The 55,773-nt window shown below is 62.7% G+C and carries 56 protein-coding genes (2 of these 56 only partly in view); 31 read left to right on the top strand and 25 right to left on the bottom strand.

Going from position 1 to position 55,773, the window contains the following annotated elements; genetic code table 11:
* On the bottom strand, positions 1–818 hold the 5' portion of the coding sequence (locus tag ACI3KW_RS08025; protein WP_404847638.1) for an NAD(P)/FAD-dependent oxidoreductase. 73 nt of this gene lie to the left of the window's left edge; only the first 818 of its 891 coding nucleotides appear in the window; the start codon lies at positions 816–818; its stop codon lies beyond the left edge, outside the window.
* Between the two features lie 149 nt (positions 819–967).
* On the opposite strand from ACI3KW_RS08025, the gene ACI3KW_RS08020 reads away from it, so the two are divergent.
* The 3 genes from ACI3KW_RS08020 to ACI3KW_RS08010 are packed head-to-tail and all read left to right on the top strand — an operon-like array spanning position 968 to position 3,715.
* Positions 968–1,564, top strand: a complete 597-nt coding sequence (locus ACI3KW_RS08020; RefSeq protein ID WP_404847637.1) for a hypothetical protein — start codon at positions 968–970, stop codon at positions 1,562–1,564.
* Positions 1,565–1,622: 58 nt separating this feature from the next.
* Entirely contained in the window at positions 1,623–2,837 is a 1,215-nt protein-coding gene (locus ACI3KW_RS08015; protein ID WP_404847636.1) for an O-antigen ligase family protein, read from the top strand.
* The gene (locus ACI3KW_RS08010; RefSeq protein ID WP_404847635.1) at positions 2,834–3,715 is read left to right on the top strand and encodes a glycosyltransferase family 8 protein; all 882 of its coding nucleotides are present in this window, start codon (positions 2,834–2,836) and stop codon (positions 3,713–3,715) included. Before ACI3KW_RS08015 ends, ACI3KW_RS08010 begins: the two co-directional genes overlap by 4 nt.
* 1 nt (position 3,716) lies before the next feature.
* On the opposite strand, the gene ACI3KW_RS08005 is transcribed toward ACI3KW_RS08010, so the two are convergent.
* The 3 genes from ACI3KW_RS08005 to ACI3KW_RS07995 are packed head-to-tail and all read right to left on the bottom strand — an operon-like array spanning position 3,717 to position 6,155.
* Complete coding sequence (locus ACI3KW_RS08005; protein WP_404847634.1) at positions 3,717–4,517, bottom strand: hypothetical protein; 801 nt, start codon at positions 4,515–4,517, stop codon at positions 3,717–3,719.
* Complete coding sequence (locus ACI3KW_RS08000) at positions 4,514–5,698, bottom strand: hypothetical protein (protein WP_404847633.1); 1,185 nt, start codon at positions 5,696–5,698, stop codon at positions 4,514–4,516. Before ACI3KW_RS08000 ends, ACI3KW_RS08005 begins: the two co-directional genes overlap by 4 nt.
* 46 nt (positions 5,699–5,744) lie before the next feature.
* Positions 5,745–6,155, bottom strand: coding sequence for a VOC family protein (locus tag ACI3KW_RS07995; RefSeq protein ID WP_404847632.1), 411 nt, complete (start codon positions 6,153–6,155; stop codon positions 5,745–5,747).
* A 74-nt stretch (positions 6,156–6,229) separates the two neighbouring features.
* Between ACI3KW_RS07995 and ACI3KW_RS07990 the strand changes: the two genes are divergently transcribed.
* Positions 6,230–6,811, top strand: a complete 582-nt coding sequence (locus tag ACI3KW_RS07990) for a TetR/AcrR family transcriptional regulator (RefSeq protein WP_404847631.1) — start codon at positions 6,230–6,232, stop codon at positions 6,809–6,811.
* Here ACI3KW_RS07990 and ACI3KW_RS07985 read toward each other — a convergent pair.
* The 7 genes from ACI3KW_RS07985 to ACI3KW_RS07955 all read right to left on the bottom strand — a co-directional run bounded on the left by ACI3KW_RS07985 (position 6,801) and on the right by ACI3KW_RS07955 (position 12,990).
* Complete coding sequence (locus ACI3KW_RS07985) at positions 6,801–7,865, bottom strand: DUF2793 domain-containing protein (protein ID WP_404847630.1); 1,065 nt, start codon at positions 7,863–7,865, stop codon at positions 6,801–6,803. The two genes, ACI3KW_RS07990 and ACI3KW_RS07985, sit on opposite strands and share 11 nt — an antisense overlap.
* Positions 7,866–7,938: 73 nt before the next feature.
* Positions 7,939–8,781, bottom strand: coding sequence for a metal ABC transporter permease (locus ACI3KW_RS07980; RefSeq protein ID WP_404847629.1), 843 nt, complete (start codon positions 8,779–8,781; stop codon positions 7,939–7,941).
* Positions 8,778–9,632, bottom strand: a complete 855-nt coding sequence (locus ACI3KW_RS07975) for a metal ABC transporter permease (protein WP_262170434.1) — start codon at positions 9,630–9,632, stop codon at positions 8,778–8,780. Before ACI3KW_RS07975 ends, ACI3KW_RS07980 begins: the two co-directional genes overlap by 4 nt.
* Complete coding sequence (locus ACI3KW_RS07970) at positions 9,629–10,507, bottom strand: manganese/iron ABC transporter ATP-binding protein (protein ID WP_404847628.1); 879 nt, start codon at positions 10,505–10,507, stop codon at positions 9,629–9,631. The genes ACI3KW_RS07975 and ACI3KW_RS07970 overlap by 4 nt, the downstream gene beginning before the upstream one ends.
* Positions 10,504–11,394, bottom strand: coding sequence for a metal ABC transporter substrate-binding protein (locus ACI3KW_RS07965; protein WP_404847627.1), 891 nt, complete (start codon positions 11,392–11,394; stop codon positions 10,504–10,506). Before ACI3KW_RS07965 ends, ACI3KW_RS07970 begins: the two co-directional genes overlap by 4 nt.
* Positions 11,395–11,513: 119 nt before the next feature.
* Positions 11,514–11,945: an ester cyclase gene (locus ACI3KW_RS07960; protein WP_404847626.1), complete on the bottom strand. Its 432-nt coding sequence runs from the start codon at positions 11,943–11,945 to the stop codon at positions 11,514–11,516.
* Positions 11,946–12,030: 85 nt separating this feature from the next.
* On the bottom strand, positions 12,031–12,990 hold the full coding sequence (locus tag ACI3KW_RS07955) for a zinc-binding alcohol dehydrogenase family protein (protein WP_404847625.1): 960 nt from the start codon (positions 12,988–12,990) through the stop codon (positions 12,031–12,033).
* Between the two features lie 241 nt (positions 12,991–13,231).
* On the opposite strand from ACI3KW_RS07955, the gene ACI3KW_RS07950 reads away from it, so the two are divergent.
* From ACI3KW_RS07950 to panC, 4 genes are all read left to right on the top strand, one after another.
* Positions 13,232–14,140, top strand: coding sequence for a LysR substrate-binding domain-containing protein (locus tag ACI3KW_RS07950; RefSeq protein ID WP_404847624.1), 909 nt, complete (start codon positions 13,232–13,234; stop codon positions 14,138–14,140).
* A gap of 197 nt (positions 14,141–14,337) precedes the next feature.
* The gene (gene panB, locus ACI3KW_RS07945) at positions 14,338–15,144 is read left to right on the top strand and encodes a 3-methyl-2-oxobutanoate hydroxymethyltransferase (protein WP_404847623.1); all 807 of its coding nucleotides are present in this window, start codon (positions 14,338–14,340) and stop codon (positions 15,142–15,144) included.
* Entirely contained in the window at positions 15,134–16,345 is a 1,212-nt protein-coding gene (gene coaBC, locus ACI3KW_RS07940) for a bifunctional phosphopantothenoylcysteine decarboxylase/phosphopantothenate--cysteine ligase CoaBC (RefSeq protein ID WP_404847622.1), read from the top strand. Before panB ends, coaBC begins: the two co-directional genes overlap by 11 nt.
* On the top strand, positions 16,342–17,187 hold the full coding sequence (gene panC, locus ACI3KW_RS07935; protein ID WP_404847621.1) for a pantoate--beta-alanine ligase: 846 nt from the start codon (positions 16,342–16,344) through the stop codon (positions 17,185–17,187). Before coaBC ends, panC begins: the two co-directional genes overlap by 4 nt.
* A gap of 13 nt (positions 17,188–17,200) precedes the next feature.
* Here panC and ACI3KW_RS07930 read toward each other — a convergent pair whose 3' ends face one another.
* The 3 genes from ACI3KW_RS07930 to ACI3KW_RS07920 all read right to left on the bottom strand — a co-directional run bounded on the left by ACI3KW_RS07930 (position 17,201) and on the right by ACI3KW_RS07920 (position 20,824).
* On the bottom strand, positions 17,201–18,121 hold the full coding sequence (locus ACI3KW_RS07930) for an ABC transporter substrate-binding protein (RefSeq protein ID WP_404847620.1): 921 nt from the start codon (positions 18,119–18,121) through the stop codon (positions 17,201–17,203).
* Positions 18,122–18,185: 64 nt separating this feature from the next.
* On the bottom strand, positions 18,186–19,400 hold the full coding sequence (locus ACI3KW_RS07925; protein ID WP_404847619.1) for an MFS transporter: 1,215 nt from the start codon (positions 19,398–19,400) through the stop codon (positions 18,186–18,188).
* 74 nt (positions 19,401–19,474) lie between these two features.
* Positions 19,475–20,824, bottom strand: coding sequence for an MFS transporter (locus ACI3KW_RS07920; RefSeq protein ID WP_404847618.1), 1,350 nt, complete (start codon positions 20,822–20,824; stop codon positions 19,475–19,477).
* A gap of 146 nt (positions 20,825–20,970) precedes the next feature.
* Between ACI3KW_RS07920 and ACI3KW_RS07915 the strand changes: the two genes are divergently transcribed.
* Positions 20,971–21,798, top strand: coding sequence for a MipA/OmpV family protein (locus ACI3KW_RS07915; protein ID WP_404847617.1), 828 nt, complete (start codon positions 20,971–20,973; stop codon positions 21,796–21,798).
* Here ACI3KW_RS07915 and ACI3KW_RS07910 read toward each other — a convergent pair.
* The gene (locus tag ACI3KW_RS07910; protein WP_404847616.1) at positions 21,795–22,697 is read right to left on the bottom strand and encodes an SMP-30/gluconolactonase/LRE family protein; all 903 of its coding nucleotides are present in this window, start codon (positions 22,695–22,697) and stop codon (positions 21,795–21,797) included. The genes ACI3KW_RS07915 and ACI3KW_RS07910 overlap by 4 nt on opposite strands.
* A gap of 140 nt (positions 22,698–22,837) precedes the next feature.
* Between ACI3KW_RS07910 and ACI3KW_RS07905 the strand changes: the two genes are divergently transcribed.
* Together ACI3KW_RS07905 and ACI3KW_RS07900 are read left to right on the top strand one after the other, a co-directional pair.
* Positions 22,838–23,614 carry an NAD-dependent epimerase/dehydratase family protein gene (locus tag ACI3KW_RS07905; RefSeq protein ID WP_404847615.1) on the top strand — a complete coding sequence of 259 codons (777 nt, stop codon included), beginning with the start codon at positions 22,838–22,840 and terminating at the stop codon, positions 23,612–23,614.
* On the top strand, positions 23,611–24,660 hold the full coding sequence (locus ACI3KW_RS07900; RefSeq protein WP_404847614.1) for a LacI family DNA-binding transcriptional regulator: 1,050 nt from the start codon (positions 23,611–23,613) through the stop codon (positions 24,658–24,660). The genes ACI3KW_RS07905 and ACI3KW_RS07900 overlap by 4 nt, the downstream gene beginning before the upstream one ends.
* Before the next feature lie 3 nt (positions 24,661–24,663).
* Here ACI3KW_RS07900 and ACI3KW_RS07895 read toward each other — a convergent pair whose 3' ends face one another.
* Positions 24,664–25,878, bottom strand: coding sequence for an ROK family protein (locus tag ACI3KW_RS07895; RefSeq protein WP_404847613.1), 1,215 nt, complete (start codon positions 25,876–25,878; stop codon positions 24,664–24,666).
* Between the two features lie 277 nt (positions 25,879–26,155).
* Here ACI3KW_RS07895 and ACI3KW_RS07890 point away from each other — a divergent pair, with 277 nt between their 5' ends.
* From ACI3KW_RS07890 to ACI3KW_RS07865, 6 genes are all read left to right on the top strand, one after another.
* Positions 26,156–28,063 (top strand): ABC transporter substrate-binding protein, encoded by a 1,908-nt coding sequence (locus tag ACI3KW_RS07890; protein ID WP_404847612.1) that lies wholly within the window; start codon positions 26,156–26,158, stop codon positions 28,061–28,063.
* Between the two features lie 106 nt (positions 28,064–28,169).
* The gene (locus ACI3KW_RS07885) at positions 28,170–29,156 is read left to right on the top strand and encodes an ABC transporter permease (RefSeq protein ID WP_113121050.1); all 987 of its coding nucleotides are present in this window, start codon (positions 28,170–28,172) and stop codon (positions 29,154–29,156) included.
* Positions 29,157–29,167: 11 nt separating this feature from the next.
* On the top strand, positions 29,168–30,295 hold the full coding sequence (locus tag ACI3KW_RS07880) for an ABC transporter permease (RefSeq protein WP_404847611.1): 1,128 nt from the start codon (positions 29,168–29,170) through the stop codon (positions 30,293–30,295).
* 4 nt (positions 30,296–30,299) lie between these two features.
* A complete protein-coding gene (locus tag ACI3KW_RS07875; protein ID WP_404847610.1) occupies positions 30,300–31,343 on the top strand; it encodes an ABC transporter ATP-binding protein in 1,044 nt (347 codons plus the stop codon).
* A complete protein-coding gene (locus ACI3KW_RS07870) occupies positions 31,336–32,388 on the top strand; it encodes an ABC transporter ATP-binding protein (protein ID WP_404847609.1) in 1,053 nt (350 codons plus the stop codon). The genes ACI3KW_RS07875 and ACI3KW_RS07870 overlap by 8 nt, the downstream gene beginning before the upstream one ends.
* Before the next feature lie 25 nt (positions 32,389–32,413).
* Positions 32,414–34,882, top strand: a complete 2,469-nt coding sequence (locus ACI3KW_RS07865; RefSeq protein WP_404847608.1) for a hypothetical protein — start codon at positions 32,414–32,416, stop codon at positions 34,880–34,882.
* 10 nt (positions 34,883–34,892) lie between these two features.
* On the opposite strand, the gene ACI3KW_RS07860 is transcribed toward ACI3KW_RS07865, so the two are convergent.
* The 4 genes from ACI3KW_RS07860 to ACI3KW_RS07845 all read right to left on the bottom strand — a co-directional run bounded on the left by ACI3KW_RS07860 (position 34,893) and on the right by ACI3KW_RS07845 (position 38,712).
* Positions 34,893–35,354 (bottom strand): MmcB family DNA repair protein, encoded by a 462-nt coding sequence (locus ACI3KW_RS07860; protein WP_404847607.1) that lies wholly within the window; start codon positions 35,352–35,354, stop codon positions 34,893–34,895.
* Positions 35,347–36,540, bottom strand: coding sequence for an MFS transporter (locus ACI3KW_RS07855; protein ID WP_113121045.1), 1,194 nt, complete (start codon positions 36,538–36,540; stop codon positions 35,347–35,349). Before ACI3KW_RS07855 ends, ACI3KW_RS07860 begins: the two co-directional genes overlap by 8 nt.
* Entirely contained in the window at positions 36,537–37,709 is a 1,173-nt protein-coding gene (locus ACI3KW_RS07850; RefSeq protein WP_262170483.1) for an MFS transporter, read from the bottom strand. The genes ACI3KW_RS07855 and ACI3KW_RS07850 overlap by 4 nt, the downstream gene beginning before the upstream one ends.
* 130 nt (positions 37,710–37,839) lie before the next feature.
* Entirely contained in the window at positions 37,840–38,712 is an 873-nt protein-coding gene (locus ACI3KW_RS07845; RefSeq protein ID WP_404847606.1) for a LysR family transcriptional regulator, read from the bottom strand.
* A 178-nt stretch (positions 38,713–38,890) separates the two neighbouring features.
* Between ACI3KW_RS07845 and ACI3KW_RS07840 the strand changes: the two genes are divergently transcribed.
* From ACI3KW_RS07840 to ACI3KW_RS07830, 3 genes are read left to right on the top strand one after another with little or no spacing between them, the layout of a single operon-like run.
* Positions 38,891–39,034, top strand: coding sequence for a DUF1127 domain-containing protein (locus ACI3KW_RS07840; RefSeq protein WP_404847605.1), 144 nt, complete (start codon positions 38,891–38,893; stop codon positions 39,032–39,034).
* Positions 39,035–39,044: 10 nt separating this feature from the next.
* Positions 39,045–40,052, top strand: coding sequence for an aldo/keto reductase (locus tag ACI3KW_RS07835; protein ID WP_404847604.1), 1,008 nt, complete (start codon positions 39,045–39,047; stop codon positions 40,050–40,052).
* A gap of 22 nt (positions 40,053–40,074) precedes the next feature.
* Positions 40,075–41,052 (top strand): aldo/keto reductase, encoded by a 978-nt coding sequence (locus tag ACI3KW_RS07830; RefSeq protein ID WP_404847603.1) that lies wholly within the window; start codon positions 40,075–40,077, stop codon positions 41,050–41,052.
* Positions 41,053–41,107: 55 nt separating this feature from the next.
* Here the strand turns inward: ACI3KW_RS07830 and ACI3KW_RS07825 are convergent, their stop codons facing one another.
* Entirely contained in the window at positions 41,108–41,461 is a 354-nt protein-coding gene (locus tag ACI3KW_RS07825) for a septal ring lytic transglycosylase RlpA family protein (protein ID WP_262170493.1), read from the bottom strand.
* 884 nt (positions 41,462–42,345) lie between these two features.
* Between ACI3KW_RS07825 and ACI3KW_RS07820 the strand changes: the two genes are divergently transcribed.
* A complete protein-coding gene (locus ACI3KW_RS07820; RefSeq protein WP_404847602.1) occupies positions 42,346–42,723 on the top strand; it encodes a DoxX family membrane protein in 378 nt (125 codons plus the stop codon).
* Between the two features lie 111 nt (positions 42,724–42,834).
* Complete coding sequence (locus ACI3KW_RS07815; protein WP_404847601.1) at positions 42,835–43,239, top strand: DUF4260 domain-containing protein; 405 nt, start codon at positions 42,835–42,837, stop codon at positions 43,237–43,239.
* A gap of 13 nt (positions 43,240–43,252) precedes the next feature.
* Here the strand turns inward: ACI3KW_RS07815 and ACI3KW_RS07810 are convergent, their stop codons facing one another.
* Both ACI3KW_RS07810 and ACI3KW_RS07805 read right to left on the bottom strand, forming a co-directional pair.
* Entirely contained in the window at positions 43,253–43,855 is a 603-nt protein-coding gene (locus ACI3KW_RS07810; protein WP_404847600.1) for a dihydrofolate reductase family protein, read from the bottom strand.
* A gap of 75 nt (positions 43,856–43,930) precedes the next feature.
* Entirely contained in the window at positions 43,931–44,650 is a 720-nt protein-coding gene (locus tag ACI3KW_RS07805; protein WP_262170500.1) for a TetR family transcriptional regulator C-terminal domain-containing protein, read from the bottom strand.
* 183 nt (positions 44,651–44,833) lie between these two features.
* On the opposite strand from ACI3KW_RS07805, the gene ACI3KW_RS07800 reads away from it, so the two are divergent.
* From ACI3KW_RS07800 to ACI3KW_RS07760, 9 genes are all read left to right on the top strand, one after another.
* Positions 44,834–46,114, top strand: a complete 1,281-nt coding sequence (locus tag ACI3KW_RS07800) for an aspartate aminotransferase family protein (RefSeq protein WP_404847777.1) — start codon at positions 44,834–44,836, stop codon at positions 46,112–46,114.
* On the top strand, positions 46,114–47,607 hold the full coding sequence (locus ACI3KW_RS07795; RefSeq protein WP_404847599.1) for a CoA-acylating methylmalonate-semialdehyde dehydrogenase: 1,494 nt from the start codon (positions 46,114–46,116) through the stop codon (positions 47,605–47,607). Before ACI3KW_RS07800 ends, ACI3KW_RS07795 begins: the two co-directional genes overlap by 1 nt.
* Positions 47,608–47,630: 23 nt before the next feature.
* Positions 47,631–48,881, top strand: a complete 1,251-nt coding sequence (locus ACI3KW_RS07790) for a Zn-dependent hydrolase (protein ID WP_404847598.1) — start codon at positions 47,631–47,633, stop codon at positions 48,879–48,881.
* Positions 48,882–48,963: 82 nt separating this feature from the next.
* Positions 48,964–50,415 carry a dihydropyrimidinase gene (hydA, locus tag ACI3KW_RS07785; protein WP_404847597.1) on the top strand — a complete coding sequence of 484 codons (1,452 nt, stop codon included), beginning with the start codon at positions 48,964–48,966 and terminating at the stop codon, positions 50,413–50,415.
* A 54-nt stretch (positions 50,416–50,469) separates the two neighbouring features.
* A complete protein-coding gene (locus ACI3KW_RS07780; RefSeq protein ID WP_404847596.1) occupies positions 50,470–51,294 on the top strand; it encodes an ABC transporter ATP-binding protein in 825 nt (274 codons plus the stop codon).
* Positions 51,281–51,805, top strand: coding sequence for a hypothetical protein (locus ACI3KW_RS07775; protein WP_404847595.1), 525 nt, complete (start codon positions 51,281–51,283; stop codon positions 51,803–51,805). The genes ACI3KW_RS07780 and ACI3KW_RS07775 overlap by 14 nt, the downstream gene beginning before the upstream one ends.
* Positions 51,802–52,698, top strand: coding sequence for an ABC transporter permease (locus ACI3KW_RS07770; RefSeq protein ID WP_404847594.1), 897 nt, complete (start codon positions 51,802–51,804; stop codon positions 52,696–52,698). Before ACI3KW_RS07775 ends, ACI3KW_RS07770 begins: the two co-directional genes overlap by 4 nt.
* 245 nt (positions 52,699–52,943) lie before the next feature.
* The gene (locus tag ACI3KW_RS07765) at positions 52,944–53,786 is read left to right on the top strand and encodes an ABC transporter permease (protein ID WP_404847776.1); all 843 of its coding nucleotides are present in this window, start codon (positions 52,944–52,946) and stop codon (positions 53,784–53,786) included.
* Between the two features lie 29 nt (positions 53,787–53,815).
* Positions 53,816–54,811, top strand: a complete 996-nt coding sequence (locus tag ACI3KW_RS07760; protein ID WP_404847593.1) for an ABC transporter substrate-binding protein — start codon at positions 53,816–53,818, stop codon at positions 54,809–54,811.
* Between the two features lie 45 nt (positions 54,812–54,856).
* Here the strand turns inward: ACI3KW_RS07760 and truB are convergent, their stop codons facing one another.
* Both truB and rbfA read right to left on the bottom strand, forming a co-directional pair.
* On the bottom strand, positions 54,857–55,759 hold the full coding sequence (gene truB, locus ACI3KW_RS07755) for a tRNA pseudouridine(55) synthase TruB (protein ID WP_404847592.1): 903 nt from the start codon (positions 55,757–55,759) through the stop codon (positions 54,857–54,859).
* Positions 55,756–55,773 carry the 3' end of a 30S ribosome-binding factor RbfA gene (gene rbfA, locus ACI3KW_RS07750; RefSeq protein ID WP_035103809.1) on the bottom strand. Its footprint extends 393 nt past the window's final position, so 18 of the gene's 411 nt are visible here — the last part of the coding sequence; its start codon lies off the right edge, out of view; its stop codon occupies positions 55,756–55,758. The genes truB and rbfA overlap by 4 nt, the downstream gene beginning before the upstream one ends.

Genomic DNA, 55,773 nt, shown 5'->3' with positions numbered 1-55,773 from the left:
ATAGGATTGGCGAGGTCGCCGGCAGCATAGATGCCTTCCATTGATGTCTGGCGCCGATCATCGACCTTGAGGAAGATCCCAAGCGGCGCATCGACCGTTTCCAGCCCCAGAGCAGCATGCAGACTGGCAGAGGGTTGATTGCGCGGATGCGCGAACAGCACATCGACCGATGCCGTGCGGCCGGTATCGAGATGGATCGCGCTCAAACGGCCATTGTCATGCGCGATGCTTGCCAGTCTGCCATCGATCACCGGCACATTGCGCCGCGCCAAACCCGCCCGCGCCTCGGCATCCAGTTCATGCCCATCGGCGAAGAGGGTCAACTTGTCGGTCCAGTCGCCAAACAGCGAGATGGCATGCAGGCTATGCGGCCCGGAATAGACCAGGCCCCAATGCTGGCCGGCCACTTCAAACCCATCACAATAGGGGCATGGCACGATCGACTTGCCCCAGCATTCGGCAAAACCGGGAATGGCCGGCATCTGGTCGGCCATTCCATAGGTCAGCAGCAGGCGCCTCGCCTTGAGCGTTTCGCCATCGTCGGTGCGGACGGCAAAATCATCCACCGCACCGCTGACACTATCAGCCCGGGCATTGACTAGCCGCACCGTTGGATAGCGCTCCAGCTGCTGGCGGGCGGCCGCCAGGATATCGGCGGGCGGTTTGTGGTCGTGGCCGAGCAGGCCGTGGGAATGGCTGGCAAAGCGATTGCGCGGCAGGCCAGTGTCAAGCACGGTGACCTTGCGCCGCGCCCGCCCGAGTTGGAGAGCCCCGGCCAGGCCGGCAAAGCTGCCGCCGATGATGATGACGTCATCCATGATGATCTCCACAAGATAGGCAGGGGTGCGACGTCGAACGCGCACGTTTCATGTAACTTTATTTGTTACATTAAGCCTGCGGAGTCAAGGTCGGTTCCGTCGCTGGCGATTTGCGGCTAGGATCGCGCCAGTTTCCGCTGGAGTAGTCCATGAAGATCCCACTCGCCGCATTGCTGCTGCTCGTCGCCACATCGGCAGCCTTCGGTTTCGACAGCAGGACGCAGGGGATCATCGACCAGTACAAGCCCGGCAAGCTGATCCGCCTTGCCGATGTGGCTCACCTGATGGCTGCCAGCGAGCGCTGGTGCTATCTCGATCAGGACGGCACCTGCTCATGGTCCGATATCTATCTCGATGTGGGCAAGAGCGGCGCCGAGTTCGAAATAGGCAACGCCTGGAACGAGGATGTCGACATCGCCTTCACCGATCGCGGTGAGTTTCGCGACGGCTATATCTGCGAAACCGGCACCGATTGGGTGCCCAATATGCGCGCCACCAGACGTTCGGACGGCAGCGTGATCGGCGGCCGCGACCTGGCAAAACTCAAGGCCGAAATAGCCGACCTGCGCTCAGAGGACAGCCAGGATTGCTTTGACTACGTCTACCTTTCCGCCGATGCAGAAAACCAGACGATCACGCTAACCCAGCGTCAATACATCAACGACGTACACGAAACCGGCAAGGACACCGAGGTGACGGTCCATTTCGACGCTGTTGCAGCGCAAGCACTGACCTATCGCTGGTAAGATCGAACGGTTAACTCTGCGCACCAAGAGCCGGACCGTTTCGTTGATCAAGCAGGACATGAATTTGCCAAGACTGACCGTCGCGTTTCTTGCCTGGGCCATGCTTCTGGCCGGCCTGACGCTGCCGACCTTCGCCCCTGAGATTTCCAACACCGCGATCCTGGTGCTGATGGGCCTTGCGCTGCTACATCTGATCTGGGTGCCCGAGCGCAGGCAATTGCTGCGTCAGCCGGCGGGCTGGATGCCGTTGCTGGCCGGCCTGCTCTTGTTCATTGCCTTCAGCCTGACGGCTAAGTCACCGCTGCACGTCGCCGCATTCCTGGCCCTGGTCCACCTTTACATGGTCGTACCAATGGCCGGCTTGCTGACCCGGCTGGGCGATGCATTGACTCTCGATCGCATCGGGTTATTTGCTCTTGCCGGGACGGCCGGCGGCGCTATCGCTGCGGCCATCGATATTTTCGTGCTCGGATCGGCGCGCGCTGGCCTGGTCAACAATCCCATCCATCTGGCAGCCTTGGGGCTGGCGCTTGGCTTTGTATCCTTGATCGGCATTTGGGGCACAGGCCGGCTGCGCGCCATATTCCTGCTTGGCCCTATACTCGGCATCGTGACGGTCTATCTGACAGGGTCACGTGGGCCCACCGTAGCCGCTGCGCAGATGTTGCTGGTGGCGGCGGCCGCCATCTGCTTTTCCTGGTTGCCGGTACGCACCGCCCGGCGGGCCGTCGGCTCCAGCATTGCAATCCTTGCATGCATTGTCATATTTTTCCTGGTCACCGGGGTGGCTGACGAGCTCACCCCAACCGGCAAGATTTTGTCCTTGCTGCGGACCGGGGTGACCAGTGACACCTCGACCGCCGAGCGGCTCGTAATGTACCAATCGGCCCTCAACGCTTTCCTTGCTTCCCCGCTCACGGGCTACGGCCTGCTCGACTATCCGGCAGCGGCCGCCGCACACGCCCCGCCAGGCGTAACCTTCCCGGTCTATGCCCATCTCCACAATGACATCGCCGATTTCGCTGTGGCCGGCGGATTGTTTGGCCTGCTGGCCTATGGGCTATTCCTGTTCGCGCCGCTCATGGGCGCCTTGCGCGCACGCGGCCCATTGCGCATCCCGCTGCTCTATCTCGGCGGCGTTACCACGATCGGCTATTTTTCCATGGGCATGACCAACGCGGTGATTGGCTTGCGCTGGCAAGATATCGTATTGGCGAGCGTGCTGGCGCTCATCGTGACGCTGTCCACCCGTTCGCAAGGACCTCAAGCATGAGCGCAAGCTCGATCCATATTGCCCTGACCTTCGATGACAATTTCTGGGCGCCAGCCTATGCCACGATGCGATCTGTCTGCCTGTTCACCACGCGTCGTAGCGACCTAGTGTTTCATCTTTGCCATCGCACGTTGACGCCCGCGCATGTCGCAGACCTCAAGACCATTGAAGGCGAGTTCGGCGTTACCCTGGTCTGGCATGATCTGGATGGGTCCGAGCTGTTTCGCGACGTGGCCGCCCGCATGCCGGTCAACAAGCGGCTGAGCAACATCGTCTATGCCCGGCTGATGATCGACAAATTGATCGGCCCCGATGTGGCGCGGGTGCTCTATCTCGATTGCGACATGCTGGTGCGAGACAATATCGAAAAGCTCTATGACGTGGACATGGAAGGCCGCCCCGTCGCGGCGGTCCGCGATTCCATCGGCGCCTTCATCACCGGCGGGCGGGACCTGCGCAACAATCGCGATATCTTTGATCCGGCTTATGCCTATTTCAATGCCGGCATGGTGTTGATCGATGTCGCCAAATGGCGCGAGGCCGATATTATCGGGCGGCTGGAACAGGCGCTCAAGGATGGGGTCATGGCCCGCATCTATTACGACCAGGATTTTCTCAATCTGGTGTTCCAGCGCAATTGGCTGCAATTGCCCTGGCGCTGGAACACGATCGATGCGCGCCACGCCCATGAGGGGCTCGACCCGGCCATCCTTCACTATACCGGCGAAGCCAAGCCGTGGGGCATTTTCTCGGGCATGCTGCAAAGCGTGGCCTTTGCCCGGCTCTATCGGCATGTGATGACCAATGAGCTGTTCTACCGCTTTGCCCGCCATCGCTGGAAGCGCTGGTGGAAGAAGCGACTGGGCCTGGGCAAATAGGCTAGCCGGGCACGATCCCCTCGCGGGCGCAGAGTTCGGCCAAGGCACTACCAGGCTCGGGCAGCGGCATGTCGGCCCGGCCACGGCGCGTCAACTGGCTGCGCCAGATATGGACCGCAAGCGTATCGGGCCCAGTGGCCGCGTCGATACTGGAACCAGGCTGCATCAGGGCCGGAATACCCTCATAGGGAATTGGATAAAGCACGCTACTGGGGCGCACCAGATGCTGCAGCCCGCGCTGGCGCACATAATGGGTCAGTGCGAAGGGCCCCGTCGCGCCATATTGCATGTCTTCGGGGGCGATCTTTTCGCCCAGCAGGCGCCGTGCCGCGACTTCCAGCCGCCGGAATGGGGGCAGATGTGGTTCCAGCAGCGGACGCTTGGTATCGGTAAAAATGGCGAGCAGATCGTCGAGCAGCGGCGCATCGGCCGGAATATGCAGCACCGCGCCATTGACCGAGCCGGGACGCTCATAGGCCATAAGATAATCAGGCGGCCCTTCAATGGGGCGCACGCAATAGACGTCGAGATCCGCATAGACCCCGCGCCCCTGCCGCAGCAGGCTCATGCGGAAATAATCCGAAAACACGCCAGGCGTGCCCTTGCCCTTGTAGAAAACCAGCTTATCGCGCGGCAGCACTTCGGCGGCGTCCATCGCCACCGCGCCCTCGGGCAGGCCGGGCACGGGGTCGAAGGAATAGACCTCGACGCGATGACCGTGGCGGCGGAACGAGGCGATGGACAGCGCTTCGAGCCAACTCATCGGGCCGTGCCAGAAGCTGACAATGGTGGGCAGGCTCATTGCTTGGGTTCCGGGCCGAACACATCGGCGAAGGTCTTGATCATCAATGGGTCCCGCACATGCAGCTTGGGGTCGAATACGATCTTTTCGGTGCGATCCCAATACCAGGAATGCGATATGCCGATGAAGTGGTAGCCGTAAAAGCGATCCGAGGAACCCGCTAGATTAAGCCAGCCCTTGACCTGGTGGGTCCAGGGCTGCGCGCGCCAGCTGGCAAAGAATGCCCTACCCGGCGCCAGCGCCCATTTCTTGCCGCGGTCGCGGGCGGCGATCCCCTTCTTGCGGATGACGAACTGGCGATGGCGCGGCGGCCCGCCCTCCTCGCGGGCATTGAGCACCCAGACCCGGTTGAAGCGCAGCAACCCGAACGGCGAGCGTTCGACCGCCTTGAACACCGACTTGCGGAACGGGGACATCACCAGCTCGTCCACATCGACATTGAGGATGGACCGTGCCTGCATGGCATATTTACGGAAGAACTGCGTGTATTTGGGTGGCTGGGCAAACATGCCCCAATGCCCACCGAATTTGTGTCCTTCAAACACGTCATGCATCGAGCCGAATGGATAGGGCCAGGGAATGACGAGGAATTTTTCCAGTCCCTTTACACCGGCCAAGGCCGCCCGCAATTGCTCTAGATTGTACTCGGTGGAGCCATTGTCATAGACCACCGCGGCGGTCGCACCATGCTCGCCGACATAGAACCGTGCCCAGTCCGCGATCCAGGCGAGCGCATTGTCCTTGTTGATGGTGAAGATTACCCGATCACCCTTCAGCGCGGCGCTGCGATTGGGCTGGATGGGTATTTCGAAGCGCTCATCGCCAAAGCTAAAGGCAAGATGAGTGTCGCCTGGCGGCAGGGTGACGCGCAGAATTTCGGCCTGCACACCGTGATGGATTTTTGGCTTGGCGGTGCGGCCGGAGGGGCGACCCTCGATGGTCATGGCATCGATCAACGGCTCCAGATTGAGCGCCATAGGCCCAATTAGGTAGACATGCCGCCCGGTGTGATCGCGAAATACATCGTAAAACACCGCGCGATCATCGAAGCGCTCATAAAAGCTTTGGGGCCGCTCCAGCTCGGGGCCCAGCGGCAGGCGCCGGAGCGATCCTGCTTCGGACAGCAGGACTGGGGAGGACGCGGCAATGGTCGCGTCGGATTGCGCAATGTCGATAGCCATGCCGTGCCATAACCCACCACAAGCGGCTAGGCTAGCGGGTACCCGTCTAGTGCTGCTGGCTGGCCAGCCAGTTGGCGTCGGGTTCGATGGGGGTGATGATGTCGAGCAACACCCCATTGGGGTCCGCAGCGATGAAATGGCGCTGGCCGAAAACTTCATCGCGCAGCGGTTGCGCGATGGCCACGCGGGCCGTAAGCAGGCGCTCATATTCTGCCCCCGCGTCTTCGACTTCAAAGCTCAGGATCAAGCCCGTTGTCGGCATGCGGCCGATTTCGGGGATGGTTTGGTGATCATAGGCGATGACGGCAAGCTCGATATGCTCCTTGGCAGTGGAGCGCATATGCACATACCAGTCGCTGTCGAAGACCGGGGCGAAGCCGAGATGGGTCCGGTAGAAAGCCGCAGTCGCCGCAACGTCTTCGACCTGGAGAAGCGGATAGGCATTGAGCATTTTCATGATGAACATCCTTGCATGGGACGAATTTTACGTGCAATCTGTCTGTAATATCACCTAACATACAGGCTGTACGTATGCAAGAGCGCCGAAGCCAGGCTGAGCGACGCAGCGGAACCCGTGCCGCCTTAGTCAGCGCGGCCCGCTCTCTCTTTGCCCAAAACGGCTATGCCGGGACGGGTACGCCCGAAATCGTGCAGGCGGCAGGGGTGACGCGCGGCGCGCTCTATCATCACTTTGCCGACAAGGCGGCTTTGTTTGCCACCGTGGTGGAGGAAGAGCACATGCTGCTGGCCATGGCGATTAATGCCGCCACCGAGGGCGAGGACGAACCGGGGCCAGTCAAGGCGCTGATCGCGGGCGGGGATGCGTTTCTCGATGCCATGCAGGACAAGGGAAGGCGGCGCATCCTGCTGGTGGATGCGCCGGCCGTGCTCGGCCGGGCTGCGGTGGACGAGATCGATGGCCGCCATGGCCTGCGTACCCTAGTCGAGGGCGTGACGGCGGCCATGGAGGCCAAGGCGATCCGCGAATTACCCGCCCTGCCGCTGGCGCATCTGCTCAACGCCCTGTTCGATCGGGCGGCGCTGGCTCCGCCCGAAGAGGTCAACGATTATCGCAAGGCCATCAAGGCCTTGATCCGCGGGCTCAAGATTTAGCGCGTTCCAGGCTCTCGACGCGGCCGGCCAATTGCTGCATTGCTGCGATCAGCGGCGCGATAAAAGCGTCATAGCGCAGGCCCTCCTCGCTTTCGGCATCGGCAGGGTCAGCCTTCACATGGCCGGCAAAATCCGCGCAGCCGGCAGCCTCGAGCGCCGATTTCACCTGCTGGGCCAACAGACCATAATGGGTGCGGCGGCCCGGTCGTGCGGCGCCGTCTTCCACGCCGCCGGCAATCCAGCGATATTTCACCGGCTGCAGCGACAGGATGAAATCGAGGCCCAGATCGCTGGGCGCAATATCGGTTTTCTGCCGCGCGTCCGACGTCTGGATGGCGCCCGTTGCCGACCAGACCGAGGCCCAGCGCGCGCCGCTGGCGCCCAGCGTCACCGCATTGTCGGCGGCAGGGCGCACGGACGCGGCAAAGCTGGCGGCGCCGCTGGCCGCATCAATGGTCAGCGCATTGATCCAGCTCGAGCCATCGGCGCTGACCTTGAGCCGCCATTGATCGTCCCCGGCCAGCCCCATTTCGGCGCGACCCGACCAATTGCTCTGGAACAGCAGGCTTGCCGTATCGCCAGCAGAAGCCTTGTTCAGCTTGAGCTGGTGGCCATTGCCGGCATGGTTGAGCAAGGTCGCTGGGCTGGAAACCGCCAGCCGGTTGGTCGCATCGGCTGAAGCGTTGATGCCCAATTGGGGCAGGCCCGAGCCAAGCGAGGCCAGCGGCACCCAGGCCCCAGCGTCAAACACCAGGATAGTGCGGTCCGCCCGGACATAGACCTGCCAGCCGGCCGCCGGATCGTAGAATATCCAGGCCCCGGACTGGAATGCGGCGATTTCATTGGCATGGCCGGCCCAGACCCCCGTCGCGGCGGCGGGCACGATATAAGCCTCCCCCGCCAGTGGGCTCGCGGGCGGGGTCGCCAATGTGCGGCTTTCGACAATGGGCTGCACCAGCGCATCGAGCGCCTGGATCGCCTCATTATGCGTCACGTGTTTCTGGGCCTGCTGCGGCATGATGAGCGGCAATGACAGGCGCGGGCTTTGATCCATGAGAAAACTCCTTTGCCGGCCAGTCTAGGCCGGCCAGCAAAGGCGGGGATAAGCCGCACAGATCGGCCGAGCGTTAGGCCGCAGCCAGCGGCGCCGGCCGTCGCATTGTGGTCACCACGAAGGTCACGATAAACGTCGCTGACATCAGCAGCACGATGGTCGGCGCCGGCGCCGAGTCGATGAAGAAGCTGGCATAGATGCCCACCAGCGACGACACCACCGACACCGTCACCGCAATCAGCATCATCGGCGCGAAGCGCTTACTGATGAGATAGGCGATGGCGCCGGGCGCCACCAGCAGTGCGATGACCAGCACGATGCCGACCGCCGTCAGCGCCGCCACGATGGTCAGGGACAGCAGCGCAAGCAGCCCATAATGCAGCACGCGGACAGGCAGGCCGATGGCGCCGGCCTGTTGCGGATCGAAGGTGAACAGCAGCAGGTCGCGCCATTTGGCCAGCACGATCGCCGTCACCACCAGCGCGATAAGACCGGTCTGGATCAGGTCGCCGGTGCTGACGCCGAGGATGTCGCCGAACAGGATATGGTCGAGATGCACATCGGTCTGGATCGAGGTGTAAAGCACGATGCCCAGGCCAAACAGGCCCGAAAACACCACGCCCATCACGGTGTCTTCCTTGATGCGGCTGTTTTCCTTGAGATACCCCACCGAGAGCGCGCAGCCCATGCCGGCGGCAAAGGCGCCGATGCCGAGCGGCAGGCCCACAATATAGGCCAGCACCACGCCGGGCAGCACGGCATGGGAGATGGCGTCGCCCATCAGCGACCAGCCCTTGAGCACCAAAAAGCAGGAGAGCAGAGCGGTGGGGATGGCGACCATGACGGCAATCGCCATGGCCGAGGTCATGAAGGGAAAGTGGAACGGCCAGAGCGCGTAGACGAGGAACTCGTTCATTTGGCGATTTCCTCGGCGGTACGGCGCTTGGCGGCCAGGAGCCCGTGCTTGGGCGCAAAGAAGAAGGCGAGGAGGAACACCCCGGTCTGCAGCACAACGATGACACCGCCCGTCGCCCCATCGAGGAAGAAGGAGATATAGGCGCCGAAGAGGCTCGACAAAGTCCCCACCGCCACCGCGATCAGGATCAGCCGCGGAAAGCGGTCGGTGAGCAGATAGGCCGTCGCGCCTGGCGTCACCACCATGGCGATGACGAGGAATGCCCCCACAGTCTGCATGGCCGCGACGGTACAGGCAGCCAGAAGGGTGAAAAAGATCACCCGCAGCACCGGCGGATTGAGCCCGATGGTGCGGGCATGGCTTTCATCGAAAAAGGTGACCATCAGGTCCTTCCAGATCACCAGCATGATGGCCAGCGTCACGACAGAAATGATCACCAGTTGCAGCGTATCCTCGGGCGTCACCGCCAGGATATTGCCCATGACGATGGTCTGGATATTGACCGCCGTGGGCGACAGCGAAATCATGAACAGGCCGAGGCCGAAAAACGCGGTGAAGATCAGCCCGATCACCGCATCTTCCTTGAGCTTGGTGCGCTGAGTGAGGAACAGCATGGCCCCGGCCGCCAGCCCGCCGGAAAAGAAGGCGCCCAGCGAAAAGGGCAGGCCCAGCATATAGGCGCCGGCCACGCCCGGAACGATGGAATGGCTCAGCGCATCGCCGATCAGCGACCAGCCCTTGAGCATGAGATAGGCCGAGAGGAAGGCGCAGACGCCGCCGACCAGGGCCGAAACCCAGATGGCGTTGATCATGTAGTGGTAGTTGAAGGGCAGCAGCAGGGTTTCGATCATTTTTCGACCGGGTCCGACTGCCGGGTTTTCATCTTGCCCTCTTCGCCATACATGACGAGCGGGCGTTCATCATCGGTCAGCACCGAGATATGGCGCGGATCGTCGTCATCATGCAGGTCCGAGCCGGCCAGCACGAAGTGGCGCAAAGCGCCGCCAAAGGTGATTTCGAGCCATTCGCGGGTAAACACTTCCGATGTCGGGCCGGAGGCCAGAACCGTGCCCTTGACCAGCACCGTGCGGTCACAGAATTCGGGGACCGAGCCCAGATTGTGGGTCGAGACCAGCATGACCTTGCCCTCGTCGCGCAGCGCGCGCAGCAGGGCGACGATGGCATCCTCGGTCTTGACGTCAACGCCGGTAAACGGCTCGTCGAGCAGGATGACCTCGCTTTGCTGGGCCAGGGCCCGGGCGAGGAAAACGCGCTTTTTCTGCCCGCCGGACAGTTCGCCAATCTGGCGGTGGCGGAATTCGAGCAGGTTCACCCGCTCCAAGGCCTCGGTCACCATCTGGTGGTCGATGGCGCGGGGGCGGCGCAGGACGTTCATGTGGCCATAGCGGCCCATCATCACCACGTCCTCGACCAGCACCGGGAAATTCCAGTCGACATCTTCGGATTGCGGCACATAGGCGACCAGATTGCGCTTGAGGGCCTGCCCGCCCGGCACGCCCAGAATTTCGACCGACCCGGCGGCCAGCGGCACAAAGCCCATAATGGCCTTGAACAGGGTGGATTTGCCCGAACCATTGACGCCCACCAGCGCGGTGATCGAGCCGCGCGGGATGGAGAAGCTGGCATGCTTTATCGCGGTCGTCCCGTTGCGGTAAGCGACGGTGATGTCGCTGACCGCTAGGCCCGGTTGCTGGGCGGCATTCATGGCTCGAGGCCCTTTACAATGGTGGAGGTGGTGACTTTAAGCAGGTCGATATAGGTCGGCACCGGGCCATCGGCTTCCGAGAGCGAATCCACATAGAGCACGCCGCCATATTTTATGCCGGTTTCACGCGCCACCTGTTCGGCAGGCTTGGACGAGATGGTGGATTCCGAAAAAATCGCCGGCACGTCGTTGGTGCGGACTTCATCGATTACATGGCGCACCTGCTGTGGCGTGCCCTGCTGGTCGGCATTGATCGGCCAGAGGTAGAGTTCCTTGAGCCCGAAATCGCGCGCCAGATAGCTGAAGGCGCCTTCCGATGTCGCCAGCCACCGCCGCTCCTCGGGGATGGCCGCGAGAGCCACGCGGATCGGCTCGACCGTCGCGGTGATCTCCGCCGAATAGGCGGCGGCATTGGCATTATAGGTCGTGGCATTGGCCGGGTCGGCCGCAACGAACGCCTGGCGGATGTTCTCGACATAGATCAGCCCATTGGTGGGCGACATCCAGGCATGGGGGTTTGGCTTGCCCGCATAGGGTCCCTCGCCGATGCCCATCGGATCGACGCCCTCGGTCACCACCACATTGGGCACATCGCCCAGATTGGCGAGGAATTGGGCGAACCATTGTTCCAGGTTCAGCCCGTTCCACAGGATCAGGTCGGCATCCTGGGCCGCAATCAGATCGCCGGGGGTCGGCTGGTAATTATGAATCTCGGCGCCGGGCTTGGTGATCGACACGACATCTGCCGCGTCACCGGCAACGTTGCGCGCCATATCGGCGATGATGGTGAACGTAGTGACGGCCTTGAGACGATCCTGAGCGGAAGCCGGCAGCGAGGCGAGGACAAAAGCGGACACAGCAAGCACACAAAACAAGCGACGACGCATCGGGCACTCCAGAACAGGACGTCCGATCAATAGTGCAATTGCAAATCATTCGCAACAAAGAAATGCGACCGACCCACGCCATTCGAAGGCGAACGGCTTAACCTGAGAACTGGCAGACACTACGATACCGGCGCCGCTCCGATCTGTTGCATAAGACCCAAGAGGTCCGGCTGCCCGCGCTCCTCGACGATCTTGCCATTGGTAACGCGGTAAAAATTTACCGCCTGGACGGCGATCGATCGCCCGGTGGCGGGGATTCCGAAAAAATCGCCCTGGTGCGTTCCCCGCATGGTGAAGCGCGCTGCGATCCGCATATCGCCGGCTCCCAGCTCTTCGGCAATTGTCTCTTCCAGCGCCCATTGGATGTCGGGGAAACCGCTGCGCATCATCCCGATGATGCCAAGATAGCCGCCAAGGCCCTGCATGGGCTCGCGCTGGTTCGGGACGTGGAAGATTGCCTCACTGGCGATCAGCGCATTGCCGAGCGTCTCGTCGGCCGTGTTGATGAACTCGACGAAGCGCCGCATGAATGCGTCGGCAATGGCAGACATGATATCTCCGTTAAAAATCGTTGGCGCGGTCGGCCGCCCGCACGCCAGGCGTTTCGTCCCAAGCTCGGGTCACCGCGAACGCGTGCTAAGTGGTCAGGACAACGATCTTTCCGGCCGCCTGGTTTTGCTCCATCCAGCGATGGGCCACGACGATCTCGCTGAGCCGAGCGCTGGGGCCAAGCGGCACTTTCAGCTTGCCGGCCGCAATGTCAGCCAGAATGCTGTCGAGCGGCATTTCCATGAACTCCGGCACGCCGCCCGAATAGGTGGTCAGGCGCACATAATTGGGAATGACATCCATGGGCGCAAAATTGTCGAAGGCCCAGCGGTCGCCGACCATGCCGGCCATGCAGACGACACCGCCCGGACGGGTGCAGAGGAGGGAATCAGCCAGGGTGCCTGTGCCCACCAATTCGAGGACCTTATCGACTTTTTCGATGCTGGCGCCCAGATGCCCATCATCCACGACAGCCTCGTTGGCGCCGTGCTCAAGCAGAAGAGCCGTACGCGTTGCCTGGCGCGTCGTGCTCAGCACACAGGCGCCGTGGTTGCGAGCAAGGCCCGCCGCGGCAAGTCCGACCGAAGTCGAGCCGCCTCGAATGAGCAAGCGTTCACCGGGCTGCAGGTCGAGTGCCTTGAACACCGAACCCCAGGCGGTCTGGAACATTTCGGGGACGGCTCCGATAATTTCCCAAGGCAGCTCGGATGAGAATTTTCGAATCTGGTTGGCCGGCACGCAGGTGAATTCGGCATAGCCGCCATCGAACTGCCGGCCCATGCCGCCCATCACGGTGGCAATCGTATCGCCGACCGCAAATTCGCCACCAGGGGCGTGCTCGACGACCCCCACGGCCTCGATGCCCAAAACACGTGGGAACTGAACGTCCGGGGAATGTCCCTGGCGAGTGAACAGCTCGGATCGGTTGAGCCCGAAGGCCTTTACCTTGATCAGAACCTGGCCGGGCTTGGGCACCGGAACCGGGATGGTCTCAATGTGGAGCACTTCTGGGCCGCCGGGGCCCCGCATCACGGCTGCTTGCATCATCGACATTGGGCTACCTGCCTGCGTTCAGGCACGTCAGGACCAGCGCGGGTGCCATTTGCGTTGAAAGAGCGCCGAGCAGCCCCCGCATGACAGCTTTGGAGTTCAGCGCAGCGAACACCGCAGCTGCGGGCATCAATCTCTTGTACATCATCGGCACCTCTTGCGAGGCCCAGACATAGCGCGCTGCCTTTTGGTTCGGTATTGGGCTATAAGTTGGTTCAATCGTGCATGGAAGTTTGGAATGCAGGAGCTGGCCGAACTGGAAACCTTTGTTGCGACGGCGCGGCTGGGCAGTTTCGCTGCGGCAGCACAGCAACTCGGCATCTCTGCCACTATGGTCGGCCGCCGTATCCAGAACCTTGAAGACCGCTACGGCGCTCGCTTGCTCGAGCGGACGACGCGGGTTCATAAGCTGACAATGTTCGGCACGCAGTTTCTGCAGCAATCGATCCGCATTCTCGATGAGCTTGCGGTCCTTGATGAATTGTCCAGTCCAGCTGCCGCGCTCAAGGGGAGCCTGCGCATCTCGGCCCCCACCACGCTGGGCGTTACGACACTGGGACCGGCGATATCAGAATTTGCCAAGGCCCATCCGGCACTGTCGGTGGAATTGTCGCTGTCGAACCGGCGGGTAGATCTTGTCGCCGAGGGCTATGATCTGGCGATCCGCGTCGGCGATCTTCCCTCGTCCACGCTGGTGAGCCGGCGCATCGGCACCTATCGCCTCATCTGCTGCGCCGCACCATCGTGGCTGGCCCTGCATGGGCGACCGGCTGCGCCCATGGATCTGGCCAAGGGCGGCTGCATCGTGAACAGCAATTTCAACCCGCCCGATGTCTGGCACTTCACCGGTGCCAAGGGCGAGGCGATTGCCGCCAGGATTTCGGGCGCCTTGCAGCTGGATAGCGACGAAGCACAGCGGATCATTGCACGGCAGGGCGGCGGCATCGCCTACCTGCCGGCAGATCTGGTGCGGCCGGACCTGCAGGATGGCAGCCTGGTCCAGTTGCTAGAGGATTTCGGCACGGATTCCATGCCCATCCATGCGATCTACCCGTCGCGCCGGCTGCTACCAAGGCGCGTTGGCGCAGCGATCGATGCAATCGCCACAGCGCTCAGCCGCAGCGATTTTGCGATCTCCCGGCGATGACTCACGAGCACGCCTCGGAGTCCGATTGGGGTCTGGTGTGAGGACTGAACCCACTTCAGGTACCTGCTGCCGAATTGGCCGCGCGGCTTGCCGGCATCGCCCCAGTGCCGCGGGAACACCGACATAGCCTTGAGCGCCCGAACGCATTAATGAAGGCGCGCGGGGGCACGCGGTCTTCGCCAAATGCAGGGAATGCCATGTCTGTCCAGAGCCAGGCCAAGCGCCTTACCACGCGCGATATACGGGCCAAGAAGCGCAGCGGCGAGAATCTCGCCATGCTCACCGCCTATGATTATGTGACCGCGGCCCTGCTCGACCAGGCGGGAATCGATATCCTGCTGGTCGGCGACAGCCTGGGTAATGTGGTGCTGGGACATGAAACCACCCTGCCCGTCACGCTGGACGACATGATCCGCCATGCGGCCGCCGTGCAGCGCGGCACCAATCACGCGCTGGTGGTGTGCGACCTGCCCTTCGGCACCGCCACCGATCCCGACACCGCCCTGCGCAATGCGGTCGCCCTGTTGCAGCAGACGGGGGTCCAGGCCGTCAAGATCGAGGGCGGGGCAGCAGCCGCACCGATCGTTTCCCGCCTGGTCGGACAAGGCATTGCCGTCATGGCCCATATCGGGCTGACGCCGCAATCGGTGCATCAATTGGGTGGCTATTACCGCCATGGCAAGCAGGAGGAAGAGGCGCGCGAGCTGATCGCATCGGCCAAGGCGCTGCAGGCGGCGGGGGCCTTTGCCATCGTGCTGGAATTCCTCGTGCCCGAACTGGCGGCCGAGATTACCCAGCTGCTGGACATTCCCACCATCGGCATCGGCTCGGGTGCCGATTGCGCCGGGCAGGTGCTGGTGATCAATGACCTGATCGGGCTGAGCGTCACCCCGCCGCCGGGCTTTGCCAAGCCAAAAGCCGATGTGGCCGCGATTGTCCGCGCCGCCGCCACTGCCTATATCGCAGAGGTCAAAACTCCAAAGGACCCCTCCCTTGGCCAGTAACATCCTCATTGCCGTCACCGGCAGCATTTCGGCCTATAAAATGGCCGATGTCGTCTCCGCCCTCACCAAGCAGGGCCATCAGGTGCAATGCATCCTGAGCGCCAGCGCGCAGCAGTTCATCACCCCGCTGGTGCTCGAAACGCTGAGCGGGCGGCCGGTCAAATCGGACCTGTTCGGCGCCGATATTTCGGGCACCGAGCATATCGACCTGGCGCGCTGGGCCGATGTTTTCATCGTGGCGCCCGCGACCGCCAATGTGCTGGCCAAGCTGGCGCTGGGCCTGGCCGATGACCTGCTGACCACGGTGGCTCTTGCCACCAAGGCACCCATGCTGATCGCCCCGGCCATGAACACGGTGATGTGGGAGCATCCCGCCACCCAGGCGCATCTGCAAACCTTGCAGCAGCGCGGCGTTGGGCTGGTCGATCCGGCTGCCGGAACGCTGGCTTGCGGCGAAGTGGGGATCGGCAAACTGGCGCCCATTCCCGCCATTGTCGCGGCTATCGAAGCGGCCCTGGTCCAGCCCGCCACCGATCTGGCCGGCACCACGGTGCTGATCACCGCCGGCCCCACCACCAGCCCGATCGACGCGGTGCGCTATATTACCAATCACTCCACCGGCCGCATGGGTGCGGCGATGGCCGAAGAAGCGCTGCGGCGCGGCGCTTCGGTGCGCTATGTGCTGGGTGTCGACAAGGGCGTGGTGCGCCCGGTTCCGCCCAAAGACAGCGCCGGCCGCCTCACTCTGGTCGAGGTACAGACCGCCGAGGAGATGGCGCAGGCCGCGCTGGGTTTCCTGCCCGAGGTCAACGGCGTGATCGCCACCGCCGCCGTGCTGGATTATCGCGTGGCCGCCCCCTCGGCCAATAAGCTCAAACGCGCCAGCGAAGCCGTGGCGCTTGATATGGTGCCGTCGGTGGACGTGCTGGGCGCCTTGAAGGACGCCGCTACCAGCCAGTGGTTTTTAGGCTTTGCCGCCGAAACCGATAATGTCGAAGCCAATGGCCGCAAGAAGCTCGACGGCAAGAAACTCGATTTCCTGTTTGCCAATCCCGTCGCCCGCAGCGGGGAAACCAGCGCCACCGGATTTTCCGTGCCCACTAATGGCGGCACCCTGTTCCGCGCCGGGGGCGAGGCGCTCACCCTGCCGGTGATGAACAAGACCGAGCTCGCCAAACGCCTTTGGGACCTGATTGCATGATCACTATATTGCGCACCATCGCCGAGGTCCGGGCCTGGCGCGACAGCCTGCCCGGCACGGAGAAACTGGGCTTCGTGCCTACTATGGGGGCGCTGCATGCCGGCCATATCAGCCTGATGGCGCTGGCACGCCGCCATGCCGACCGCACCATTGCCAGCATTTTCGTCAACCCGCTGCAATTCGGGCCCAATGAGGATCTGAGCAAATATCCCCGCCCCATCGAGCAGGATCTCGCTCTACTCGAGGCGGCGGGCGTCGACGCGGTGTTCCTGCCGCCGGTGCATGAGCTTTATCCGCCTGATGCTTCCACCTTCGTCACCGAGGACAGCGTGTCGAGCCATCTCTGCGGCGCGGTGCGGCCCGGCCATTTCCGGGGTGTCACCACGGTGGTGCTCAAGCTCTTCAATATCGTGGCGCCGGATCTGGCCGTGTTCGGCCAGAAGGACGCCCAGCAATGCGTCGTGATCGAGCGCATGGTGCGCGATCTCAACCTGCGCGTGCAGATCCTGCGCGGCCCCATTGTGCGCGAGGCCGATGGCCTGGCCCTGAGTTCGCGCAATATCTATCTCGAACCTGCCGACCGCCTGGCCGCCCCGGCGATTTTCAGGAGCCTTGAGGCAGCCCGCAAGGCCTTCGAAGGCGGCGAGCGCAACGCGGCCACGCTCGCCGCCATCGGCCGGGCAAGCCTTGCCACCGAGCCGCGCATCTCCCCGCAATATTGGGAAGTGCGGCACCCCCAGAGCCTTGAACCCATCACCACGATCGGCCCCGAAGGCGCCCTCCTTGCCGTCGCCGCGCATCTGGGCAATACGCGGCTCATCGACAATCTGTTGCTGGGCTAGCGGCGAGCCGCCATCAGCGCGTCGACGCGATCTCGTAGATGCGTTCGATATCGTCCAGCGCCAGATGGGCCGCCAGGATCCCGCCAGCGGTTGCCCAGACGGTGTCGGACACGCCATAGACATGGCCGGCCTTGGCCACGGCCAGGTTCTGCCAGAGCGGATCGCTCAGCCAGTTCTGTTCTTCCTCGAGCGCCAGCCCGTCGCCGGTCTCGTAGGAGAAATACAGCAACCGGTCGCCATCGAGTTCGGGAATGCGTTCCTTGGTGATCGGCTCGGCCAGGCCGGGCTTGTCCTGGGCCTGCGGCCGTCCGAAGCCAATGTCGCGCAGGATCGAGCCCGAGAAACTGTCATTGTCATAGGCATAATTCTGCCCGGCGATGAAGCGCACCAGCCCCACCTTTTCGGAGCGGCGCTCGCCCAGGGCCGCCTGGATGGCGGTTACCCGGCGCTGATAATCGGCCAGCGCCACTTCGGCTTCCGCGGTCTTGCCGGCGGCCTCGGCATAGACCGCCAGATTTTCCCGCCATTGGCCGGTAATGTTCTCGACAAACACCGTGGGGGCGATGGCCGAAAGCTGGTCGTAGATCTTTTCGTGCCGCTTCTTGTTGCCGATGATCAGGTCGGGCTGCAGTGCGGCGATGGTTTCCATGTCCGGCGCCAGTTCCTCCCCGACCAGCGTCGTATCGGCCAATTGGGCCGCCACATGGTCGAACCATGGATTGGCATTGGCCGAACGCACCGCGCCGACCGGCACGATGCCCAGCGCCAGCAGGTCTTCGGTCGCCTCATTGGTGAGGGCAACGATGCGCAGCGGCGCGTCGGGCACGGTAGTGGTGCCCATGATGTGGGTGACATCGCGGCCAAAGGCTGTGGGCGCGAGCAGGGTCAGCATGGCCGGGATGGCCAGAAGCGAAAACAGGCGGCGAGTGATCATCTTTGGTCCATAAAAATGACAATAGAAGTCATGTTTGGACATCAATCCTGCGCCGCCGATGAAGTCAAGCCGTCTCGCGCCGCCGCAGCCGCCGCATGATCGGCACCATGGCCAGCCCGCCCAAAGCCGGCACCACGGCCAGCGCCAGCCAGGGGATGGCCGCCGCCGGCGAGGGCACGAGCGATAGATCCAGTATCGGCCCCAGCAGCACATTGCCCACCAGCACGGCGAGCCCACCCATTGAGGCCAGCGCACCGTAATAAATGCCGGTTGGCCGGCCCTTGGCGAAGCGGGGGATAATGTCCATGGCGATGGGCTTGACGATCATCTGCCCCAGGATCAGCAGCATAACCATGGCGATGGCCGGCAGCAGCCGCAGCATGCCGGGCGGCGCCGGCAGCGGGGCGCACAAAGCAGTGACGCCAAAGGCCAGAGCCATCAGCAGAAACCCGGTGGAGAGGCTCGCCGTCCAGCTGATCTTTTGCGCCAGCCGCGCAATCGGCATTTGCAGCACCACGATCATCACCGAGGCGATCATGAACAGCGGCGCCAGATCCCTGTCATTGCCGCCGGCCCGGGTCACCTCGACCGGCAGGGCAAAATAGAGCTGGTTATAGCTAAACAGAAAGCCCGCATGGGCCAGCGTGAAAGCGAGAAACAGCCGGTCGGTAAATGCATGCCACCAGACGCCGTCCTGCTTGGGCACCGCCAATGTATCCGCCCGCGGCAGATAGAGATGCAGCACGATATAGGCCAAAAGGAACACACCAGCCCCGGCAAAAGCCATGGCCTGAAAGCCAATGCCCAGCAGCAAGGCTCCCAGCAACGGCCCGACCACCGCGCCCAATTCGCCCCACACCGCCAGCCGCGCAAAAAACTGCACCCGCGTGCCCTTGCCATGGCGCGTCGCTTCCTCGCCCACCTGGGCGGCCAGGGTCGATATGGCGGGCGAAAACAGCGAACCGGCCAGCCCCGTCAGGCAAGCGCCGATCAGCACGGTCACGAAATTGCCGCTCAGGCCCAGGGTGACAAAACCCACCACCCGCAGCATGCAGCCGAGCAGGATCAGTCGCCGGGCACCGAGCCTGTCGGCAAAGCCACCGCCGATGACGTAAAGCCCCTGCTGGGAAAAGGTCCGCAGCCCGAGCACCAGCCCGATGGCGGCGCTTTCGAGCCGCAGGTCGTCGCGCATGAAGGCCGCCAGAAACGGCACCACCATGTAGAATCCGACCATGAAGATGAACTGGTTGGACAGCAGCAGAAAAGGGGCAATGGGCACGCGGCTACCGGGCTGGGCGGATCACTATCGCCCAGCCATGGCCGATTGCCGGCGCGCGAACAAGGCCAATTGCGTCAGGCCGGGCTGGCTTTTGCGCCCTCGCCGTCCAGGTCGTCATCATCCGGGCCACCAGCATAGGCCGCCGACAGCTGGCGGTAATATTTCGAGCGTAGCGCCAATATAGTCACCACCACGCCCACCATGCCGGCCAGCGTAAAGACCAGCGCAATGCCGCGCGCCGGCCCGGTGCCGAACCAGCCGCCAATGGCATCGGCGCCCGCGCCATCGGTCATGAATGGAATAACGACGAATTGGGTCAGCGGGCCGATCAGGAAAGCGGTCAGCGGCGAGGCCGATTGTTCGACCGATTGGGCAAAGCCGAAAACCCGGCCTTGTCGTTCGAGCGGCACCACCTTTTGCAGCGTGGTATGTTCGGCGGCCTCGGCATAGGGGCCCAGCAGCATCCAGATGAAACAGCCGCCCGCCAAAAGCCAGATCGAGGGCTGGATGGTGAAGACGCAGCACACCGACCAGGTGATCAGATTGACCAGCAGCAGCGTGCGCAGCGGATTCCTGCCCAGCCCGGTTCTGGCGATGATGATGCCGCTCAGGATGAAGGCCGTCGACAGCACGCCGAACAGCAGGCCCCAGACCTGCACCGACACCAGCGACAGGCCATAGGCGTCGAGCAGCGCCATGAATATGCCGCCCAGGAAATTGTTGAAGGTGGCAAAAAAGATCAGTGCGAACAGGCCCGGCACGGCGGCGATTACCGCGATCGTGCCCTTGATATCGACCCGCTTGGGCTCGACCGGTTCGCCCGGCACGGCTTCCACGCGCCCCTCGTCGATCCGCACCGGAAACAGATGGGCGAAGGTCAATAGCGTCAAGACCAGCGCCAGCGCCAGCGTCGCCACCATGCCGCCCCAGGCCACGAGGAACCCGCTGATCACCGAGGTGGTCAGAAAGCCGATGCCGGTGACCATGCCGACCAGCCCATTGGCCTTGTCGCGGCGGTCCTCGGGAATAAGGATGGTGACCAGGGTGGGCAATGCGATGGAGCGGATATTGCCGGCAATGACGCCGAGCATGACCAGGAGCACCAGGATCCAGAGCTGGGGACCATAGGGATTGGTGAAGGCCTCGGCTGGCGAGAGCAGCAACAGGGCCAGCGACACGGCATAGAAAGCCGCCGACACCACGCTCGAGCCCAGCATGGCGAGCTTTTTGGGATTGTGATCGACAATGCTGCCCAGCCAGAAGCCGAACCCGGCGGTGAACACCAGATAGACGCCGGCAATCATGCCGGTGGCGAACACCGATTGGGTCTCGATATAGACCCAGAAGGTCAGCGCGAACCACACGGTGAAGTTGGTGATGTTGGCAATCAGATTATTGCCCAGCAGATGATAAAACGGGGTCATCGGCGCCTCTCCTTGCCGGCGCGGCAGGCTAGGACGGCGCAGCGCGATGCTCAACCCCATTTACCCGCGCTCGTAACAAGAGCGTAAGCATTGCTGGTGCATTGATCCTGCCTGGCCGTCCGGCCGTCGTATCACCCGGAGCTTGCATGCCTCTTCATCGCCGCCTGATGGCCATCCTGGCGCTGGGCGCCGCTTTTGTCGGCCCCGCGCAGGCGGCAAATTTCGACCTCTATGGCGCGGCACCCGCTGAATTGGCGCCGATCCAGCCGGAATCCGACGTCATCGTCATTCTCGGCCTGGGTGTCGGCACGGCTGCCGCCTATGAGGGCGCTTCGGACTATACGATGACGTTCAAGCCCATCATCAAGGTCGAAAAGCTGCAATGGGGCTGGATCGATATCGATGGCGAGAAAAGGCCCGGCGGCTTCAAATTCTCGCCTTCGGCCGGCTATGAGGGCGAGCGCCGCAGCGAAGACCATGCAGCCCTGACCGGGTTCGATGATGTCGGCGCCACTTACGCGCTGGGCGCCCGCATCGGCTATGAATTCGTGTTCGACGACACGCTCTCGGCCGAAATCTATGGCGCGGCGCGCTATGCCTTTGGCGGCGCCAGGGGCTGGGTCGGGGAAGCAGGTGTCGATATCACCGCCAAGCTCACCCCCGAGCTTGAGATTGTCGGCGGTCCCGTCGTCAATTTCGCCTCGGAAGGCTACATGGACAGCTATTTTGGTGTCACCCCGACCGAATCAGCTGCATCGGGCGGACGCGTCGAGGCGTTCGATCCCAGCGGCGGCATCAAATCGGTGGGGGTCAAGCTCGAGGCGCGCTACGAATTCGTCCCCGACACCTTTGTCAGCCTCAACGCCTCCTATAGCAGCTATGTCGGAGACATCAGCCAGTCGCCCGTGGTCAAGGCGGGCAGCGAGCAGCAATTTACCGTCGGGCTAGGCCTGGCGCGGCGCTTCTCGTTCTAGGCTTGCTGCGGAACGCCAAACCGGCAGACCGGCACGCCGGGCACTGCGACGCGGAATTGCACCACGCCGTCGCGTCCCTCCGTGTCACGGCCTGAATTGAGGCTGGTAACAAAGATCGTGCGCATATCCTCCCCGCCGAAACAGGGCATGGTGGGGTGGGCCAGCGGCAGGTCGACCCAGCCGGTCAGCGTACCATCGGGCGCAATGCGGTTGATGCGGCTGCGGCTGGGTGCGGCCGACCAGTAAAAGCCATCCATATCGCATGCGGCCCCATCGGCGCGGCCATTGGCCTCGTCGCGATCGCGCAGCCGGCGGCGATTGGCGATATGCCCGGTGCCGGCATCGAAATCCCAGGCATCCACCCACATCTGCCCGCGGGAATCGGAATGATAGAGCGTGGTCGCTTCCTGGTTCCAGGCCAGCCCGTTGGTGATGGTCACCCCGCTTGCCAGCACACTGACTTCGCCCGTGGGCGTGACGCGATAGAGGCGTCCTTCCGGCTCGCCGGGACTGCCAAAATCCATGCTGCCGACATAAAAGGCGCCGTCCGGGCCCACCTTGCCGTCATTGAACCGCATATTGGGCTTGGCGTGCTCGACCGCAGCAATCAGCGTTCTTGTGCCGGTGGCGATATCGACCAACTCGATTGTCCGCCGGAACGCCACCACCAGCTGCCCCGGACCGGCGAGGCCAAAACTGCCCACCGGCTCGTCAAAGCGCAGCGCCTGCCGCGTGCCGTCGCCCAGCGACAGGGCATGGATCACCCCCGCTTCGATATCGCACCACCAGAGCCGATTCTGTGCAGCGTCCCAGACCGGGCTTTCGCCCACGCCGAAGCGCTCGCGCACCAGAAATGTCACCGGCCCCAGGGCCAATTGCTCACGCGCTGTCTCGCTCACGGCACACTCCCGATTCGGGCCAGACGCCCTGATGACGCTATCTTGCCTCACGGCCCGATTAGTCATACCAACTTTTGCACCGCTCAATCGGCAATCGTGCCACGCCAACACTTTCCGGCGCGCATAAGGGCTTCGGTTCCATGTCCCGCATCCTGCTCACCGGAGCCTCCGGCTATCTGGGAACACAGCTTCGCCCGGCGCTTGTCGCGCAGGGCCATGCCGTGCTGACCACCGATATGCGCCCGGCGCCCGATGGCACGCCGACCGAGCTTGCCGACCTGGCCGATGCCGCAGCCATTGACGCGCTGATGGCGCAGCAGCCCGATGCCGTGCTGCATCTGGGCGGCATGGCCAATGAGGGCGATTGGGACCTGATCCTGCGCGCCAATATCATGGGCTGCTACAATATTTTCGAAGCCGCCCGGCGCCATGGCGTGCGCCGGGTGATCTATGCCTCGTCCTATCACGTGGCCGGTTTCTACCCCACGGCGCAGGCGCCGCTGCCGGTGGATGTGCCTTTTCGCCCCGACACCCTCTACGGCGTCTCCAAGGCTTTCGGAGAGAACCTGGCCCGGTTTTATTTCGACAAATACGGCGTGCAGTCGCTGTCGATCCGCATCTGCTCGGCCCATAGGCCGAAAACGCCGCGCGAATCCCGCAATTGGTGCGATCCCACGGATCTCGCCCGCATGGTCGACCGGGCGCTGAGCGTGGACGAGCTGGGCTGCCAGACCCTTTACGGCATCTCGGACAATCCGGGCGCTTTCTTCACCAACCCGCCCGACAACGCGCTGGGCTGGGCGCCCGAAGGCAGCTCGCTGCTGCACGATTTCCCCGATCCGCATGCGCCCATCGATCTCGAGGATCCGGCCAATATGTTCCTGGGCGGCGGCATGGCGCGCCGCGTCGTAGAATGAAGCCGGTGCAGCACAAGAAGGTCGGCTTCAAGGAAATCGCGCTGGCGGCCGATGTCGCCATTTCGACCGTCTCGCATGTGCTCAATGGCACGGCGCCGATCTCACCTGAAGTCCGCGCCCGCGTGCTCGATGCTGCCGGCCAGCTCGGCTATCTCGCCAAGCGCCGGGAAAAAGCCTCCATTGCCGTGCTGCGCAGCATCTTGCTGGCCGTGCCCAGCGATACGCTGCCGCATAATGAGTTCAATCTGTTCTCCTGGACGCTGCTCAGCACGCTGATGCGCGAATGCGAGCGGCGCGCCATTCGCGTCGTGCCCATCGAAATCGACCGCCCTGACATCAGCGGCGATAGAATCGTGGCCCAAGCCCGCGCCGCCGAGGTGGATGGCATTCTGCTGCTCAGCGAAGATCGGCGCGATATCCTGCATGATATCGCCGCCTCGGAAATTCCCGCCGTTCTGATCAATGGCGAAGACCATGAAATGCAGATCGACAGCGTCACCCCCGGCAATCGCTTTGCTGCCCGCTACGCCACCAATTGGCTGATCGAAGAGGGGCACCGCTCGATCCTGCACCTGACCTGGGAAGGCCGCTCGACCATCCGCCGCCGCCGCGACGGTTTCCTCGACGCCTTCCGCGCCAATGGCCTGCCGCTCGATACCGCCCATATCCATCTGGCCGAAGGCTTTTTGCCCGATCAGGGCGAAGCCGCGCTCACCGCCTGGCTCGCCGAGCATGATGGCCTGGGTGGGGTCACGGCCATTTTCTGTGCCGCCGACAACCTTGCCCTGGGCGCGCTCGCCGCACTCAGCAAGGCCGGGCTGACCCCGCCGCGCGATGTCTCCATTGTCGGCTTTGACGGGGTCGCCATCGGCGAATTGACCACGCCGGCCCTCACCACGGTCAGCGTCCCCCTCGAACATATGGGCACCGCGGCCCTGCATCTGCTTGAACAGCGCATCGTCAACGCCGCCCAGCATCCCCCCGCCCACCGGCTGGAGCTCGGCTGCCGGCTGACCATCCGCAACAGCGCGCGGCGGCTGGTCTAGTCCTCACTCCTCGCCGAACAAATCTGCCAGCAAATGCCGCCGCGCCATTTCCAGCGCTCCGGCCAGCCCGGCTCGCGCGCCGGTATTGCTGGCGACAATCGGCACCGGCCGCTCAAAGCGCGCCGCCAGTTCCGCCTGCACGCGCTCGATCAGCTCCGGCCGCGCACCAACACTGCCGCCCAGCACCACCAGTTCCGGATCAACCAGCGCAATCAGCGACACGATCCCCAGCGCCACATGCCCCGCCAGCTCGTCAATGGTCTGCAGCGCCCGCGCATCCCCCGCCGTGGCGAGGTCAAAAATCGCTCGCACCGACACATCCGCCGCCCCACCGCGCCGGGCGAAGGCTTCGCGAATACCGGCCTCGCCTACCATGGTTTCAAAATGCCCCTGCGCCAGCGAGCGCGCCGTGGTGCGATGGTCGGGCAGCGGCAGATAAGCGATCTCCCCGGCCCCGCCCGTGGCGCCACGCAGCAGCCTGCCATTGACCATCAGGCCCGCGCCGACCCCGGTGCCCAAAGCGATAAAGGCGATATCGCGCTTGCCCTGGCCGCTGCCGCTGGCAACTTCCCCCAGCAATGCCAGATTGACGTCGTTCTCGATCGAGACCGGACAGCCCAGCGCCTTGGTCAGCCGGGCATGCAGGTCGACCGCCTCGAGCCCCGGCAGATTGGCCGCCAGGTTCAAAATGCCCGTCGCCGGATTGACCGCCGCCGGCACACCCACGGTACAGGCCTGCACGCGAAACCGTTGCACCGCGCCAGTCCGCGCCAGCGTCTCGGCCAGCTCCACCAATTGCCCGACCAATTGATCGAGCCCGCCCAAAGCCGTCGGCACCACGGTTTCGGCCAGCACCTTGCCGCGCAGATCGACCAGAGCGGCGGCAATCTTGGTGCCCCCGATATCAAAACCCAGTGCCAAAGCCGCATCGGGCCGCAGCGCATAGCTCAGGCTCGAGCGCCCCGGCAGGCCATTGAGCGGGCCGGCCACCTGCACCAGCCCGCGCTGTTCCAGCACCGAGAGCAATTCGGACACGGCCTGTTTGGAAATCCCGACCCGTTTGGCCAGAGCGGGGCGTTGCAGCGCGCCCGCCTCGATCAGCACCTCCGCCAATTGGCGCAGCTGGTGCGGCGCCGAATTTGAGGCACGTACCTTGGTTAAATCTGCCGGATTCGGCCGTTGTTCGCTAGGCGATTGATTTATCTGCCAATCTTCCATTCAAGATAGACCCCTTCCCCTCCACTCGGCCGCATAATGCCATTCGTGCAAAATTTTTCTAGTTGATTCATACGACGAGTGACGCAATTATGAAAATGTAGCGGCAGAAGCCACCGGAAAGACGAGAAAATCGCGCCGGTTTCAAATGCCCTGCCGGTGGGAGGATCCAACTCATGCAAATGTTTTCATTGTAACGAGGCTGCTTCCGCACAAAGTCACAGGCCGGGCATTGCGCCCAGCCGAGGGAACCCGGTTCATGTTGGGGAGGATTGAGACGATGAATTCCAAGAGATGGGTTGCCGCTTTGGCAACCGGCATCCTGTGCACGACCGGGCTGACGGGTCTGGCCTGGGCCTTCCAGGAAGCCCCGATGCTGACCGAGCTGGTCGAAGCCGGCAGCCTGCCGCCGGTCGATGAACGCCTGCCCACCAAGCCGAGTGTGGTCAGTGCCCTCGAGGTTGGCCAATATGGCGGCACCTGGCGCCGCGCCTTCAGCGGCCCGGGCGATCGCTGGGGCCCCACCAAGCTGATGGAAGAGCGCGTGCTCAAATGGACCGCCGATGCCGATGGCGGCGCCGTGCTGACGCCGGGCTATATCGAAAGCTACGCGGTCAACGAGAACTCCACCGAATTCACCTTCACCCTTCTGGACGGCCTCAAATGGTCCGATGGCGAGCCGGTGACCACCGAAGACGTCGCCTTCTGGTACAATGACATCTTCCTCAACCGCAAAATCGTGCCCACGCTGGAGCCGACCTTTGCGCCGGGCGGCGTGCCTCTCGAACTCGAAGTAGTGGATGCGCGCACCTTCAAGGTGAAATTCGCCCAGCCCTATGTGTATTTCCTGCAAATCCTCGCCAAGGATTCCACCGGGGAGCCGAGCCTGGACCGTCCCAGCTTCCTGTTCCCCAAGCATTACCTGAGCCAGTTCAACAACAATTATGCCAGCGACGAGGAACTGGCAGCAGCGGCGAAAAAGTTCAACGTCGCCGCCTGGACCGATCTATGGGGTTCCAAGGGCGCCGCCACCGCCTGGTGGTCCAATCCGGACCTGCCCGTCATCACTGCCTGGAAGATCGAAACCCCACCGCCGGCCGATACGGTGGTGATGGTGCGCAATCCCTATTATTACGCCGTCGATCAGGCGGGCAACCAGCTCCCCTATATCGACCGCATCGAGCACCGCCTCTATCAGGACCCCGAAACGCTCAACCTGATGATCGCCCAGGGCCAGCTCGACATGCAGGATCGCGGGCTGACCCTCACCAATTTCACCTTCTACAAGGAAAACGAAGCCCGCGGCGGCTATCACACGGTCAATTGGAAGGACACCAATATCTGGTCGCTGGTGCCCAATATGACCGTCAAGGACGAGGTGCTGGCGGCCCTCTTCGCCGACGAAAAAGTGCGCGAAGCCTTCTCCATCGCGGTCGATCGCGAGCTGATCATCGAACTGACCCAGTCGGGCATGGCCCAGCCGATCCAGGCGGCGCCGGTGACCGGCACGCAATATTACAATGCAGAGTTGTCCACCCATTGGACCGAATATGACCCGGACCTGGCCAATCAATTGCTCGACGAAGCGGGCCTTGACCAACGCGACGCCCAGGGGTTTCGGCTGCGCCCGGATGGCAAGCGGTTTAGCCTTGTGGTCGAAACCAGCGACGCGGCCCATGCCAAGACGCTGGAATTGCTGACCGAAAACTATGCCGAAGTGGGCATTGAAATGCTGCCCCGCGTCATCGACCGCACCCAGTGGGACAATAACCGCGCCAATAACGACTTCCAGATGCACTGGATCCCGTTCGACCGCATGACCTATCTGCCCGCCGACCCGCGCCGCCTGATGGGCTGGGACGGTTATGGCAACGAGTATTTCAAATGGTACAGCACGGACGGCGCCGAAGGCATCGAGCCGCCCGCCGACGACCCGGTCCGCGAGATCTGGGCCCTCTGGGACAAAGCCTCACAATCAGCCTCGATCGAGGAAGCCGATGTCTCGGTCAACGAAATGGCCCGCATCTTTACCGAACAGGGTTGGGTAATCGGGGTCTATGGCGAAGGCCCGGTGGTCAATATCGTCGGCAATACCATGCAGAACGTGCAGCCCGATCTGGTGCAGGACGACATCTTCCGCGGCATTGGCCTGGCCCGCACCCAGCAGTTCTGGCTCAGCCAGCCCTGATAGACGCAACGGCGCGCGGAGCCCCAGGCCCCGCGCGCCATCTCGGCCCCACGGCCCGGACTCCAAGCCGGGCCGTGGCGTGCCGGCAAGGGGAGAGAACTGCAGTATGATTGCCTTTATCGGGCGGCGTGCGCTTCTGGCGATACCGACGCTGATCTTTATCTCGTTCATATCCTTCGTGATCATCCAGCTGCCGCCGGGCGATTATGTCACCTCCTACGCGGCCCAGTTGCGCCAGCAGGGCGACTACATTTCCATCGCGCAGGAAGCGATCATGCGGCAGAATCTGGGGCTCAACGACCCCATTCTGGTGCAATATTGGCGCTGGATTTCCAATATCGTGTTCCGCGGCGATTTCGGCCATTCCCTGGAATGGAATGCCCCGGTGGGCAGCCTGATCTGGGACCGGCTGGCGCTCACCCTCGCCATTTCCTCGCTCAGCCTGGTCTTTACCTGGATCATCGCCATTCCCGTCGGCGTCTATTCGGCCACGCGGCAATATTCCATTCTCGACCACCTCTTCACGGTCTTCGGCTTCCTCGGCAAGGGCGTGCCCGATTTCCTGCTCGCGCTGATCCTGATGTGGATCGGCTTCATGTATCTGAATATCGATGTGGGCGGGCTGTTCTCCCCGCAATATCAGAACGCCCCCTGGAGCTGGGACAAGGTTGTCAACCTGCTCTCCCATCTGTGGATTCCGCTGGTCGTGCTGGCAACGGGCGGTGCGGCCGGCCTGATCCGCGTCATGCGCGCCAATATGCTCGACGAATTGGGCAAGCCCTATGTCGAGACCGCCTATGCGCAGGGCCTTTCCGAGCGCCAGGTGGTGTGGAACTACCCCGTGCGCGTGGCGCTCAATCCCTTCATCTCCACCGTCGGCTGGTCGCTGCCGGCTTTGTTCTCGGGCGACGTGATCACCGCCGTCGTGCTCAACCTGCCCACCACCGGCCCATTACTGCTGCAGGCCCTCAAGATGCAGGACATGTATCTGGCGGGTAGCTTCATCCTCATCCTCAGCGTCTTTACCGTGATCGGCACGCTGGTCTCCGATATCCTGCTGGCGTGGTTCGACCCGCGCATCCGCTACGCGTGAGGAGTGCGCCCGTGACCGATTCCGCCCTCGAAGCCCCTAAAGTCCGCGACCACAAGGAAGACCTCTTCACCGCCAAGCCCTGGCAATTGGTGTGGCGGCGCTTTTCCAAGCACATGCTCGCCGTCATCTCGCTGTGGTTCCTGATCCTGCTGGCGCTGACCGCCATCTTTGCCGATCAGGTGGCGCCCTATGATCCGTTTAAGGTGCAGCGCCTGCGCACCCTCGCGCCGCCCACCGGCATTCACCTGTTCCACGAAGGCCAGTTCGTCGGCCCCTTCGTCTATGGCCTGTCGCGCGAACGCGATCCCAATACCGCCCGCGTGCTCTACGAGGCCGATCCTGAAACGGTGCTGCCGATCCAGTTCTTCTACCAGGGCGACGACTACAATTTCCTCGGCCTGTTCAAGTCCAATATCCACCTCTTCGGCGTCGACGATCGCCGCGAGCAGATCAACCTGCTCGGCACCGACGATCTGGGCCGTGACGTCTTCTCCCGCCTCATGCATGGTGGCCGCGTCACCTTGTCGGCGGGCCTGATCGGGGTGGTCTTTGCCTTCGTGCTCGGCCTCACGCTGGGCTCGATCTCGGGCTATTTCGGCGGCTGGATCGATTCTTCCATCCAGCGCCTGATGGAGTTCATCCGCTCCATTCCCACCATCCCCTTATGGATGGGTCTGGCCGCGGCCCTGCCCATCGCCTGGGACCCGATCTTTGTCTATGTGCTGATCACCCTCATTCTGGCGCTGATCGGCTGGACCCATCTGGCGCGTGTGGTGCGCGGGCAATTCATGGCCATCCGCAACGAGGATTTCGTGATGGCGGCCCGGCTGGCCGGCGCCTCGGAATACCGCATCATCACCAAGCATATGCTGCCCTCGATGACCTCTTACATCATCGCGGCGCTCACGCTCGCCGTGCCCGAAATGATCCTGGGCGAAACCGCGCTCAGTTTCCTCGGCCTGGGCCTGCGTCCCCCCGTCGTCAGCTGGGGCGTGCTGCTGCAGGATGCACAGAACCTGCGCTCGATCTCGATGGCGCCCTGGCTGCTTTCGCCGGGCCTGGCGGTGGTGCTCACCGTTTTGGCCTTCAATTTCCTCGGCGATGGCCTGCGCGACGCGGCCGATCCTTATGGGCAATAGCATCATGACCAATTCCATGCCTGAAAACCGGCTGCTCGAACTGGACAATGTGCAGGTGCAGTTTCCCATGCGCGAGGGCCTGGTCAAGGCCGTCAATGGCGTCTCCTACCATGTCAACAAGGGCGAAGTGCTGGGGATTGTCGGCGAGAGCGGGTCGGGCAAATCCATCACCGCCCGCGCCATCATGCGTCTGCTGCCCAAGAATGCCAAAGAGACCGGCGGCAGCATTCGCCTGCGTCCCCGCACCGGGGAAGAGTTCGAGCTCTCCGCGCTCGATCGCAATAGCCGCGCCGTGCGCCAGGTGCGCGGCAATCATATCGGCATGATCTTTCAGGAGCCGATGACCGCGCTCTCCCCGGTCCACACCATCGGCACCCAGATCATGCGCACCGTGCAATTGCATAAGGGGCTGAGCAAACCCGATGCCCGCGCCCGCGCCATCGACCTCCTTGCCAAAGTGCAGATGCCGCGCCCCGCCCAATTGGTCGATGCCTATCCCCACCAGCTCTCGGGCGGCATGCGTCAGCGCGCCATGATTGCGCTGGCCATTTCCTGTGACCCGAGCCTGCTCATCGCTGACGAGCCGACCACCGCGCTCGACGTCACCACCGAAGCCCAGATCATCGAATTGCTCAAGGAGCTCAAATCCGAGCTGGGCATGGCCATCGTCTTCATCACCCACAATTTCGGCGTCGTCGCTGATATCGCCGACCGCGTCTCGGTGATGTATCTGGGCCGCATTGTCGAAACCGCCGATGTCGACGACATTTTCTACGCCCCCAAGCATCCCTATACCCAGGCGCTGCTACGCTCCATTCCGCGCCTTGGCGTCGATCAGGGCCGGCGCCTGCCCACCATTCCGGGCATGGTGCCCGATCCGTTCAGCGTGCCCAATGGCTGCGCCTTCAACCCGCGCTGCATCCATGCCGTGCCGGGTCTGTGCGACACCAAAGTGCCGCCCGAGCTCCGCTTTGGCAGCCAGATGTCGCGCTGCCATATTGCCGAGCAATTCGCCCAAACCGAACAGCAGGAGCCAGCCCATGTTTGATCCCGGCCTGACCCTTGCCGATGACACGCTGATCTCGGTGCGCGGGCTCAAGAAATATTTCCCCATCCATGCCGGCTGGCGCAAGCGCCATGTCGGGGACATCAAGGCGATTGACGACGTTTCCCTCGATATCAAAAAGGGCGAAACCTTTGGCCTGGTCGGGGAAAGCGGCTCGGGCAAATCCACCGTCGCAAGACTGATGCTGCGCGCCTATAGCCTCACCGATGGGCAAATCCTGTTCCGCCGCGCTTCGGGCGAAGTGGTCGATATTTCCAGCCTCTCCGAGCGGGGCATGCGCGAGATGCGCCAGGAAATGCAGATGATTTTCCAGGATCCCTATTCCTCGCTCAATCCGCGCATGACCCTGCTCGAATTGGTTGGCGAACCCATGGTGATCCATGGCGTGGGCAATCAGGCGCAAATCCGCGACCGGGTGGCCGAATTGCTCAGCGTTGTTGGTCTGCGTCCCGAATTCCTCACCCGCTATCCGCATGCCTTTTCCGGTGGCCAGCGCCAGCGCATCGGCATTGCCCGGGCCCTGGCGCTCAATCCCAGTTTCATCGCTGCCGACGAAGCCGTCTCGGCGCTCGACGTCTCGGTGGCCGCCCAGAACATCAACCTGCTGCAGGATTTGCAGGAGCAGTTCGGCCTCACCTATTTGTTCATCACCCACGATCTGGGCATGGTCGAACATATCGCCGACCGTATCGGCGTCATGTATCTGGGCCGCATCATGGAGATCGCGCCCACCCACGATCTCTTCAGCAAGCCGCTCCATCCCTATACCGAAGCGCTGATGGCCGCCGTGCCGCAGCCCGATCCGCGCGGCAACCGCACCCGCAAGCGCGTGCCGCTCAAGGGCGAAATCGCCAACGCCGCCAATCCGCCTTCGGGATGCCTGTTCCACCCGCGCTGCCCCTATGCGCAGGAGCGCTGCGCCAGCGAAGAGCCGGCGCTGCGCGCCCTGCCATCGGGCCGCCAGGTGCGGTGTCACTTTGCCGACGAATTGAGCCTGACTGGCGCCGTTGCGGCCGCTCAACGTTAACAGTCCGCTAACCAAATCGGGTCCTATGTCAAAACCGCTTCTCATCCTCAACCGTGGCGAAAGCCTTGCCGCCTGGGCCCTGTCGCCGGTCATGGCCACGCCCTTTCCGGGCATTCCGGCGCCCGCGGAAGACAGCCAAAACTACAAATATATCAATGGCTTCGTCGACGTCGGCGACCTACCTTGCCGCGTCGCCACCTGGCGCGACGTCGCCACCCGCACTGTCACGCTCGACACCAGCTGGCCGGTCGAAAGCCTTTATCTGCCCGGCGCCAACCGCCGCGTCGAATTTAGCCAATTCCGCTCCACCCCAACACGTTTGGCCCGCTGGTGCCGCACCAGTCTGAGTGCCCCGGTTGACCGCTATTGCTCCTTCCGCCTCTCGACGCGAGGGGGTGTGCATATCTGGGTCGATGGCGAAATAGCTGCGCGTTTTGAACCCTTTACCCGCAATTCCACCGAGCAAAGCGTCGTCCACCTGCCCATCAAGGCGGCTGGCAGCGACATCGTCGTCCTCACCGAAGACATGGCCGAGCGCGACACCAATTGGTTCTTCGAACTCACCCTGCTCGACGACGTCCCCCTCGCCGTCCACCTCCCCGGCGCCCCGGCTGACGCCCACCTCGGCACACTCAAAGCGTTGGCCGCAGAAGTCCGGCCAGCCGGGGAATTTACCGGCCCAAACGACCCGCTGGTGCTCGAATTCGACACGCCGGCAAGCCTTTCCGTCGCCATCCACGCCAAGGTCGGCTCGACCTCGCATGCCAAGCACACCATGCTCGACCGCACGGTAACCCTCAACGCCGGCGAGACAAAAGTCACCCTCTGCCGCGGCGACGAATTGCCCGAAGGCTATCACATTCTCGATCTGACCTTCATCGTCGACGACACCCGTGTCTCCCGCCAGATCGCCTGTGCGATCATCCATGACATCGCCCCCCAGCCCCGCCATACCGACATTGCCGAACGCAAGCGCGAAGCGCTGCTGCACAGCGCCAGGGAAGGCGAAATGCGCATGGGCACGGCCCTCGCCATGCTGGCCGCGGGCCTGTCACCCGACCAGCGTTTCCGCGACATTCTCGAGGAAACACTGACCATTATCGAGGAGCGATGGGACTGCGCCGATTTCATCAGCGTCCCCCTGCTCTGGGCCTTCGCCCGGCATGCCGACCAATTCCCCGCCGATCTGCGTGCTCGCACCGAAACGGCCCTGCTCAATTTCCGCTATTGGGTGGATGAGCCGGGCAATGACGTCATGTGGTTCTGGAGCGAGAACCATGCTTTGTGCTTCCACGTTTCCCAGCTGATGGCCGGGCAGATCTTCCCCGATGGCCACTTCACCGCCGCCAATCGCAACGGAAACGAACAAGCCCGCCTCGCCGCCGAGCGGCTGCATCTGTGGTTCGACGCGGTCGAGGCAGAGGGCCTCGCCGAATGGAATTCGTCGGCCTATTACCCCGTTGATTTCATCGGCGTTTTGGCCCTGGTCGAATTCGCGCCTACTGACATTGCTGCCCGGGCCCGCCGCGTCACCGACCGCATCTTCACCATGATGGCGCTGCACACATTGGGCGGCGTTCCGGCCGGCAGCATGGGCCGCGCCTATGACAAGGAATTGCGCGCCGGCCCGCTCACCGAACTCGCCCCCTTCGCGACGGTCGCTTTCGGCAAGGGCTGGCTCAATCAGGGCGTTGCCTCGCTTCCAATGTTCGCGGCGGGCAGCTATTTGCCGCCGCCCGAGTTGGGCAGTCTGGCTTGGCCCGAGCCGAGCAGCGCCATCACGGCCCATTACACCCAAGGCTATGACCACGCCGCCCATCTCAGCCTCTTCAAGACCCCGGCCGTGCAGCTCTCGAGCAATGCCGGCGCCAAGCCGGGCGGCTATGGGCATCAACAGCATGTCGTTGACGTGCTGTTCTCTGCCCATCCGCTAGCCCGGAGCTGGATCAACCATCCCGGCGAAGACGATCCCTGGGGCAGCCAGCGCCCTTCCTATTGGGCCGGCAATGGCGTGCTCCCCCGCGCCGCCCAGCACGAAAATATTGCTTTCCTGCTCTACGATTTGGGCAGCAATCCGCGCCTCGATTTCACCCATGCCTATGTCTCGCAGGCGGGCGTCGAAGCCTATCTCATCGACGGCGCGCTGATCCTGCGCTCGGGCAATGGCCTGCTGGCCTACAAGGCCACCGCCCCGCTGGAGCCCGTCACCAAAGGCCCCAGCAAGGGTCGCGAATATCGCTGTTATGGCAGGGTCATGGGCTGGGTGGCCTTGGTCGCCGAGGGCGATGACATCCACGCCTTCGCCCGCCGCATCGCCGGGCTCGATCTCAGTCTTGACGGCCGTCACTTGACGCTGACAGGCTTGCCCAGTGGCAGTATCGAACTGGATTGGACTGCTGGGCTATCGGTGGACGGCAAGGCCGTCGCCCACCCCAATATGAGCATTGAGCCCCTGATCCAGCGGCGAAAACTCAGCGAGACGATGGCGGGGTAAAGCACCCCCGCTATTTCGGCCCCGGATCCATCAACACATGGATCCGGTCCGCCCCCAATCGCGCCAGCTTCAGCATCAGCGCCTTGCGCCGTGCGGGGGCCATGGGCGTGTCGGGACTATCGCGCAGGATCGCCCCGTCATGCCCATCGGCCACGATCAGGCCCTCGCTCTCGGGAAAGATCCCGGCATCCAGCTCGGGCGGCTTGGCGAAGAAAAACCGGTCGGAAAATTCCCGGTATTCGTGCCATTTTTTGTCGACCTGGAAATCGATGAGGCTCGACTTGATCTCGACGATCCAGATCTCGCCCTTGGGTCCCACGCCCAGCACATCGGCCCGCCGGCCGCTGCGCAAGGTCACCTCGGCATAGCAAGCCATGTCATAGGTTTCGCGCAGGAGCCGCATCACCCCGCGCTGCACGCGCAGCGCGGTGGCCGATTGGCGCAGGTCGACAATGGGCGGCAGCTCAGCCATGCGGCGGCACGGGCTCCGGCGGCAGGCCATGCGGATTGTCCACCTTGCGCGGGCCGAGCGCGAAGCTGGCCGCCCACAACCCCGCCACCAGGAGCGGCAGGCAGATCAGGTAGGAATTGCGGATGCCCAGATATTCGGCAACGAAGCCCAATAGCGGCGGCGCGAGGAAGAACACCACGAAGCTCACCTGCCCCAGCGCCGCAACATTGACCGCAGCCGGTCGGTCGGTGCGCTGCGCCGCCGCCGAAACGGCCAGCGGATAGACGGCCGAACAGCCAATGCCCATCAGCGAGAAGCCGGCCAGTGCTATCCAGGTTTCGGGCGCCAGCCCCACCATCAGCACGCCGATCGCCGCCAATACGAGCAGCACCATGGCCACATTGCGTGGACCATAGCGCGCCACCACCGGATCGGCGGTCAGCCGCATCGCCGCCATGAAGAAGGCAAACAGCGTCAGCCCCATGCCGCCGACGAAGGGCTGGGCGGAAAACACGTCGCGCATGTAGATGGCCGACCAGTCGATGCCTGCCCCTTCGACAAGGAAGGCGGCAAAACCGATAATGCAGAGCGGCACCAGACCCCAATTGGGAAAGGCGATGCGGTGCGCGCCGGCATCATGGCCCTGCCCCTTAGGCTTGGGCGCCGCCACCATGCCGAAAAACATGTAGCCGCCCACCAGCACGACGATCACCGCGATGATCCCCATATGCCATTGGGCGCTGAGCCCCGATTGGCGGATCATGGCGCCGAACAAAGCCGTGACGAAGAAACCGACACTCCAGAACCCGTGGGCACGGTTCATGTAGCGCTTGCCGCTGGCCGTTTCGAGCCGGTCGGTCTCGACATTGAGATTGATTTCCAGCGCTCCGGACAAGAGCCCGGTGAAGAACATCACGACGAACACTGCCGGCGCCACCGGCAACCAGGGGATCAGCGCAAACAGCAAGGATGGCCCCAGCACAGTGACCAGGGCGGTGGTGCGCGGCCCGACCTTTTCGATCACGGGCGAGCCAAAGGTCAGCGAAATCAGCGAGCCGAGCGACATGCCGATCATGGTCAGGCCCAGCTGGCTTTCCGAAACCCCCAGATGCGTCTGGATATCGGGCAGCCGCGCCATCAGGGCGCCGGTGGTGATGGCAAACAGGAAAAAGCCCGCATAGATGCGGTATTGAGGCGCGATAATCATGGGGTCACGGTCGATCTGATAGGTTTGGGGCCCAGGGCTGAGGCGGCGAACAGGCTCAACGCGACGAGCGGCAGCCCGATGCCGAAGGCCCAGCGAATGCCGAAATGCTCGGCGATATAGCCCAGCAGCGGCGGTCCCAGGAGGAAAGCGACAAAGGAAATCTGCGCCAAGGCCGCCACATTGACGGCGGCCGGCCGGTCGGTGCGCTGCGCCGCCGCCGACATGGCCAGCGGGAAGATGGCACTGGTGCCCACCCCCATCAGCGCCAGGCCGACATAAGCAGCCCATTGCGCGGGAGTGAAAAACACCAGCAGCGTGCCGATGCCCAGAATGGTCAGCAGGCCCCGCGCCACGATCACCGGGCTCCAGCGCTCGACGAAACTATCGGCGAAGAACCGCGTCACCGCCTGCGCGCCGGCGCCCAAAGCCACCGCGAAACCAGCCCAGAACGGGGCCGCGCCGAACACATCGCGCATATAGATGGCTGACCAGTCGATACCGGCGCCCTCCATGATCATGGCCGACAGGCACACCGTCACCAGCACGAGAATGGCCAGGGTTGGGCGGGCAAAGCGCGGTCCCGGCTCGGTGCTGCCGCCGGTGCGGTGCTCGGCCGGCTCGAAGCGTCCCAAGAGCACGGCCGTTGCCAGCGCGATGACCGGCACCATGATCAGCAGATGCAATTGCGGCGACAGCCCGGTCTGGGCGATCAGCGAACCTACCAGCCCGGCGCCAAAAATGCCGAAGCTCCAGAAAGCATGCGAGCGGTTCATGATGCGCCGGCCGATGGCATGTTCCACCCGGTCGGCTTCGAGATTGACGATGATTTCTACCGCGCCGATGGTCAGCCCGACCGGCACCAATAACAGGAACAGCATGAGCGGGGTGGTCGCCCAGCTGGCCAAGGCGTAAAACGCGGCCAGCAGCGGCAATGCCGTCAGCAGCGTACGGCGATAGCCGATGCGCTCGATGATCGGGCCGGCAAAGGTCAGCGAGATCAGCGTGCCCATGGCCGCCCCGATCAACGCAAAACCCAGGGCGCCTTCGCCCACGCCCATGGCGCGCTGAATATCGGGCAGGCGGGGATACAGGCTCCCCATGCAAAATGAATAAACAAAGAACGCCCCATAGACCTTGATCTGGGGCGGCAGCTCAATGCCGAATCTCATAATAAAAGCTACTCGCAAACAGAAGCGAGGCGCACGCTAGTGCATTTCGCCAAGGAGTAAAATAGGGCCTGCAAGCGCTTTAGCGACATTATTATAACGTTGCAACTCGATCACAGCGCCATTGCGGCGCTCACTGATGTCCCGGCCGCTCGCCCCGGAACAGCGCCCCGTGCTCACCCATCAATTTGGCAATCCGATCGGCCACCGCGCGCACGGCGGGGGTGTGACGCTCCTCATGGTGGCTGACCAGCCATTGGTCGGTTTCGAGTTCGGCGATCAGCGGCGCCACGCGGATCAACCTTGGATCGCTGTCGCCCACGAAACACGGAAACACCGAAAGCCCGGCCCCGGCTGCCACCAATTCGCGCACGCTCATCGAATCATTGCCGCGCACGGCGATGCGGTCGCCATGGCGCGCCTGCATCCAGCGGGCCGACTGGGTCTGGGCGCCATCGCCGGCAATGCCGACGAAATATCCGGCGGCAATGCCATTGACCAAGTTGAGGCCCGAATAGAGGCCATAGGCCACCTTGCCGATCAGCCGCCCGGCCAGCCATTGCTCGGAGGGACGCTGGTTGCGAATGCCCAGATCGGCATTGCGTCGGCCGATATCGATTTTCTCATTGGCGGTGACCAGTTCGAGCCCGAAGCGGTCCTCGACGCTCCACAGCGTTCCGATATGGGAGCCGAGAAAGGCCGAGGTCCAGGCGCCGGCCGAAACCCGCACCACCCGCTCGCCGATCGCCCCCTCCTTCCAGCGCTTGAGCGAGAGCATGGCCGTCTCGACATCCTCGGCGCGGGCCAGCAGCGCCTCGCCGGCCGGGGTCAGGCGATAGCCGGTCTGGGAGCGGGCAAACAGTGGCTCGCCCAATTGGCGTTCGAGCGCGGTGATGCGGCGACCCAAAGTGGCGGCGCTCAGGCCGGTCGTCGCCGTAGCGACGCTCAATCCTCCCAGCCGCGCCACGTCCAGGAACAGCCTCAGATCGTCCCAGCTGAAATCCATTTTTCATTTCTGCAAAGTGCGTTGCGTTCTTGAGCATAGCGGCAGGCCACGAATTTGCGCAAGTATGGCTGCAACGGCACCAGAAAAGGCGCCGAGCGGAAATCAAAACAGCCAAATCTGCAAAGCCGGTGGTGTCGCTGCCGGCCACGGGTTCGGCTTTGCCTGAAGGAACACTGCAATGCTGCAAACTCTGCTCCGCCGCGTCCACGCCGTCTGGCAGGACCATGTCGCCCTGCGCACCCTGCGCGGCATGGACGACCGCCAGCTCGCCGATCTGGGCACCAGCCGCGACTGCCTCGCCGATTTCGTCCGCACTCACTAGGGAATCCATCATGACCTTCTCCAAATTCCGCTCCATCGGCCGCTCCGGTATCGAGGCCAGTGCCATCGGCATGGGTTGCTGGGCCATTGGCGGCCCCTTCCTGCTCAATGGCAAATCCGATGGCTGGGGCGATATCGACGATGCCCAATCGGTCCGCGCCATCCAGGTGGCGCTCGAACTGGGCGCGACCCTGTTCGACACCGCCGATGCCTATGGCACCGGCCACAGCGAAAGCGTGCTCGGCCGGGCTTTGGCCGGGCGCCGCAGCGATGCGGTCATTGCCACCAAGTTCGGCTATACCTATGATTCCAGGGCCAAGGCGCTGCTCGCCACCGATGTGAGCCCAGCCTATGTGCAATGGGCCTGCACCCAATCGCTGGCCCGGCTGGGCACCGACTATATCGATCTGCTGCAGATCCATGTCGGCGAGCTGGCCGACACTGCGGCCGATGCTGCCGGCGAAGCACTGGAACAGCTTGCCGAGAGCGGCCAGATCCGCGCCTGGGGCTGGAGCACCGACAATGCTGCCGCGGCCGTCCGCATGGTCAAATTCCCCCATTTTGCCGCCGTGCAGCAGGAATTGAGTGTGTTCCACGATGGGCCCGATATGCTCGAACTCTGCGCCGAACAGAACCTTGCCAGCCTCAATCGCTCGCCTTTGGCCATGGGCATGCTGACCGGCAAATTCACCGCCGCTTCGGTGCTGCCTAGCTCGGATGTGCGCGGCGCCGGGCATGAATGGGTGCGCTTCTTCAAAGATGGCAAGCCATTGCCCGAAGCCCTGGCGAGGATCGAGGCCATTCGCGAGCTGCTGACCAGTGGCGGGCGCAGCCCGGCGCAGGGCGCGCTGGGCTGGATATTGGCCCGCTCGCCACACACGCTGCCCGTCCCGGGCTTTAAATCCGAGGCGCAGGTGCGCGACAATCTGGGCGCGCTTGAAAAGGGTCCGCTGCCCGCCGCCACCATGGCCGAAGTCACCGCCATCCTGGATGAGATCGCCGAGCCTGCCCTCGCCTGATCGCAAAAAAAGGAGCACCACAATGCAACACAATATATTGGGTCCATTCGGAAAGGTCAGCCGCCTCACGCTGGGCGGTGGTGGCATCGGCATGGTCTGGGGCGCGGCCTCGGAAGCAGACGCCATCGGCACGCTGCACCGCGCGGTGGAGGCGGGCATTGATCTCATCGACACCGCGCCCGGCTACAAGACCTGCGAGACGATGATCGCCAAAGCCTTCGAGGGCCGCATTCCGCAAGGCGTGCGCATCACCACCAAATATGGCCTGGGCGATCCGCCCGCCGCCGAGGTCTATCCCCGCCTGCGCGCCTCGCTCGAAGCCAGTCTTGCGGCGATGCGCATCGACCAGGCCGACATGATACTGCTGCACACCGAAATCCGGCCCGACGATTTCGTCTATCCCAACAATGATCGGCCGCGCGACGAACGCTCCACCAGTCTCAGCCTCTATCGCGACGCGGTCGTGCCCGCCTTCGAGCGATTGGTCGCCGACGGGCTGATCGCCAGCTGGGGCATTACCGGCTTCAATCATACCGGGGCGACCATCGACGCGATTTCTTCCGGCACCCGGCCAGCCGCTTTGCAGGCCATCGCCAATTTGATGGATAGCGCCGGGGAGATGAATGGCACCGGCACGCCCGGAAGGCCGCGCGATATCATCGCTGCCGCCGAGGCTAATGGGGTTGGTGTCATGGGCGTGCGCGCCGTGCAGGCAGGTGCTTTGACCGCGGGCCTTGACCGGCCGATCACCGAAGACCAGCGCGCCACCGGCAATGACTTCGATCGTGCCGCGCCCTATCGCGCGCTGTGTCGGCAATGGGGCGAGGATCCTGCCATCATTGCCCATCGCTATGCCTTGGGCATCGACGGCATCGATACGCTGGTGCTGGGCGTCAAAACCGTCGCCGAACTGGAACAGGCGCTGGCGGCGGAGCGGGCCGGCCCGCTCGAGCCCGATCAGGTCGCGGCCATCGATGCGCTCGGCCTGCGCTCGGCATAAAAAAACAGGCCGCTCCGGCTGGGGCGGCCCATTTTCATAGTCAATTATGTTGCGATCAGATCTGTTCGATGCAGACCGAAGTGGTGCCGCGATTGCGGAAACCGAGCTGGCCGGCAGCGGCCTTGGACAGATCGATGATGCGGCCGCCGATATATGGACCACGATCGTTGATGGTAACCTGGATTTGCCGGCCGGTGCGCTGGTCGGTAACGCGCAGCTTGGTGCCGAAGGGAAGGGAGCGATGGGCCGCCGTCATGGCGTTTTCGTTGAAGGTCTCACCCGATGCGGCCTTTTTGCCATTGAAGCCAGGGCCATACCAGGAAGCGCCGCCGCATTGGGCATAGGCTGCAGTGGAAAGCGAGAGCAATGCTGCAGCAATTGCGGCGGCGGAAACGACTTTTCTAATCAAGCTGAAAAACTCACGTAGTTACGGTGAGCAATCGATTAATGGCCCCGCCCGGCCATAATATGGGCATCAAGCCCAGGACTGGCCTCAAAGCACCTGCTGTTGCGCATATGCCGCAGGATTCCGCGCTGCATTACTACCCTATTGGCAAGATTTGCGCCGCAATTGCAGGAAATGAATCCTCGATTCGCCGATCTGATAAAACGCAAGACGAGGATTCCATCCAATACAGGATTCATCTTGCCCGCTGTGGCCGATGGGTCACGGTTCCATGCCTTATGCCGAAAAATCGCATTTTCACGAAGGTTCCGGCAAGAATTCGGGAGATCACAAGGCAGAACAGGAGGTAATGGGGCCAGAAAAAGGCAGGTTTTGTGCCGTTTTGGGTCTGCGCGTTGGTGCCCTGCATTCCTCCTCCCCACCGCGCTCCCGCGGGAGACAGCGAAGAACCTCAATCTATCCCTCTTATCCCCGCCCCACCCACTTCATGCCACTATCCCTCCCATCACCCCGCCAGAGCGCGGTCATGACGAGTGGATGGGCTGGGTGAATGCCGGGGGTTGGAGGTCGCTCCGGCCACGCAGAGGTACGACGGCTCGCCTCATAACAAGGCAAGCTCATCCGGCCCTGTGAAAAATCCCGGCGCGATGGCGAGGCCGACGTTTCACCATCTACCAAACCCTAGAGACGCCAGTCTCGCCATCGTCGCTCAAACCGCAACCGGAAGCCCCCGCTTTCCGGCGCTTTGCCGCGCCTGCCGTCTACTCCCCGCCCCGGCGCATCACCTATTTTGCCCAGCCATGGCGATAGCGGGCGTCATGCTGTCGAATTCTGTCAGCGTCGAGCGTCATAGCAGCATTACCCACTCTTCATCACAGGACTTCGCCATGCCAACCGATCTGACTTCGACACTCATCCTGCTGGCCCGCCTGCTGCTGGGCGGCGCCTTTCTGATTTTCGGCATCCGCAACATTGCCAATATCGGCCCGCTCACCGCCGGCCTCACGGCACGCGGGCTACCGCTGCCCCGTATCGCCGCCATTATCGGGGTAGCGCTGCAGATCATCGGCGGGGCGCTGACCGCCATCGGGCCATACGGCGCCTGGGGTGGTGCCGGCCTGATTGTCTTCGTCGTGCTCGCCACCGTGCTGTTTCACAATTTCTGGGACTATAAGGGCGCCGACCGCGCCAACCATGTCAACGCGACCATCATGAATGCCGGACTGGCCGGCGCGTTCCTGCTCATCATTGCGATCAGTCTCTGATCAGGCCGCCGGCTCCATATTCAATTTTGAATGGAGAATGATCAGTTTTCGCGAAGTTACTTCATTTTCGAATGACTGCATGATCCGGCCAGTTCAAGAGAGGATGTCGCCATGACCAGCCAGACCGCTTCCACTGCTCAATACACACTAGCCGACGCCGTGCTGCTGCAACGTCTCGAAGGGCTCGCCGCGCTCGTTCTGGGCGTGGCGATCTATGCCTGGCTCGGGCAGCCCTGGGTGATCTTTGCCGTGCTGTTCCTCGTGCCGGATCTTACCATGCTGGGCTATGTCCGCTCGGCGCGGTTTGGAGAACTGATCTACAATCTGGGGCACACCTATGCGGCGCCCGCGCTGCTGGCCCTGGCCGGACTGGCTATCGGTCCGCTGGCCTATGGCCTGGCCGCGATATGGGCGGCCCATATCGGTGCCGACCGGCTGCTGGGCTATGGCCTCAAGCTCGAAAGCTTCGAGGCCACCCATCTTGGCCCGATCGGCAAGGCGCGTCGTGGTCGTTGAGGCGGCGCTGGGATCACGGCTTCAGGACGCGATAATCCATGTGGGTGGTAAGCCGCGTTGCGCGCGCGCCGGCGGGTTCAAGCGTGGCGGTCAGCCCGTCCCACAGCCGCTCACCGCGGCCCAGAACGACCGGCGCGATCTGCAAGTGCAGCGTATCGATCGCGCCCATATTGAGATAGTTCCGCAGCGTGGTGACACCGCCGGCAATTGCGACATGGCGGCTGCCCGCCGCTTCCCGCGCCCGAGCCAATGCGACCTCGGGCCCTTCGGTCACAAAGTGAAATACCGTGCCGCCCTCCATTTCGATCGGCGGGCGCGCGTAATGGGTCAAGACAAATACCGGGGCATGATAGGGCGGATTTGGGCCCCACCAGCCTTTCCACTCGATTTCCCACACATCGGGGCCCGGCGCGGCAAACATGTTCCGGCCCATGATGAAGGCGCCATACTCGGTAATGGCAGCGAGCTCGGCCCGGTTATTCTCGGCATCCTCAAACATCCACCGATGCATGGGTTCACCCTTGATGTCGCCAAAGGGCTTTTCCCGGCTCTGATTGAGGCCGGTGCCGAAACCATCGAGCGACAGACTCATATGGGCACGAACTTGTTGGGCCATTTTCCCCTCCATTACTTAACTTATGGCTTAAGCATTAAGGCAGCAAAGCGGCTCTGTCAAGCGAGGGCTTAACAATCAGCGCTTCGAGCGTGGTGTCAGGCCATAAAGGAACAATTGCTCGAGATAGCGCGCCGCATCCTCAAAGCGACCTTCCCCACCGCGCGCTGGGCCGAGCACGGCCCGCACCTGCACGTCGAAATCGGCATAATGCTGGGTGGTGGCCCAGATCGAAAAGATCAGGTGATAGGGATCGGTCCGCGCGATACGCCCCTGATCCATCCAGGTGGTCAGCACTGCGGCTTTTTCATCGACGAGATTTTTGAGATCGACCTCGATCATCTCGATAATGCGCGGCGCGCCCTGCAGCATTTCATTGGCAAACAGGCGAGATTCGCGCGGGAAGTCGCGCGCCATTTCGAGCTTGCGGCGGATATAGGAGCGGATTTCGGGGAAAGGATCGCCATCGGCATCCATTTCGCGCAGCGGTGCCAACCAGGTGACCAGCAATTCGGAGATCAGGCGGCGGTGAATCTCTTCCTTGCGCGGGAAATAATACAGCAGGTTCGGCTTGCTCATGCCCGCCACCTCGGCGATCTGGTCGATCGTGGCGCCGCGAAAGCCGTGCAGGGAAAAAACGTCAAGCGCGGCTTCCAGGATAATGTCCTGTTTCTCCCGCTGAATCCGGGTCAGCGGCCGGGGTTTTTCCTTTGGCTGCGTGGCTGCTTTCGCCGCCGCCTTGTTCTGGCGTTTGGCGGCGGCGGGCGACGGAGAGCTTTTCAACTTGATCGGCGGCATTTTCGCCTTGCGGGAAGTTTTGGGAGTGCTAACATTTTTCCAACTGGTCAAAATTCTTGGTAACGCGTTCCCACGTCAAGAGCCAAAAAACATGACCTACAACGTCATATAATAGAATTCGGGAGCGAGGCTGTCGTGTCCACCTCAACAAACAATGCGCCAAACGATCTGAGCGCGTTCTGGATGCCGTTTACGGCCAATAGGCAATTCAAGAAATCGCCGCGCATGTTTGTGGCGGCCAAGGACATGCATTACACCACCTCGGACGGACGGCAGGTGCTCGATGGCACGGCCGGGCTCTGGTGCGTCAATGCCGGCCATGCCCGCCCGCTGATCGTGGAAGCCATCGCCAAGCAGGCCGCCGAGCTCGATTATGCGCCGGCCTTCCAGATGGGCCATCCCAAGGCGTTCGAATTGGCCAATCGGTTGGTCGATATCGCGCCCAACGGGCTCGATCATGTGCTGTTCACCAATTCGGGGTCTGAGTCGGTCGAAACGGCCCTCAAGGTGGCGCTTGCCTATCACCGTGTCAAAGGCGATGGCAGCCGCTTCCGCCTGATCGGCCGCGAGCGCGGCTATCACGGCGTCAATTTCGGCGGCATTTCGGTGGGCGGCATTGTCACCAACCGCAAGATGTTCGGCACGCTGCTGACCGGTGTCGATCACCTGCCGCACACCCATAACCCAGCCAAGAACGCCTTTACCAAGGGCGAGCCCGAACATGGGCTGGACCTGGCCGATGAGCTCGAGCGCATCGTCACCCTCCATGATGCCTCCACCATTGCCGCGGTCATCGTCGAGCCGGTTGCCGGCTCCACCGGCGTGCTGATCCCGCCCAAGGGCTATCTGCAGCGCCTGCGCGACATCACCAAAAAGCACGGTATCCTGCTGATTTTTGACGAGGTCATTACCGGCTTCGGACGTCTGGGCACCCCATTCGCCGCCGACTATTTCGGCGTCACGCCCGATATCATGGTCACCGCCAAGGGCCTGACCAATGGCATTATCCCGATGGGCGCCGTGCTGGTGTCTTCGGAAATCCACGATGCGTTCATGGGCGGACCCGAGCATGTCATCGAGTTCTTCCACGGCTATACCTATTCGGGCAATCCAGTGGCTTCGGCTGCCGCGCTCGCTACGCTCGAAACCTATAAGCAGGAGGACCTGCTGACGCGCGGCGCCGAGCTGGCGCCCTATTTCGCCGATGCGCTGCACTCGCTCAAGGGCGAGCCGCATGTCATCGATATCCGCAATATCGGGCTGGTCGGGGCCATCGAGCTTGATCCGATTGCCGGCTCGCCCACCAAGCGCGCTTTCTCGGCTTTCCTTGCCGCCTATGAAAGTGGCTACCTGATCCGCACCACCGGCGACATCATCGCGCTCTCGCCCCCGCTGATCATTTCCAAGGGCCAGATCGACGAATTGATCGACGGTATCCGCACCGTGCTGCGGGGGATTGCATAATGAACATTATCGAAAACGCCGTTGCCGGAAAACGCTATGTCTCGACCGGCCGCCGCGTGCCGGTGTTCAATCCGGCCACAGGCGAAGTCTCCGCCGAGCTGCCGCTCTCGACGCTGAGCGAACTCAACGACGCTGTGGCTTCGGCCAAAAAGGCGCAGGTGGCCTGGGGCAATACCCCGCCGATGAAGCGCGCCCGCGTCATGTTCAAGTTCAAGGCGCTGCTCGATCAATATGCCGATGACCTGGCCCGCGAAATCTCCCGCGAGCATGGCAAGGTGCATGACGATGCTTTGGGTGAAGTCGCCCGTGGCATTGATTGCGTGGATTTTGCCTGCGGCATTCCCCAGCTGCTCAAGGGCGAATTCAGCCGCAATGTCGGCCCGAGCATCGATTCCTATTCCGATCGTCAGCCGCTCGGCGTCGTCGCCGGCATCACCCCGTTCAACTTCCCGGCCATGGTGCCGATGTGGATGTATCCGGCGGCTATCGCCTGCGGCAATGCCTTCATTTTGAAGCCCTCGGAACGTGATCCCAGCGCCTCCATGCTGTCGTGGAACCTCTTCATGGAAGCCGGGCTCCCCGAGGGCATTCTCAATATCATCCATGGCGACAAGGAAATGGTCGACGGGATTTTGGACCATCCCGATATCAAGGCCGTGAGCTTCGTGGGCTCGACCCCGATCGCCGAATATGTCTATCAGCGCGGCACCAAGGCCGGTAAGCGCGTGCAGGCCCTGGGCGGCGCCAAGAACCACATGGTCATTTTGCCCGATGCCGATCTCGACCAGGTGGCCGACGCCCTGATGGGCGCTGGCTATGGTTCGGCCGGCGAGCGCTGCATGGCCATTTCGGTGGCCGTGCCCGTCGGCAAGGAAACCGCCGATGCGCTGGTCGCCAAGCTCAAGCCGCGCGTCGAATCGCTCAAGATCGGCCCGGCGACCGACAAGGACGCCGAAATGGGTCCGGTCGTCACCAAGATGCATCGCGACAAGATTCTTGGATACATCGATTCAGGGGTCGAGCAGGGCGCAGAGCTGGTTGTGGATGGCCGCGGCTTCACCTTACAGGGCTATGAAGGCGGCTATTATGTCGGCGGCACGCTGTTCGACAATGTCACCCCCGATATGACCATCTACAAGGAAGAGATCTTTGGCCCCGTCCTGTCGGTCGTTCGCGCCAATGACTACGCCTCGGCGGTCAAGCTGATCAACGACCACGAATATGGCAATGGCACCGCCATCTTCACCCGCGACGGCGACGCCGCCCGCGAATTTGCCGACAAGATCGAAGTGGGCATGGTTGGCATCAACGTCCCCATCCCGGTCCCGGTCGCCTACCACTCCTTCGGCGGCTGGAAGCGCTCGCTGTTCGGCGATCACTCCATCTACGGCCCCGAAGGCGTGCATTTCTACACCCGCCTCAAAACCGTCACCACCCGCTGGCCCGCCGGCATCAAGGGCGGCGCGGAATTCTCGTTCCCGAGCGTCAAATAGTATCTCGTCCATAGGAAGTGCCCATGTCTGCCCCCGGAGAAAACCTCAAGATCAATGGCGACCGTCTGTGGGACAGCCTCATGGATATGGCCAAGATCGGCCCGGGTATTGCCGGCGGCAATAATCGGCAGACGCTGACCGACGAGGATGGCGAGGGCCGCCATCTGTTCCAGCGCTGGTGCGAGGCCGCAGGCCTCAGCATGGGCGTCGACAAGATGGGCACCATGTTCGCGACCCGCGCCGGCAGTGATCCGGATGCCCTGCCGGTCTATGTCGGCAGCCATCTCGATACCCAGCCGACCGGCGGCAAATATGATGGCGTGCTGGGCGTGTTGGCGGGGCTCGAAGTCATCCGCTCGATGAACGATCTGGGCATCAAAACCAAGCATCCCATTGTCGTCACCAATTGGGCCAATGAGGAAGGCGCGCGCTTTGCGCCGGCCATGCTGGCCTCGGGCGTGTTCGCCGGCATGCATAGCCTCGATTATGCCTATGGCCGCAAGGACATGGACGGCAAGACCTATGGCGACGAGCTCCAGCGCATTGGCTGGCTGGGCGCCGAAGAGGTCGGCGCGCGCAAGATGCATGCCTATTTCGAATATCACATCGAGCAAGGCCCCATCCTTGAAGCCGAGAACAAGCAGATAGGCGTCGTCACCCACTGCCAGGGCCTGTGGTGGCTCGAATTCACCCTGACGGGCAAGGAAGCCCATACCGGCTCGACCCCCATGGCTATGCGCGTCAATGCGGGCCTCGCCATGGCGCGGATCATCGAGGCGGTGCAGGCCATCGCCATGGAAAACCAGCCGGGCGCAGTGGCTGGTGTCGGCCAGGCAAAATTCTCGCCCAATTCGCGCAATGTGCTGCCCGGCAGTGTGGTGTTCACCGTTGATCTGCGCACGCCCGATCAGGGCAAGCTCGATCGCATGCGCGCCGCCATCGAGGCCAAGGCCGCCGAAATCGCGGCTGAGCTGGGCGTTGGCTGCTCGGTCGAGGCCGTCGGGCATTTTGATCCCGTCACCTTCGACCCCACCTTGGTCGCCCGCGTCCGCAAGGCCGCCGAGGATCTGGGCTATAGCCATATGAACATCATTTCCGGCGCCGGGCACGATGCCTGCTGGGCCGCCAAGGTGGCGCCATCAACCATGATCATGTGCCCCTGCGTCGGCGGGCTCAGCCATAATGAGGCAGAAGAAATCTCCAAGGAATGGGCAGCGGCCGGTGCCGATGTGCTGTTCCACGCGGTCGTCGAGACGGCGGAGATCGTGGAGTGACGCCTGTAATATAGTCATCTGACCGCGCCCCCATTCTGAGGGGAAGAAGGGGCGCGGGACGTGCATTTCAGAGGGAACGGAAATGAGCAAGGTCATCAAGAACGGCACGGTCGTCACCGCCGACCTGACCTACAAGGCCGACGTCAAGATCGACGGCGATATCATCGTCGAGATCGGCCAGAACCTGTCCGGCGATGAAGTGCTCGACGCATCAGGCTGCTACATCATGCCCGGCGGCATCGATCCGCATACCCATCTCGAAATGCCCTTCATGGGCACTTATTCGGCCGATGATTTTGAATCCGGCACCCGCGCGGGTCTGGCCGGCGGCACCACGATGGTGGTCGATTTCTGCCTGCCCAATCCCAATCAGAGCCTGCTTGAGGCCCTGCAAATGTGGGACAACAAGACCGGCAAAGCCAGTGCCGACTATTCCTTCCACATGGCGATCACCTGGTGGGGCGAGCAGGTGTTCAACGAAATGGCCGAAGTGGTCGATCGGGGCATTACCAGCTTCAAGCATTTCATGGCCTATAAGGGCAGCCTGATGGTCAATGACGATGAGATGTTTTCGTCCTTCCAGCGCTGTGCCGATTTGGGCGCGCTGCCATTGGTGCATGCGGAAAACGGCGACGTGGTTGCCGCCATGACGCAAAAACTGCTCGAAGCGGGCAATAATGGCCCCGAAGGCCATGCCTATTCCCGCCCGCCGGAAGTCGAGGGCGAAGCCACCAACCGCGCCATCATGATTGCCGATATGGCCGGCGTGCCGCTCTATGTGGTCCATGTCTCGTGCGAACAGGCCCATGAAGCCATTCGCCGTGCTCGGCAAAAGGGCATGCGGGTTTATGGCGAGCCGCTGATCCAGCATTTGACGCTGGACGAGAGCGAATATTTCAATCCCGATTGGGACCATGCCGCCCGCCGCGTCATGTCGCCCCCTTTCCGCAACAAGAATCATCAGGATTCGCTCTGGGCCGGTCTGCAATCGGGCTCGCTCTCGGCCGTCGCCACCGATCACTGCGCCTTCACCACCGCGCAGAAGCGCAATGGCGTGGGCAATTTCTCCAAGATTCCCAATGGCACTGGCGGGCTCGAAGATCGTCTGCCGGTGCTGTGGACCAAGGGGGTCAATACCGGCCGGCTGACCATGAACGAATTCGTCGCCGTCACCTCGACCAATATTGCCAAGATTTTGGGCCTCTACCCCAAAAAGGGCGCCGTGCTGGTGGGCGCTGACGCCGACCTTATCGTCTGGGACCCGGCACGCAAAAAGACCATTACGGCCAAGGCCCAGCAATCGGTCATCGACTACAATGTCTTTGAAGGCTTCGAATTGACCGGCCTGCCGCGCTATGTGCTCAGCCGTGGCAAGGTTTCCATTGTGGAAAACGAGATCAGGGCCGAGCCGGGTCATGGCAAATTCGTCGGCCGCGAGGCCAAGAACCCGGTCAACCGGGCGCTGAGCCAATGGAAAGACATCGTCGCCCCACGCAAGGTGGAACGCACCGGCATTCCGGCGACGGGGGTTTGATGATCCGCTTCCCCCACCACTTCCCGACCTGTTGAGAAAGGCCTGCCCTTGTCCGTGACGACCGATTCTTCTGCCGCCATCACCGACAAGGCTCCGCCCAGGGCGGTGGTTTCCGCCGCCGGGCTCGGCCTCACCTTCAAGACGAATGACGGGGACGTCGTTGCACTCAGCGACGTCAATCTCTCCATTTCCAAGGGCGAGTTCGTTTCCTTCATCGGCCCTTCGGGCTGTGGCAAGACCACGTTTTTGCGCACCATTGCCGATCTTGAACAGCCCACTTCGGGCACGCTGACCATTAATGGGCAGACGCCGGAAAATGCCCGCAAGGACCGGGCCTATGGCTATGTGTTCCAGGCACCGGCGCTCTATCCCTGGCGCACCATCCAGAAGAACGTGGCGCTGCCACTCGAGATCATGGGCTATAATCAGGCCCAACAGGCCGAGCGCATCAAGCGCACCATGGAGCTGGTGAACCTCTCGGGCTTCGAGAAGAAATATCCCTGGCAGCTATCGGGCGGCATGCAGCAGCGCGCCTCCATCGCAAGGGCGCTGGCCTTTGACGCCGACCTATTGCTGATGGACGAGCCGTTTGGCGCGCTGGACGAAATCGTGCGCGATCACCTCAATTCCGAACTGCTCAAGCTGTGGGAGCGGACGCAGAAGACGATTTGTTTCGTCACCCATTCCATTCCCGAGGCGGTTTATCTCTCGACCAAGATCGTGGTGATGTCGCCGCGCCCTGGCCGGGTGACGGATGTGATCGAGAGTACGCTGCCGCGAGAGCGGCCGCTCGATATTCGCGAAAGTCCGGAGTTCCTCTCGATTGCGGCTAGAGTGCGCGACGGACTGCGTGCGGGGCACAGCTATGATGAAGTGTAGCTTCATCTTCCGGGTCTGGTTTTCCATACTGGCCGCGCTGCTCTGCACGGCGGTTGCCTCGGCGCAACCGGTCGGCGGAGGCATTGACAAGGCTAGCGACGGTCCGTTCACCGGCCTGCTGTTGGTCACTGACAATCTGGACTGGTACGACATGTTCCAGCGCCCCGAGCCGCCATCATTTGATGCCAAGCAGCATTTCGTCCCCGGCGAAAAGGGCTCGCTTGCCATCATCTTCAGCAATGCCGAACCGCGCGACGGCACAGTGCGGGTGATGTGCGACATCAGCACCCGCAATCCCGAGGGTAGCCGGCAAGTGGCGGCTGACCAGGTCTGCTACGAGGGACCATTTTATGGACCCAACATTCTCCATCCAGCCCTGCTGGAGCTGAAATTCGAAATGGGCAACGAGGAGCCAGCGGGCGAGGCTGGCTTCTCGGTAACTTTGCGGGATGCGCATTCTGGTCGTTCCGTGGATCTGGATGTCTCATTTACACAGGGATCAGCCCGATGAGGCGCACGCTCCCCATCCTCATCGTCCTTTTGGCGATTCTCGCGATCTGGTATGCTGCTGCCATCGGCATGAACGCCCCATGGCAGAACGATGTCTACCGTCGCGGCGACATCACCAATGTGCCCGCCACCCAGTTCGTGCTCGATACCTGGAACCAGGACAAGCCCGTGCTGCCCACCGCCCATCAGGTGTTTGGCGAGCTGTGGAATTCGACCGTACTCGTCGCGCCCAACAAGCCGCGCAGCCTGTTATTCCATGCCTGGGTCACCTTCTCGGCCACCGCGCTCGGCTTTGCCATGGGGTCAGTGCTGGGCATCTTGCTGGCCGTGCTGATCGTGCACAATGAGGCGATGAACCGCTCGCTCATGCCCTGGATCGTGGCCAGCCAGACCATTCCCATCCTGGCGCTGGCGCCGCTGATCGTGGTCATCGGCTTCAACATCTTCACCGGCACATTGGGCGTTCCGACCGATCCGGCGCGACTGATCAGCAAGGCCATCATCTCGGCTTATCTCAGCTTTTTCCCGGTCGCGGTCGGCATGGTCAAAGGACTGCGTAGCCCCGAAGCGATCCAGCTTGATCTGATGCACACCTATAATGCCTCGCCCAGCCAGACCTTCTGGAAACTGCGTTGGCCCGCTTCGGTGCCCTTCCTTTTTGCTTCACTCAAGGTGGGCGTGGCGGCCAGTCTTGTCGGCGCGATCGTAGGCGAATTGCCGACTGGGGCCGTGGCCGGGCTCGGCGCGCGGCTGCTGGCCGGCTCCTATTACAGCCAGACCGTGCAGATCTGGGCGGCGCTGGTCGCTGCCTCCGTTCTCGCTGCCATTCTGGTACTGGCCGTCGCCCTGGTGGAACGCCTCGTCAACAAGAGCATGGGGGCGCGACCGGCATGAGCCAGCTGCAATTCTATCTGGCGCTTGTCGTGGGTGGCCTTTGTGCCGCGGCTTTGGCCCTGAGCTTTGCGACGCCCTTTGAAGCCGGGCTGCTGCTCAAGGCGTTCCTTGCTTTAGGGACGCTGTCGCTGATCCGCTTTTTCGTGCCGCTCGGGCTATGGGCCGATGGCGCCTTTGCCCTGCTCGGGGCGGCCGCCCTGCTCACCAGCATTGGCGTCTTTACCCCTGCGCCCGCATTCTTCTGGATGGCGCTGATTGCGGCGTGGCTGTTTGCCTGGCTGTTTGTCGAACGTCTCTCCAAAGCCATCGCACCGGGCTATGCCGACAATGCCGGGCTGGGCCTGCTCATTCCTGTCGTCTTCGGCCTAACCATCCTTGTCGCCTGGGAAGTCATCACCCGCGCCGGCAATGTGCCGCAGGTTATCCTGCCGCCGCCATCGATGATCTGGGCGCGCATCACCAATTCAGTGCCGACGCTGCTGGCCGATTTCCAGCAGACCTTCAAGGCCGTGCTGATCGGCTATGCATTGGGCTGTGGGCTGGGTTTTATCGTCGCCATTCTCATCGACCGTTCGCCCTTTCTCAAATCGGGGCTGTTGCCGCTGGGCAATTTCGTCTCGGCGCTGCCCATTGTCGGCGTCGCGCCGATCATGGTCATGTGGTACGGCTTTGACTGGCAATCCAAGGCCGCGGTCGTGGTTATCATGACCTTCTTCCCCATGCTGGTGAACACCGTGGCCGGGCTCAATGCATCTTCCGCCATCGAGCGCGACCTGATGCGCACCTATGCTGCCGGCTATTGGCAAACCCTTATGAAGCTGCGTCTTCCCGCTGCGGGGCCCTTCATATTCAACGCCCTCAAGATCAACTCGACTCTGGCCTTGATCGGCGCAATCGTAGCGGAATTCTTCGGGACGCCCATTGTGGGAATGGGTTTCCGGATCTCAACCGAAGTCGGCAGAATGAATGTCGATATGGTGTGGGCCGAAATCGCGGTGGCGGCTGTCGCGGGATCGGTCTTCTACGGGGTGATTAGCCTGATGGAACGGGGCGTCACCTTCTGGCATCCGTCTGTGCGCGGTGCATAGGCGGGGCAAAACTCAGGGGAAAGTCGACTATGAAGAAACTTCTTATCGGCACGATGGCAGGCGCAATGGCGCTGGCCGCAGCGGCAGGCGGGGCCCAGGCGCAGGAGAGCGTGACGCTCCAGCTTAAATGGGTCACCCAGGGGCAGTTTGCCGGCTATTACGTGGCCCAGGCCAAGGGGTTCTATGACGAAGAGGGCCTGACCGTCGAAATCAAGCCGGGCGGGCCTGACATTGCCCCCGAGCAAGTGATTGCTGGCGGTGGCGCCGATGTCATCACCACCTGGATGGCAGCGGGCCTGGCTGCCCGCGAACGCGGCGTGGCTTTGGTCAATATCGCCCAGCCGTTCAAGCAATCGGGCCTGCTGCTAACCTGCCGCAAGGATGCAGGGGTGGAAACCACTGCCGACTTCCCTGGCAAGACGCTGGGCGTGTGGTTCTTCGGCAATGAATATCCCTTCTATGCCTGGATGGCCAAGCTGGGCCTTTCCACCGAAGGGGGCGCAGACGGCGTCGAAGTGCTCAAGCAAGCCTTCAACGTTGATCCACTGATCCAGAAGCAGGCCGCCTGCATCTCGACCATGACCTATAATGAATATGGCCAGGTGCTGAAGGCCGGGCTCACGCCCGAAGAACTGACCGTCTTCAACTATCGCGATGAAGGCGTGGGCATGCTTGAGGACGGGCTCTATGCACTCGAAGACAAGCTGGCCGATCCCGCCTTTGTCGCCAAGATGACCAAATTCGTCCGCGCTTCGATGAAGGGCTGGGAATATGCCCGCGCCAATCCGGAAGAAGCCGCCCAGATCGTGGTCGACAATGACTCGACCGGCGCCATGACGCTGGAAGACCAGATCTATCAGGTCAGCGAAATCAACAAGCTGACCGAAGGCTCGACCGGCGTGCTCGACGAGGCCGATTACCAGCAGACCGTCGATACGCTGCTCTCGGCCGTGTCGCCTGACAATCCGGCCATTACCAAGGCGCCTGAAGGCGCGTTCACCCATGCGGTGACCGACGGGCTGTAACACTTAGATATGACAAACGGAGGCGGGGAGCGATCCCCGCCTTTTTTAGTTAAACACTCGCCGGCATTTGAACTGGCCGAACTCGACCCAGCCGGTGGCGAGCACTTCGCCCTTGAAGCTCACCCAACACTCATCCAGCGACACGGGCGAGCCAGCGCCCGTCAGCAGCACCGCATTGCCATGCCGCACAGCATTGGCCTGTTGCGCATCGAGCCGAATTTCCGGCAGATCGGTGAAACCAGCAGAAACGCTTTTCAGCAGAGCGTCGCGCTCGCCGATATCCAGCGCTTCGAGTTGTTCAATGGTCAGTGCATCGGCATCGTTGAACGGCCCGACGGCAGCTCGATGCAGCATCGAAACATGGCCACGTGTGCCCAGCGCCTCGGCAATATCGCGGGCCAGCGAGCGCACATAAGTGCCCTTGCCGCAGGTGACTTCGAGCACGGAGTGCTCGGTGCCATGGGACACGAGGATTATATCATCCACGTCGATTTCGCGCGGCGCCAATTCCACCGCTTCGCCGGCCCGCGCCAGATCATAGGCGCGTTCGCCATCGATCTTGAGGGCCGAAAAGATCGGCGGGCGCTGCAGGATCGTGCCGGTGAAGCTTGGCAGTACGGACAGCAAAGCTGCCTCGTCGGGCCTGGTATCAGAGGTCGCGACCACGCTGCCTTCGGCGTCGTCCGTGGTGGTGGCGTTGCCCCATTGAATGGCGAAGCGGTAAATCTTGGTGCCATCCTGCACCTGGGGCACCGCCTTGGTGGCCTCGCCCAAAGCGATGGGCAATATGCCGGTGGCCAGCGGGTCGAGCGTGCCGGCATGGCCGGCCTTGGCAGCGCTGAACAGCCAGCGCACCTTGCCCACGGCTTGGGTCGAGGTCATGTCATAGGGCTTGTTGAGGACGACCCAGCCCGAAATCGCGCGCTTGATGCGCTTGGGGGCACTCAATCTTGGCTCTCGTC

The sequence above is a fragment of the Devosia sp. ZW T5_3 genome, from assembly GCF_044987315.1.
In the GTDB taxonomy this organism is placed as follows: domain Bacteria; phylum Pseudomonadota; class Alphaproteobacteria; order Rhizobiales; family Devosiaceae; genus Devosia.
The sequence above is the reverse complement of the archived record's forward strand: the minus strand, read 5'-3'. Positions and strand labels throughout refer to the sequence as shown.

Coding starts and splice junctions, on each gene's coding strand:
- ACI3KW_RS07810 (WP_404847600.1), bottom strand. CDS start 43,855: ATGGCCCAACAAGTTCGTGCCCATATGAGTCTGTCGCTCGATGGTTTC.
- ACI3KW_RS07850 (WP_262170483.1), bottom strand. CDS start 37,709: ATGAGATTCGGCATTGAGCTGCCGCCCCAGATCAAGGTCTATGGGGCG.
- ACI3KW_RS07905 (WP_404847615.1), top strand. CDS start 22,838: ATGTCCCGCATCCTGCTCACCGGAGCCTCCGGCTATCTGGGAACACAG.
- ACI3KW_RS07835 (WP_404847604.1), top strand. CDS start 39,045: ATGACCTTCTCCAAATTCCGCTCCATCGGCCGCTCCGGTATCGAGGCC.
- ACI3KW_RS07895 (WP_404847613.1), bottom strand. CDS start 25,878: ATGGAAGATTGGCAGATAAATCAATCGCCTAGCGAACAACGGCCGAAT.
- ACI3KW_RS07915 (WP_404847617.1), top strand. CDS start 20,971: ATGCCTCTTCATCGCCGCCTGATGGCCATCCTGGCGCTGGGCGCCGCT.
- ACI3KW_RS07975 (WP_262170434.1), bottom strand. CDS start 9,632: ATGATCGAAACCCTGCTGCTGCCCTTCAACTACCACTACATGATCAAC.
- ACI3KW_RS07890 (WP_404847612.1), top strand. CDS start 26,156: ATGAATTCCAAGAGATGGGTTGCCGCTTTGGCAACCGGCATCCTGTGC.
- ACI3KW_RS07970 (WP_404847628.1), bottom strand. CDS start 10,507: ATGAATGCCGCCCAGCAACCGGGCCTAGCGGTCAGCGACATCACCGTC.
- ACI3KW_RS07995 (WP_404847632.1), bottom strand. CDS start 6,155: ATGAAAATGCTCAATGCCTATCCGCTTCTCCAGGTCGAAGACGTTGCG.
- ACI3KW_RS07990 (WP_404847631.1), top strand. CDS start 6,230: ATGCAAGAGCGCCGAAGCCAGGCTGAGCGACGCAGCGGAACCCGTGCC.
- ACI3KW_RS07865 (WP_404847608.1), top strand. CDS start 32,414: ATGTCAAAACCGCTTCTCATCCTCAACCGTGGCGAAAGCCTTGCCGCC.
- ACI3KW_RS07960 (WP_404847626.1), bottom strand. CDS start 11,945: ATGTCTGCCATTGCCGACGCATTCATGCGGCGCTTCGTCGAGTTCATC.
- ACI3KW_RS07980 (WP_404847629.1), bottom strand. CDS start 8,781: ATGAACGAGTTCCTCGTCTACGCGCTCTGGCCGTTCCACTTTCCCTTC.
- ACI3KW_RS08000 (WP_404847633.1), bottom strand. CDS start 5,698: ATGGCTATCGACATTGCGCAATCCGACGCGACCATTGCCGCGTCCTCC.
- ACI3KW_RS07885 (WP_113121050.1), top strand. CDS start 28,170: ATGATTGCCTTTATCGGGCGGCGTGCGCTTCTGGCGATACCGACGCTG.
- ACI3KW_RS07770 (WP_404847594.1), top strand. CDS start 51,802: ATGAGGCGCACGCTCCCCATCCTCATCGTCCTTTTGGCGATTCTCGCG.
- ACI3KW_RS07765 (WP_404847776.1), top strand. CDS start 52,944: ATGGCGCTGATTGCGGCGTGGCTGTTTGCCTGGCTGTTTGTCGAACGT.
- ACI3KW_RS07795 (WP_404847599.1), top strand. CDS start 46,114: ATGAACATTATCGAAAACGCCGTTGCCGGAAAACGCTATGTCTCGACC.
- ACI3KW_RS07855 (WP_113121045.1), bottom strand. CDS start 36,540: ATGATTATCGCGCCTCAATACCGCATCTATGCGGGCTTTTTCCTGTTT.
- ACI3KW_RS08015 (WP_404847636.1), top strand. CDS start 1,623: ATGAATTTGCCAAGACTGACCGTCGCGTTTCTTGCCTGGGCCATGCTT.
- ACI3KW_RS08020 (WP_404847637.1), top strand. CDS start 968: ATGAAGATCCCACTCGCCGCATTGCTGCTGCTCGTCGCCACATCGGCA.
- ACI3KW_RS07830 (WP_404847603.1), top strand. CDS start 40,075: ATGCAACACAATATATTGGGTCCATTCGGAAAGGTCAGCCGCCTCACG.
- ACI3KW_RS08005 (WP_404847634.1), bottom strand. CDS start 4,517: ATGAGCCTGCCCACCATTGTCAGCTTCTGGCACGGCCCGATGAGTTGG.
- ACI3KW_RS07800 (WP_404847777.1), top strand. CDS start 44,834: ATGCCGTTTACGGCCAATAGGCAATTCAAGAAATCGCCGCGCATGTTT.
- ACI3KW_RS07820 (WP_404847602.1), top strand. CDS start 42,346: ATGCCAACCGATCTGACTTCGACACTCATCCTGCTGGCCCGCCTGCTG.
- ACI3KW_RS07760 (WP_404847593.1), top strand. CDS start 53,816: ATGAAGAAACTTCTTATCGGCACGATGGCAGGCGCAATGGCGCTGGCC.
- ACI3KW_RS07790 (WP_404847598.1), top strand. CDS start 47,631: ATGTCTGCCCCCGGAGAAAACCTCAAGATCAATGGCGACCGTCTGTGG.
- ACI3KW_RS07950 (WP_404847624.1), top strand. CDS start 13,232: ATGCAGGAGCTGGCCGAACTGGAAACCTTTGTTGCGACGGCGCGGCTG.
- ACI3KW_RS07955 (WP_404847625.1), bottom strand. CDS start 12,990: ATGATGCAAGCAGCCGTGATGCGGGGCCCCGGCGGCCCAGAAGTGCTC.
- ACI3KW_RS07870 (WP_404847609.1), top strand. CDS start 31,336: ATGTTTGATCCCGGCCTGACCCTTGCCGATGACACGCTGATCTCGGTG.
- ACI3KW_RS07815 (WP_404847601.1), top strand. CDS start 42,835: ATGACCAGCCAGACCGCTTCCACTGCTCAATACACACTAGCCGACGCC.
- panC (WP_404847621.1), top strand. CDS start 16,342: ATGATCACTATATTGCGCACCATCGCCGAGGTCCGGGCCTGGCGCGAC.
- hydA (WP_404847597.1), top strand. CDS start 48,964: ATGAGCAAGGTCATCAAGAACGGCACGGTCGTCACCGCCGACCTGACC.
- ACI3KW_RS07985 (WP_404847630.1), bottom strand. CDS start 7,865: ATGGATCAAAGCCCGCGCCTGTCATTGCCGCTCATCATGCCGCAGCAG.
- ACI3KW_RS07775 (WP_404847595.1), top strand. CDS start 51,281: ATGATGAAGTGTAGCTTCATCTTCCGGGTCTGGTTTTCCATACTGGCC.
- ACI3KW_RS07900 (WP_404847614.1), top strand. CDS start 23,611: ATGAAGCCGGTGCAGCACAAGAAGGTCGGCTTCAAGGAAATCGCGCTG.
- ACI3KW_RS07840 (WP_404847605.1), top strand. CDS start 38,891: ATGCTGCAAACTCTGCTCCGCCGCGTCCACGCCGTCTGGCAGGACCAT.
- ACI3KW_RS07875 (WP_404847610.1), top strand. CDS start 30,300: ATGACCAATTCCATGCCTGAAAACCGGCTGCTCGAACTGGACAATGTG.
- ACI3KW_RS07930 (WP_404847620.1), bottom strand. CDS start 18,121: ATGATCACTCGCCGCCTGTTTTCGCTTCTGGCCATCCCGGCCATGCTG.
- ACI3KW_RS07860 (WP_404847607.1), bottom strand. CDS start 35,354: ATGGCTGAGCTGCCGCCCATTGTCGACCTGCGCCAATCGGCCACCGCG.
- ACI3KW_RS07965 (WP_404847627.1), bottom strand. CDS start 11,394: ATGCGTCGTCGCTTGTTTTGTGTGCTTGCTGTGTCCGCTTTTGTCCTC.
- panB (WP_404847623.1), top strand. CDS start 14,338: ATGTCTGTCCAGAGCCAGGCCAAGCGCCTTACCACGCGCGATATACGG.
- ACI3KW_RS07920 (WP_404847618.1), bottom strand. CDS start 20,824: ATGACCCCGTTTTATCATCTGCTGGGCAATAATCTGATTGCCAACATC.
- ACI3KW_RS07805 (WP_262170500.1), bottom strand. CDS start 44,650: ATGCCGCCGATCAAGTTGAAAAGCTCTCCGTCGCCCGCCGCCGCCAAA.
- ACI3KW_RS08010 (WP_404847635.1), top strand. CDS start 2,834: ATGAGCGCAAGCTCGATCCATATTGCCCTGACCTTCGATGACAATTTC.
- ACI3KW_RS07845 (WP_404847606.1), bottom strand. CDS start 38,712: ATGGATTTCAGCTGGGACGATCTGAGGCTGTTCCTGGACGTGGCGCGG.